This window comes from Actinokineospora lacus (assembly GCF_053813445.1).
The window spans coordinates 723,513-779,070 of record NZ_JBQERA010000001.1; the positions used below are offsets into that span (position 1 = coordinate 723,513).

61 protein-coding genes (2 of these 61 only partly in view) are annotated in these 55,558 nt (G+C 72.7%); 48 read left to right on the top strand and 13 right to left on the bottom strand.

All coding sequences use genetic code 11. The features are described from left to right. The 15 genes from ACTG9Q_RS03590 to ACTG9Q_RS03660 all read left to right on the top strand — a co-directional run. Positions 1-669: the 3' portion of a fasciclin domain-containing protein gene (locus ACTG9Q_RS03590; protein ID WP_455571111.1), read on the top strand. Its footprint begins 3 nt before the window's first position; 669 of the gene's 672 nt are visible here — the last part of the coding sequence; the start codon falls outside the window, past its left edge; its stop codon occupies positions 667-669. Between the two features lie 241 nt (positions 670-910). Further along, complete coding sequence (locus ACTG9Q_RS03595; protein ID WP_455571112.1) at positions 911-1,711, top strand: redox-sensing transcriptional repressor Rex; 801 nt, start codon at positions 911-913, stop codon at positions 1,709-1,711. After that, on the top strand, positions 1,708-3,018 hold the full coding sequence (locus tag ACTG9Q_RS03600) for a glutamyl-tRNA reductase (RefSeq protein ID WP_455571113.1): 1,311 nt from the start codon (positions 1,708-1,710) through the stop codon (positions 3,016-3,018). Before ACTG9Q_RS03595 ends, ACTG9Q_RS03600 begins: the two co-directional genes overlap by 4 nt. Beyond that, a complete protein-coding gene (hemC, locus tag ACTG9Q_RS03605; protein ID WP_455571114.1) occupies positions 3,015-3,974 on the top strand; it encodes a hydroxymethylbilane synthase in 960 nt (319 codons plus the stop codon). The genes ACTG9Q_RS03600 and hemC overlap by 4 nt, the downstream gene beginning before the upstream one ends. A gap of 21 nt (positions 3,975-3,995) precedes the next feature. Further along, positions 3,996-5,528, top strand: a complete 1,533-nt coding sequence (locus tag ACTG9Q_RS03610) for a uroporphyrinogen-III synthase (protein WP_455571115.1) — start codon at positions 3,996-3,998, stop codon at positions 5,526-5,528. 85 nt (positions 5,529-5,613) lie between these two features. Beyond that, positions 5,614-6,585 (top strand): porphobilinogen synthase, encoded by a 972-nt coding sequence (hemB, locus tag ACTG9Q_RS03615; RefSeq protein WP_455571116.1) that lies wholly within the window; start codon positions 5,614-5,616, stop codon positions 6,583-6,585. Positions 6,586-6,598: 13 nt separating this feature from the next. Next, complete coding sequence (locus tag ACTG9Q_RS03620; protein ID WP_455571117.1) at positions 6,599-7,078, top strand: hypothetical protein; 480 nt, start codon at positions 6,599-6,601, stop codon at positions 7,076-7,078. Further along, positions 7,075-7,524 carry a hypothetical protein gene (locus tag ACTG9Q_RS03625; protein ID WP_455571118.1) on the top strand — a complete coding sequence of 150 codons (450 nt, stop codon included), beginning with the start codon at positions 7,075-7,077 and terminating at the stop codon, positions 7,522-7,524. The genes ACTG9Q_RS03620 and ACTG9Q_RS03625 overlap by 4 nt, the downstream gene beginning before the upstream one ends. Then, complete coding sequence (locus ACTG9Q_RS03630; RefSeq protein ID WP_455571119.1) at positions 7,524-8,015, top strand: hypothetical protein; 492 nt, start codon at positions 7,524-7,526, stop codon at positions 8,013-8,015. Before ACTG9Q_RS03625 ends, ACTG9Q_RS03630 begins: the two co-directional genes overlap by 1 nt. A gap of 17 nt (positions 8,016-8,032) precedes the next feature. Beyond that, positions 8,033-8,605, top strand: a complete 573-nt coding sequence (locus ACTG9Q_RS03635; RefSeq protein ID WP_455571120.1) for a hypothetical protein — start codon at positions 8,033-8,035, stop codon at positions 8,603-8,605. Positions 8,606-8,719: 114 nt separating this feature from the next. Beyond that, entirely contained in the window at positions 8,720-9,112 is a 393-nt protein-coding gene (locus ACTG9Q_RS03640; protein WP_455571121.1) for a hypothetical protein, read from the top strand. Continuing rightward, positions 9,109-9,414 carry a hypothetical protein gene (locus ACTG9Q_RS03645; protein WP_455571122.1) on the top strand — a complete coding sequence of 102 codons (306 nt, stop codon included), beginning with the start codon at positions 9,109-9,111 and terminating at the stop codon, positions 9,412-9,414. Before ACTG9Q_RS03640 ends, ACTG9Q_RS03645 begins: the two co-directional genes overlap by 4 nt. A 37-nt stretch (positions 9,415-9,451) precedes the next feature. After that, positions 9,452-10,768 (top strand): glutamate-1-semialdehyde 2,1-aminomutase, encoded by a 1,317-nt coding sequence (gene hemL / locus ACTG9Q_RS03650; RefSeq protein WP_455571123.1) that lies wholly within the window; start codon positions 9,452-9,454, stop codon positions 10,766-10,768. Between the two features lie 8 nt (positions 10,769-10,776). Next, positions 10,777-11,406 (top strand): histidine phosphatase family protein, encoded by a 630-nt coding sequence (locus ACTG9Q_RS03655; protein WP_455571315.1) that lies wholly within the window; start codon positions 10,777-10,779, stop codon positions 11,404-11,406. Beyond that, complete coding sequence (locus tag ACTG9Q_RS03660; RefSeq protein WP_455571124.1) at positions 11,403-11,963, top strand: TlpA family protein disulfide reductase; 561 nt, start codon at positions 11,403-11,405, stop codon at positions 11,961-11,963. The genes ACTG9Q_RS03655 and ACTG9Q_RS03660 overlap by 4 nt, the downstream gene beginning before the upstream one ends. Here ACTG9Q_RS03660 and ACTG9Q_RS03665 read toward each other — a convergent pair. Continuing rightward, positions 11,950-12,150 carry a sigma factor-like helix-turn-helix DNA-binding protein gene (locus tag ACTG9Q_RS03665; RefSeq protein WP_455571125.1) on the bottom strand — a complete coding sequence of 67 codons (201 nt, stop codon included), beginning with the start codon at positions 12,148-12,150 and terminating at the stop codon, positions 11,950-11,952. The two genes, ACTG9Q_RS03660 and ACTG9Q_RS03665, sit on opposite strands and share 14 nt — an antisense overlap. Before the next feature lie 229 nt (positions 12,151-12,379). Here ACTG9Q_RS03665 and ACTG9Q_RS03670 point away from each other — a divergent pair, with 229 nt between their 5' ends. The 4 genes from ACTG9Q_RS03670 to ACTG9Q_RS03685 all read left to right on the top strand — a co-directional run bounded on the left by ACTG9Q_RS03670 (position 12,380) and on the right by ACTG9Q_RS03685 (position 17,231). Beyond that, on the top strand, positions 12,380-13,150 hold the full coding sequence (locus ACTG9Q_RS03670) for a cytochrome c biogenesis CcdA family protein (RefSeq protein WP_455571126.1): 771 nt from the start codon (positions 12,380-12,382) through the stop codon (positions 13,148-13,150). Positions 13,151-13,188: 38 nt separating this feature from the next. Next, a complete protein-coding gene (resB, locus tag ACTG9Q_RS03675; protein WP_455571316.1) occupies positions 13,189-14,691 on the top strand; it encodes a cytochrome c biogenesis protein ResB in 1,503 nt (500 codons plus the stop codon). Next, the gene (ccsB, locus tag ACTG9Q_RS03680) at positions 14,678-15,658 is read left to right on the top strand and encodes a c-type cytochrome biogenesis protein CcsB (RefSeq protein WP_455571127.1); all 981 of its coding nucleotides are present in this window, start codon (positions 14,678-14,680) and stop codon (positions 15,656-15,658) included. Before resB ends, ccsB begins: the two co-directional genes overlap by 14 nt. A gap of 106 nt (positions 15,659-15,764) precedes the next feature. After that, positions 15,765-17,231, top strand: a complete 1,467-nt coding sequence (locus ACTG9Q_RS03685) for an AAA family ATPase (RefSeq protein ID WP_455571128.1) — start codon at positions 15,765-15,767, stop codon at positions 17,229-17,231. An 87-nt stretch (positions 17,232-17,318) separates the two neighbouring features. Here the strand turns inward: ACTG9Q_RS03685 and cds1 are convergent, their stop codons facing one another. Genes cds1 through ACTG9Q_RS03700 form a run of 3 tightly spaced genes read right to left on the bottom strand, consistent with a single transcriptional unit; the run spans position 17,319 to position 19,148 of the window. Further along, positions 17,319-18,410, bottom strand: coding sequence for an L-cysteine desulfhydrase Cds1 (cds1, locus tag ACTG9Q_RS03690; protein ID WP_455571129.1), 1,092 nt, complete (start codon positions 18,408-18,410; stop codon positions 17,319-17,321). Then, on the bottom strand, positions 18,407-18,676 hold the full coding sequence (locus ACTG9Q_RS03695; protein ID WP_455571130.1) for a DUF4229 domain-containing protein: 270 nt from the start codon (positions 18,674-18,676) through the stop codon (positions 18,407-18,409). The genes cds1 and ACTG9Q_RS03695 overlap by 4 nt, the downstream gene beginning before the upstream one ends. A gap of 10 nt (positions 18,677-18,686) precedes the next feature. Then, positions 18,687-19,148: an Lrp/AsnC family transcriptional regulator gene (locus tag ACTG9Q_RS03700; protein WP_455571131.1), complete on the bottom strand. Its 462-nt coding sequence runs from the start codon at positions 19,146-19,148 to the stop codon at positions 18,687-18,689. Positions 19,149-19,304: 156 nt separating this feature from the next. On the opposite strand from ACTG9Q_RS03700, the gene ACTG9Q_RS03705 reads away from it, so the two are divergent. Further along, on the top strand, positions 19,305-19,517 hold the full coding sequence (locus ACTG9Q_RS03705) for a BldC family transcriptional regulator (RefSeq protein WP_455571132.1): 213 nt from the start codon (positions 19,305-19,307) through the stop codon (positions 19,515-19,517). Between the two features lie 72 nt (positions 19,518-19,589). After that, positions 19,590-19,784 (top strand): hypothetical protein, encoded by a 195-nt coding sequence (locus ACTG9Q_RS03710; RefSeq protein WP_455571133.1) that lies wholly within the window; start codon positions 19,590-19,592, stop codon positions 19,782-19,784. A gap of 110 nt (positions 19,785-19,894) precedes the next feature. On the opposite strand, the gene ACTG9Q_RS03715 is transcribed toward ACTG9Q_RS03710, so the two are convergent. The 6 genes from ACTG9Q_RS03715 to ACTG9Q_RS03740 form a co-directional block, all read right to left on the bottom strand. Further along, positions 19,895-20,299, bottom strand: a complete 405-nt coding sequence (locus ACTG9Q_RS03715; protein WP_455571134.1) for an Rv3235 family protein — start codon at positions 20,297-20,299, stop codon at positions 19,895-19,897. A 128-nt stretch (positions 20,300-20,427) separates the two neighbouring features. Continuing rightward, the gene (locus tag ACTG9Q_RS03720) at positions 20,428-21,300 is read right to left on the bottom strand and encodes a 1,4-dihydroxy-2-naphthoate polyprenyltransferase (protein WP_455571135.1); all 873 of its coding nucleotides are present in this window, start codon (positions 21,298-21,300) and stop codon (positions 20,428-20,430) included. Between the two features lie 21 nt (positions 21,301-21,321). Next, positions 21,322-21,579 (bottom strand): hypothetical protein, encoded by a 258-nt coding sequence (locus tag ACTG9Q_RS03725; RefSeq protein ID WP_455571136.1) that lies wholly within the window; start codon positions 21,577-21,579, stop codon positions 21,322-21,324. A gap of 102 nt (positions 21,580-21,681) precedes the next feature. Then, positions 21,682-22,422, bottom strand: coding sequence for an N-acetyltransferase (locus ACTG9Q_RS03730; protein ID WP_455571137.1), 741 nt, complete (start codon positions 22,420-22,422; stop codon positions 21,682-21,684). A gap of 57 nt (positions 22,423-22,479) precedes the next feature. Further along, complete coding sequence (locus ACTG9Q_RS03735) at positions 22,480-23,745, bottom strand: AMP-binding protein (RefSeq protein ID WP_455571138.1); 1,266 nt, start codon at positions 23,743-23,745, stop codon at positions 22,480-22,482. After that, complete coding sequence (locus ACTG9Q_RS03740; protein ID WP_455571139.1) at positions 23,745-24,656, bottom strand: 1,4-dihydroxy-2-naphthoyl-CoA synthase; 912 nt, start codon at positions 24,654-24,656, stop codon at positions 23,745-23,747. The genes ACTG9Q_RS03735 and ACTG9Q_RS03740 overlap by 1 nt, the downstream gene beginning before the upstream one ends. 41 nt (positions 24,657-24,697) lie before the next feature. Here ACTG9Q_RS03740 and menD point away from each other — a divergent pair, with 41 nt between their 5' ends. The 9 genes from menD (at position 24,698) to ACTG9Q_RS03785 (ending at position 33,139) form a co-directional block, all read left to right on the top strand. After that, positions 24,698-26,371, top strand: coding sequence for a 2-succinyl-5-enolpyruvyl-6-hydroxy-3-cyclohexene-1-carboxylic-acid synthase (menD, locus tag ACTG9Q_RS03745; RefSeq protein WP_455571140.1), 1,674 nt, complete (start codon positions 24,698-24,700; stop codon positions 26,369-26,371). Continuing rightward, positions 26,371-26,916, top strand: a complete 546-nt coding sequence (locus tag ACTG9Q_RS03750) for a TetR/AcrR family transcriptional regulator (RefSeq protein ID WP_455571141.1) — start codon at positions 26,371-26,373, stop codon at positions 26,914-26,916. Before menD ends, ACTG9Q_RS03750 begins: the two co-directional genes overlap by 1 nt. A gap of 10 nt (positions 26,917-26,926) precedes the next feature. Continuing rightward, a complete protein-coding gene (locus tag ACTG9Q_RS03755; RefSeq protein ID WP_455571142.1) occupies positions 26,927-27,388 on the top strand; it encodes a DUF3592 domain-containing protein in 462 nt (153 codons plus the stop codon). Positions 27,389-27,442: 54 nt separating this feature from the next. Beyond that, entirely contained in the window at positions 27,443-28,369 is a 927-nt protein-coding gene (paaA, locus tag ACTG9Q_RS03760; RefSeq protein ID WP_455571143.1) for a 1,2-phenylacetyl-CoA epoxidase subunit PaaA, read from the top strand. After that, positions 28,366-28,659, top strand: a complete 294-nt coding sequence (gene paaB, locus ACTG9Q_RS03765; protein ID WP_455571144.1) for a 1,2-phenylacetyl-CoA epoxidase subunit PaaB — start codon at positions 28,366-28,368, stop codon at positions 28,657-28,659. Before paaA ends, paaB begins: the two co-directional genes overlap by 4 nt. Beyond that, positions 28,656-29,549: a 1,2-phenylacetyl-CoA epoxidase subunit PaaC gene (gene paaC, locus ACTG9Q_RS03770; RefSeq protein ID WP_455571145.1), complete on the top strand. Its 894-nt coding sequence runs from the start codon at positions 28,656-28,658 to the stop codon at positions 29,547-29,549. Before paaB ends, paaC begins: the two co-directional genes overlap by 4 nt. Then, positions 29,543-30,034 (top strand): 1,2-phenylacetyl-CoA epoxidase subunit PaaD, encoded by a 492-nt coding sequence (paaD, locus tag ACTG9Q_RS03775; RefSeq protein WP_455571146.1) that lies wholly within the window; start codon positions 29,543-29,545, stop codon positions 30,032-30,034. Before paaC ends, paaD begins: the two co-directional genes overlap by 7 nt. A gap of 2 nt (positions 30,035-30,036) precedes the next feature. Next, entirely contained in the window at positions 30,037-31,095 is a 1,059-nt protein-coding gene (gene paaE / locus ACTG9Q_RS03780; protein ID WP_455571147.1) for a 1,2-phenylacetyl-CoA epoxidase subunit PaaE, read from the top strand. A gap of 91 nt (positions 31,096-31,186) precedes the next feature. Continuing rightward, positions 31,187-33,139 (top strand): ATP-binding protein, encoded by a 1,953-nt coding sequence (locus ACTG9Q_RS03785; protein ID WP_455571148.1) that lies wholly within the window; start codon positions 31,187-31,189, stop codon positions 33,137-33,139. Positions 33,140-33,165: 26 nt separating this feature from the next. Here ACTG9Q_RS03785 and ACTG9Q_RS03790 read toward each other — a convergent pair whose 3' ends face one another. Next, positions 33,166-33,981, bottom strand: coding sequence for an inositol monophosphatase family protein (locus tag ACTG9Q_RS03790; protein ID WP_455571149.1), 816 nt, complete (start codon positions 33,979-33,981; stop codon positions 33,166-33,168). Between the two features lie 166 nt (positions 33,982-34,147). Here ACTG9Q_RS03790 and ACTG9Q_RS03795 point away from each other — a divergent pair, with 166 nt between their 5' ends. From ACTG9Q_RS03795 to ACTG9Q_RS03805, 3 genes are read left to right on the top strand one after another with little or no spacing between them, the layout of a single operon-like run. Then, on the top strand, positions 34,148-35,266 hold the full coding sequence (locus tag ACTG9Q_RS03795) for a glycosyltransferase family 4 protein (protein WP_455571150.1): 1,119 nt from the start codon (positions 34,148-34,150) through the stop codon (positions 35,264-35,266). Between the two features lies 1 nt (position 35,267). Then, positions 35,268-36,377 (top strand): glycosyltransferase, encoded by a 1,110-nt coding sequence (locus ACTG9Q_RS03800; protein WP_455571151.1) that lies wholly within the window; start codon positions 35,268-35,270, stop codon positions 36,375-36,377. 18 nt (positions 36,378-36,395) lie between these two features. Beyond that, on the top strand, positions 36,396-37,085 hold the full coding sequence (locus tag ACTG9Q_RS03805; RefSeq protein ID WP_455571152.1) for a demethylmenaquinone methyltransferase: 690 nt from the start codon (positions 36,396-36,398) through the stop codon (positions 37,083-37,085). Here the strand turns inward: ACTG9Q_RS03805 and ACTG9Q_RS03810 are convergent. Beyond that, entirely contained in the window at positions 37,072-38,052 is a 981-nt protein-coding gene (locus ACTG9Q_RS03810) for a hypothetical protein (RefSeq protein WP_455571153.1), read from the bottom strand. The genes ACTG9Q_RS03805 and ACTG9Q_RS03810 overlap by 14 nt on opposite strands. Positions 38,053-38,249: 197 nt before the next feature. On the opposite strand from ACTG9Q_RS03810, the gene ACTG9Q_RS03815 reads away from it, so the two are divergent. Beyond that, positions 38,250-39,446 carry a peptidoglycan DD-metalloendopeptidase family protein gene (locus tag ACTG9Q_RS03815; RefSeq protein ID WP_455571154.1) on the top strand — a complete coding sequence of 399 codons (1,197 nt, stop codon included), beginning with the start codon at positions 38,250-38,252 and terminating at the stop codon, positions 39,444-39,446. 20 nt (positions 39,447-39,466) lie between these two features. Here ACTG9Q_RS03815 and ACTG9Q_RS03820 read toward each other — a convergent pair whose 3' ends face one another. Continuing rightward, on the bottom strand, positions 39,467-40,156 hold the full coding sequence (locus ACTG9Q_RS03820; RefSeq protein WP_455571155.1) for a DUF4328 domain-containing protein: 690 nt from the start codon (positions 40,154-40,156) through the stop codon (positions 39,467-39,469). Between the two features lie 347 nt (positions 40,157-40,503). Here ACTG9Q_RS03820 and ACTG9Q_RS03825 point away from each other — a divergent pair, with 347 nt between their 5' ends. From ACTG9Q_RS03825 to ACTG9Q_RS03890, 14 genes are all read left to right on the top strand, one after another. Then, positions 40,504-41,802 (top strand): geranylgeranyl reductase family protein, encoded by a 1,299-nt coding sequence (locus ACTG9Q_RS03825; RefSeq protein ID WP_455571156.1) that lies wholly within the window; start codon positions 40,504-40,506, stop codon positions 41,800-41,802. A 243-nt stretch (positions 41,803-42,045) separates the two neighbouring features. Beyond that, entirely contained in the window at positions 42,046-42,438 is a 393-nt protein-coding gene (locus ACTG9Q_RS03830) for an NADH-quinone oxidoreductase subunit A (RefSeq protein WP_455571157.1), read from the top strand. Between the two features lie 19 nt (positions 42,439-42,457). Continuing rightward, positions 42,458-43,006, top strand: a complete 549-nt coding sequence (locus ACTG9Q_RS03835; protein WP_455571158.1) for a NuoB/complex I 20 kDa subunit family protein — start codon at positions 42,458-42,460, stop codon at positions 43,004-43,006. Between the two features lie 3 nt (positions 43,007-43,009). After that, the gene (locus ACTG9Q_RS03840; RefSeq protein WP_455571159.1) at positions 43,010-43,822 is read left to right on the top strand and encodes an NADH-quinone oxidoreductase subunit C; all 813 of its coding nucleotides are present in this window, start codon (positions 43,010-43,012) and stop codon (positions 43,820-43,822) included. Continuing rightward, positions 43,819-45,135: an NADH-quinone oxidoreductase subunit D gene (locus ACTG9Q_RS03845; protein WP_455571160.1), complete on the top strand. Its 1,317-nt coding sequence runs from the start codon at positions 43,819-43,821 to the stop codon at positions 45,133-45,135. The genes ACTG9Q_RS03840 and ACTG9Q_RS03845 overlap by 4 nt, the downstream gene beginning before the upstream one ends. Before the next feature lie 44 nt (positions 45,136-45,179). Next, the gene (gene nuoE / locus ACTG9Q_RS03850) at positions 45,180-46,004 is read left to right on the top strand and encodes an NADH-quinone oxidoreductase subunit NuoE (RefSeq protein WP_455571317.1); all 825 of its coding nucleotides are present in this window, start codon (positions 45,180-45,182) and stop codon (positions 46,002-46,004) included. After that, positions 46,001-47,299 carry an NADH-quinone oxidoreductase subunit NuoF gene (gene nuoF, locus ACTG9Q_RS03855; protein WP_455571161.1) on the top strand — a complete coding sequence of 433 codons (1,299 nt, stop codon included), beginning with the start codon at positions 46,001-46,003 and terminating at the stop codon, positions 47,297-47,299. The genes nuoE and nuoF overlap by 4 nt, the downstream gene beginning before the upstream one ends. Next, complete coding sequence (locus ACTG9Q_RS03860) at positions 47,296-49,767, top strand: NADH-quinone oxidoreductase subunit G (protein WP_455571162.1); 2,472 nt, start codon at positions 47,296-47,298, stop codon at positions 49,765-49,767. Before nuoF ends, ACTG9Q_RS03860 begins: the two co-directional genes overlap by 4 nt. Continuing rightward, positions 49,764-51,101 carry an NADH-quinone oxidoreductase subunit NuoH gene (gene nuoH / locus ACTG9Q_RS03865; protein ID WP_455571163.1) on the top strand — a complete coding sequence of 446 codons (1,338 nt, stop codon included), beginning with the start codon at positions 49,764-49,766 and terminating at the stop codon, positions 51,099-51,101. Before ACTG9Q_RS03860 ends, nuoH begins: the two co-directional genes overlap by 4 nt. Next, positions 51,098-51,619: an NADH-quinone oxidoreductase subunit NuoI gene (gene nuoI / locus ACTG9Q_RS03870; protein ID WP_455571164.1), complete on the top strand. Its 522-nt coding sequence runs from the start codon at positions 51,098-51,100 to the stop codon at positions 51,617-51,619. The genes nuoH and nuoI overlap by 4 nt, the downstream gene beginning before the upstream one ends. Beyond that, the gene (locus ACTG9Q_RS03875) at positions 51,616-52,455 is read left to right on the top strand and encodes an NADH-quinone oxidoreductase subunit J (protein WP_455571165.1); all 840 of its coding nucleotides are present in this window, start codon (positions 51,616-51,618) and stop codon (positions 52,453-52,455) included. The genes nuoI and ACTG9Q_RS03875 overlap by 4 nt, the downstream gene beginning before the upstream one ends. Further along, positions 52,452-52,751, top strand: coding sequence for an NADH-quinone oxidoreductase subunit NuoK (gene nuoK, locus ACTG9Q_RS03880; RefSeq protein ID WP_455571166.1), 300 nt, complete (start codon positions 52,452-52,454; stop codon positions 52,749-52,751). The genes ACTG9Q_RS03875 and nuoK overlap by 4 nt, the downstream gene beginning before the upstream one ends. Positions 52,752-52,809: 58 nt before the next feature. Further along, positions 52,810-54,720, top strand: a complete 1,911-nt coding sequence (nuoL, locus tag ACTG9Q_RS03885; RefSeq protein ID WP_455571318.1) for an NADH-quinone oxidoreductase subunit L — start codon at positions 52,810-52,812, stop codon at positions 54,718-54,720. After that, positions 54,717-55,558: the 5' portion of an NADH-quinone oxidoreductase subunit M gene (locus ACTG9Q_RS03890; protein ID WP_455571167.1), read on the top strand. It continues 760 nt past the right edge of the window; the window shows 842 of its 1,602 coding nt (coding positions 1-842); the start codon lies at positions 54,717-54,719; its stop codon lies off the right edge, out of view. The genes nuoL and ACTG9Q_RS03890 overlap by 4 nt, the downstream gene beginning before the upstream one ends.

A 55,558-nucleotide genomic window follows, 5' to 3' on the forward strand; every position in this document is an offset into this window, starting at 1 on the left:
AAGCTGGTTCCCGCTGCAGCAGCGGTTGCCGCAGCCGCTTTCGCCCTTACCGCGTGCAGCAACAGTGAGCAGCCGTCGACCGGCGGCACCACGACCACCATGGCCCCGGCGACGACCACGGAGGCCATGACGACGACAACGACGGCCGCCGGGGGCGGGGAGGGCGTGACCACCGCGGCCGACACCTTCGGCCCCGCCTGCGGCATGCTGCCCAAGGGCAGCGAGCCCGGCGGCCTCGAGGCCATGGGCCCGCAGCCGGTCGCCACCGCGGCGAGCACCAACCCGCTGCTGACCAAGCTCGTCGCCGCCGTCGGCGCGGTCGACGGCCTGGGCGACACGCTCAACACCGCCCCCGCGCTGACCGTGTTCGCCCCGGCGGACGCAGCCTTCGACGCGCTGGGTGACGCGAAGTTCAAGGCGCTCGCGGCCGCTCCCGACCAGCTGGCCCCGATCCTGCAGTTCCACGTCCTCAGCACCCGCTACGACGCCGAGGGCCTGGCCGAGGCGGGCAGCGTCAAGTCGCTGAACGGCTCCGCCCCCGAGCTGAAGATCGAGGGCGACGCGACCTCGGGCATGACCGTCAACGGCGCCAAGGTGCTGTGCGGCAACATCCCGACCTCGAACGCCACCGTGTTCGTGATCGACAAGGTCATGGTGCCCAGCGCGTGAGGTAAGAGCGCGTGAGGCAAGGCAGCAAGAGCCGCGGGGCGGGACTTCGGTCCCGCCCCGCTCGCACGTGCGGGTGATGGCTAAAGAAGGACTGCAGAAGGACACGGTGAAAGTGGCCCACGTCTCTCCCCCAGAGGGACAGTGTGGTGTCGGTCAAGCCCTCTACCACTGACTTTGTGCACACCTTCACAAGCGGTACCGTGGTGACAACCCGGTGACATGTCTGTCGAGGAGTAGCAGCGTGGCGGCACAGCGAGGCCAGCGGAACGGGGTCGGCTCCGACCCGGCCGCCCCGACCGCCGCGGAGATCACCGCGCCGATCCCCCGGGTCGCGGTCGTCCCCGCCGCCCGGGACCGGGCCAGGGCCATCCCCGAGGCCGCCGTCGCCCGGCTGGCCGTCTACCTGCGGGTGCTCTCCGCCCTCCAGGAGCAGGGCTCGGGCACGGTCTCCAGCGAAGAGCTGGCCGTCGCCGCCGGGGTCAACTCGGCCAAGCTCCGCAAGGACCTCTCCTACATCGGCTCCTACGGCACCCGCGGCGTCGGCTACGAGGTCGCGGTGCTCATCGAGGAGATCGAGCGCATCCTCGGCCTGACCCGCAAGCACAGCGTCGCCGTGGTCGGCATCGGCAACCTGGGCCACGCGCTGGCCAACTACGGCGGCTTCCCCGGCCGCGGCTTCCCGGTCAGCGCCCTGTTCGACATCGACGCCGACCTCGTCGGCGTGCCGGTCGGCGGCATCCCGGTCAACCACATCGAGGACATCACCCGCGTCTGCCTGGAGCGCGAGGTGTCCATCGGGGTCATCGCCACCCCGCCGCCCGCCGCGCAGGGGGTGTGCGACCGGCTGGTCGCCGCGCGCGTGCAGTGCATCCTCAACTTCGCCCCCGTGGTGCTCCAGGTGCCCGACCACGTCGAGGTCCGCAAGGTGGACCTGGCCGTCGAGCTGCAGGTGCTCTCCTTCCACGTGGCCCGCCGCGCGGATCTGGCACCGCCCGTTGACGGACGCATCAACGGCCGCGTCGATGGGATGGTGGTGACGTGAGCATCCTCGCCATCGGCATGTCCCACCGGACCGCGGACGTGCGCGTCCTCGAACACATCGCCGTGTCCGCCCCGGACGTGCCCAAGCTGCTCGGTGAACTCATCGGGTGCGACTCGGTCACCGAGGCGATGCTGGTCTCCACCTGCAACCGGGTCGAGGTCTACGCGGTCGTCGACGCCTTCCACGCCGGTCTGTCCGACGTGGTCGGCGTGCTGGCCCGGCACTCCGGCCTGGACGTCGCCGAGCTGCACGAGCACCTCTATGTGCACTACGCCGCCGCCGCGGCCCAGCACCTGTTCACCGTCGCCGCGGGCCTGGACTCGATGGTCGTCGGCGAGGCGCAGATCCTCGGCCAGGTCCGGCAGTCCTACCAGGCCGCGAGCGAGGCGGGCGCCGTCGGGCGCGCCCTGCACGAGCTGACCCAGCAGGCGCTGCGCATCGGCAAGCGCGTGCACTCCGACACCGGCCTGGACGCCGCGGGCGCCTCCGTCGTCGGCGAGGCGCTGGCCGACGCCGACCGCGTGCTCGACGGGCTGGCCGGGCGCCGCGCGCTGATCGTCGGAGCCGGGTCGATGGGCGGGCTGGCCGCCGCCGCGCTGCGCCGGGCCGCGATCGGCTCGGTCGTGGTCGCCAACCGCTCCGAGGCCAACGGCACGCGGCTGGCCGCGTCGCTGCGCGAGCACGGCGTGCCCGCCGAGGCCGTCGGCTTGGGCGGCCTGGCAGGCCACATCGCCGACGCCGACCTGGTGGTCGCCTGCACCGGCGCCGTCGGCGCGGTGGTGCTCGCCGCCCACGTCGCGCCGCGGACCCGTCCGCTGGTCGTCTGCGACCTCGGCCTGCCCCGCGACGTCGAGGACGGCGTCGCGCTGGTGCCCGGCGTGCGGCTGGTGGACCTGGAGAGCCTGCAGCGGCGGCTCGCCGACTCCCCCAGCGGCCTGGACACCCGCCGCGCGCACGAGATGGTGGCCGAGGAGGTGCGCGCCTTCCTGGCGTCGCAGCGCTCGGCCGCGGTCACCCCGACGGTCACCGCGCTGCGCAGGCGCGCGGCCGAGGTCGTCGACGCCGAGCTGCTGCGCCTGGACACCCGCCTGCCCGAGCTGGACGGCGTGGTGCGCGACGAACTGGCCCGCACCGTGCGCCGGGTGGTCGACAAACTGCTGCACACCCCCACGGTGAGGGTCAAGGAGCTGGCCTCCGGACCCGCGGGCACCGGGTACGCCGAGGCGCTGCGCGAGCTGTTCGGGCTCGACCCCTCGGCCCCGGGCGCGCTGACCTCCGCCGAGACGCCCGCGGAGGGACGCCCATGAGGACCATCAGGATCGGCACCCGGGGCAGCGCGCTCGCCCTGGCCCAGACCGGCACCATCGCCGACGCCCTGGAGAAGGCGGGCGCGCGCGTCGAGATCGTCACCGTGGCCACGCCGGGGGACCTGTCCTCGGCGCCGATCGCCGAGATCGGCGTCGGGGTGTTCACCTCCGCGCTGCGCGACGCGCTCGCCGACGGCACGGTCGACGTGGCCGTGCACTCCTACAAAGACCTGCCGACCGCGCCGGACCCGAGGCTCTCGCTGGCCGCGGTCCCCCCGCGCGCCGACCCGCGCGACGCGCTCGTCGCCCGCGACGGGCTGACCCTGGGCGAGCTGCCCCCGGGTTCGACGGTCGGCACCGGCTCGCCCCGGCGGGCCGCGCAGCTGCACGCGCTCGGTTTCGGCCTGACGGTCGTGCCGATCCGCGGCAACGTGGACACCCGGGTCAAGAAGGTGCGCGACGGCGAGCTCGACGCCGTCGTGCTGGCCCGCGCGGGTCTCGCCCGGCTGGGCAGGCTCGAGGAGATCACCGAGACGCTGGACCCGATCCAGATGTTGCCAGCGCCCGCCCAGGGCGCCCTCGCGATCGAGTGCCGGGTCGACGACGTCGACACCGAGCACTTGCTCCGATCCACTGTGGACGACGAAGCGACGCGGGCCGCCGCGGCCGCCGAGCGGGCCTTGCTGGCCGCGCTCGAAGCGGGCTGCAGCGCGCCTGTCGGCGCACTGGCCGATGTGGTGGAAGACCTCGACGCCGACGACAAGGTGGTTCTGCGCCTGTCGCTGCGCGGGGCCGCCGCCGCGTACTCGCAGGGCAGTGACCCGCTCGTGGGTCCTGTCGAGATGGTGCGGGCCTCGGCCACGGGTGACCTGACCGATGCAGCGCAGCTCGGCCGTGCGGTGGCCGCCGAGCTGCTGGAACTCGGCGCCGGGGTGCTTTCCGGCCCCGAGCAGTAGTTGATGAGGAAGTGGCCTGACATGACCACCCGTGCCCGCAAGTCCCCCGGCCGCGTCGCGTTCGTGGGCTCCGGACCCGGCGACGCCGGATTGCTGACCGTGCGCGCCAGGGAGCTGCTCGACCGCGCCGAACTCGTGGTGACCGACCCCGACGTCCCGGCAGGCGTGCTCGCCTGCACCCGGGCCGACGCCGAGGTCCGCCCCGCGGTCGGCGATCCCGGCGACGTCGCCAAGGACCTCGCCGCCGAGGCCAGGGCCGGGCGCGTCGTCGTCCGCCTGGTCGCGGGCGACCCGCTGACCCACTCGGCGGTCGTCGCCGAGTGCCACGCGGTCGCCAAGACGAGCGTCGCCTTCGACGTGGTCCCCGGCGTCTCCCCGGCGACGGCGGTCCCCGCGTACGCGGGCATCGCGCTGGGGTCCACGCACACCGAGGTCGACGTGCGCGGCGACATCGACTGGGCGGGCCTGGCGGGCGCGCCCGGCCCGATCGTCCTGCACGCGACGGCGTCGCACCTGGCCGAGGCCGCCTCGGCCCTGGTCGAGCACGGCCTGGCCGCGCAGACCCCGGTCGCGGTGACCGCGGAGGGCACGGCGACCAGCCAACGCACCGTGGACACGACCCTGGCCGCGCTCGCCGCGGACGCGGGGGAGATGTCCGGGCAGCTCGTGGTGACCGTCGGCACGGTGGCCGCCGGGCGCTCGAAGCTGTCGTGGTGGGAGTCGCGCGCGCTCTACGGCTGGCGGGTCCTGGTGCCGCGCACCAAGGACCAGGCCGGTGAGATGAGCGAGCGCCTGCACCTGCACGGGGCGATCCCGTCGGAGGTGCCGACGATCTCGGTGGAGCCCCCGCGCAGCCCCGCGCAGATGGAGCGCGCGGTCAAGGGCCTGGTCGACGGGCGCTACCAGTGGGTGATCTTCACCTCCACCAACGCCGTGCGCGCGGTGTGGGAGAAGTTCGCCGAGTTCGGCCTGGACGCCCGCGCGTTCTCCGGCGTGAAGATCGCCTGCGTCGGCGAGTCGACCGCGGCGAAGGTGCGCGGGTTCGGCATCAACCCGGAGCTGGTGCCCTCGGGCGAGCAGTCCAGCGAGGGCCTGCTGGCCGACTTCCCGCCCTACGACGACATCCTCGACCCGGTGGAGCGCGTCCTGCTGCCGCGGGCGGACATCGCCACCGAGACCCTGGCCGCCGGTCTGCGCGACCGCGGCTGGGAGATCGACGACGTCACCGCGTACCGGACCGTCCGCGCGGCGCCGCCGCCCGCCGAGACCCGCGAGATGATCAAGACCGGCGGCTTCGACGCGGTGTGCTTCACCTCATCGTCCACCGTGCGCAACCTCGTCGGCATCGCGGGCAAGCCGCACGCGCGGACCCTGGTCGCCTGCATCGGGCCGAAGACCGCGGAGACCGCGCGGGAGTTCGGCCTGCGGGTCGACGTCCAGCCCGAGCACGCCACCGTGCCCGCGCTGGTCGACGCCCTGGCCGAGCACGCCGCCCGCCTGCGCGCCGAGGGCGCGCTGCCCCCGCCGCGCAAGACCAAGCGCGCGCGCCGCTGACCTCACCGGTGGGCCGGGCGGCCGATCAGGTCGCCCGGCCCACGCTTCCAGGGCCTGACCCACGCTTTCAGGGAAGGTGCGTCCCATGTTCCCCAGCCACCGGCCGCGCAGGCTCAGGGACACCGCCGCCCTGCGGCGGATGGTCGCCGAGACCGAGGTCGCGCCGCGGCAGCTCATCCTGCCGATGTTCGTCAAGGAGGGCGCGACCGCGCCCGTCCCGATCTCCAGCATGCCCGGCGTCGTGCAGCACACCAGGGACAGCCTGCGCAAAGCGGCCGTCGACGCGGTGCAGGCGGGCGTCGGCGGGATCATGCTGTTCGGGGTCCCGACCACCCGTGACGCCGTCGGCTCCGGGGGGATCGACCCGGAGGGCATCCTCAACGCCGCCCTGCGCGACCTCAGGGCCGAACTCGGCGACGACACCGTCCTGATGTCCGACCTCTGCCTGGACGAGTTCACCGACCACGGCCACTGCGGCGTCCTCGACGCCGACGGCCGCGTCGACAACGACGCCACCCTCGCCGTCTACGCCGAGATGGCCAAGGCCCAGGCCGAGGCGGGCGCCCACCTGCTGGGCCCCAGCGGCATGATGGACGGCCAGGTCGGCGTCGTCCGGGAGGCCCTCGACGCCGCCGGGCACACCGACACCGGCATCCTCGCCTACTCGGCCAAGTACGCCTCGGCCTTCTTCGGCCCCTTCCGCGAGGCCGTCGAGTCCCAGCTCACCGGCGACCGGATGGGCTACCAGCAGGACCCGGCCAACGTGCGCGAGTCGCTGCGCGAGGTCGCGCTCGACCTGCGGGAGGGCGCCGACCTCGTCATGGTCAAGCCCGCCCTGGCCTACCTCGACGTCATCCGCGCCGTCCGGGAGGTCTCGGACGTGCCGGTCGCGGCGTACCAGGTCTCCGGGGAGTACGCGATGGTCGAGGCCGCCGCCGAGAAGGGCTGGCTGGACCGGCGCAGGGTCATCCTGGAGACGCTGCTGTCGATCCGGCGCGCGGGCGCCGACGCGATCCTGACCTACTGGGCCGCCGAGGCCGCGCGCTGGCTGCGCTGAGTATCGTCGCGCCGTGAGCACTCGCGACGGGCCGCCGGTGATGCCGACGGCCGATGAGGCAGGTGGGGACCGGGTCGACCCGCCCTTGATCATCCACGTCGCCTACTGGCTGTGGCTCGTCGCCGGGGCGGTGGGCCTGGCCGGGGCGGTCGCGCTGATGCTCAACCAGGGCGCCGTCGCGGCGAACTGGGCGCGCTCCAGCGGGGTGGAGCTGATCGAGGCGCGGGACATCGTCAAGGGCTACACGGTCTGGCTGAGCGTCGGTTCCGTGGTGTTCCTGCTGTTCTACCTGCTGCTCGCCCACCAGGCGCGCAACGGCGTCCGCAAGGCGCGCACGCTGCTGCTGGTCACCGGGGTCATCGGCGCGCTGTTCCAGTACGGCTTCGGCCGCATCACCATCTTCGGGCTGCTCAGCACGCTGCTGACCCTGGCCGCCATCGCCCTGCTGGTCTTCCCCGCCGCCCGCCGGTTCTACGACGCGCACGGGCGATGAGTCCCCGCTACGCCGAGTCGGGCTCGACGTGGTGGCCGGTGCTGTGGGCGCCCGCCTTCTGCCTGGCGGGCGCGGGCGTCGAGGCGCTGAGCGGGCCGGTGCACGTCTTCGCGTGGGTGCTCATCGGGGTCGTGCTCACGCTGATGGTCGCGGCCTGGGTCGCCGCGCGCCGCAACGTCTACACCGTCGTGCTGACCGAGCAGACCCTGCGCCAGGGCGGGCAGTCGCTGGCGACCAGCCGCATCGCCGCCGTCCTGCCCGAGGCGCCCGACGGCGAGGCGCCGAGCGCGCCGGTGCTCGGCGGCGGCCTGGTGGTGCCGCGCAAGACCACCGAGGTGCCGGTGGAACTCGACGACGGCACCGTCGCCCTGGCCTGGGCCCGCCGCCCCGAGCGGCTGCGGGCCGCCCTCACCGCGCTGATCGGCGCCCGTCGAGAGGACCAGTGATGGACCACCCCGCCATGCCGCCGGTCTCCCAGCCGCTGGCCACGCCGCGGCCCCCGGCGATCGACACCGCGGTGCGGCTCGTCATCGCGGGCACGGCCGTCGGCGCGGTCGGCACGCTGATCACCGTCATGGACGAGGACTTCACCGCCGAGGTGCTGCGCCGCAGCGCCGCCGACGCCACCGCGGCCGAGATCGAGATGATGGCCGGGGTCGTGCCCGTCGCCGGGGTGATCGGCGTGGCGCTGACCATCGGGCTGTTCGTGTTGCTGGCGTTCAAGGTTCGTGCGGGCCGCAACTGGGCGCGGGTGGCGCTCGCCGGGCTCACCGCGTTCAGCCTGGTCCGGTTCCTCACCGAGGCGGCGCGGACCAACGCCGAGCTGGGTCTGATGTGGAGCCTCGCGGACGTCGCCTGCTGCGCCGCCGCCGTGGTGTACCTGTTCAAAGCGGAGTCGACGCTCTTTTTCCGAGCACGCGTGCGAGGTCGGCCGTGACCCAATAGCGTCTTCCCATGACTACGAGCGGCCCCCACGACCCGAACAACCCCTATTCCCAGAACCCCAATCCCTACCAGCCCATGCCCTCGGCCCCGCCGGTGGACCCGCGGGAGCACCCCGGCGCCCCGGCCCGGCCCAAGCCGGTCGAGACGGCGTTCATGCTCTGGGTGATCAACTCGGCGCTGAGCCTGCTCGGCCTGGTGGTCACCCTGCTGTTCGACCGCGAGACCCTGCGGGACGCGGCCCGCACGGGCCTGGAAGGGTCCGGCAGCGCGTTCACCGAGGCGCAGCTCGACCAGGCCGTCACCGCGAGCCTGATCTTCACCGGCGTTGTCGCGGTGCTGTTCTTCGCGCTGTACCTGCTCTTCGCGTTCAAGATGCGCGCCGGGCGCAACTGGGCCCGGATCGTGCTGACCGTGCTCGGCGGTCTGTCGATCGTGCTGAACCTGGTCAGCCTGGGCACGACGTCCGGGATCAGCATGGTGCTGACCCTGGTCAGCCTGGCCCTGGTCGGCGGCGCGGTCTTCCTGATGTTCCAGCGCGACTCCAACGAGTACTTCAACGCCGCCAAGCGCGCCGCGTACTGACCGGACCGCTCCACCCGACCGGGTCGTTGGTGGCGGGCCACGCCGACGGCCCGGTCGGGTTTCGGTAACACCGACGGTAACGCTGACCGGGGCGCCAGCTACTTAGTTCTCGTGATGTCCTCACTCCCCGAGCGCCCCTCCGCTGTCACCGGGGCGTCGTGCGGGGCGTTCACCGGGTCCGCGGTTGTCGGCGTGCTGCTCCTGCTCTCCGACCGCGGCCCCACGGTGCTGGCGGTCAGCGCCGGGATCGCCGCGGTCGGCGCGGTGGTGGCGGTCTTCCCGATGCGCGCGGGGCGGGCGTGGGCGCGGGTCGCGCTGTTCGTCTCGGCGCTGCTGGGGGTGCTCACCGCGCCCGCGGTGGCCGTGACGCTGCCCGCGCCCGGCGACCTGGTCGTCGGGACGGCGCTGGCGCTGGTGTGGTCGGCGGTGCTCTGGCTCATGCTGCGGCCGGGGGTCCGGGACTTCTGCGCGGGTCCGGCGCGCGGGCATGAGAGGCTGACCGGGTGACCGCGGACACCGAAGGCGCCCACCTGGCCTGGCCGGAGCCCTCCGCGCCGCTGCACCAGCCGCGCCGGGGGATCGTCGCCGCCGTCGAGCTGCTCGCCGCGGCCGGGCTGGTCTGGCTCGCCCTGTGGCTGTGGAGCCGAGGAGTGGTCACCACCGAGCCGGTCGAGGGCACTGACCTGGAGTTCCGGCGGTACTCGGGGGACCTCGTGGCGCTGTCGGTCGCGGCCGGGACCGCGGCGGGGCTGGCCGTGCTCGACGCGGTGCGCAACGCCGTCCTCGCCGTCAGGACTCGCCAGGGGTGACCCCGGACACGCGGGGTTGTTTGCCAGACTGGGGGGCGTGACTTCCGAGCCTGCCCACGTCCGTGCCTCAGCCGCGCTGTTCGACCGGGCCCGCCAGGTGATCCCGGGCGGCGTCAACTCGCCGGTGCGCGCGTTCAACTCCGTCGGCGGCACACCGCGGTTCATGGTCTGCGGGAGCGGCCCGCACCTGTGGGACGCCGATGACAACCGCTACGTCGACCTGGTGTGCTCCTGGGGGCCGATGATCCTGGGCCACGCGCACCCCGCCGTCGTGGCGGCCGTGCGCGAGGCCGCGGGCAGCGGGCTGTCCTTCGGCACGCCGACCGCCGGGGAGGTCGACCTCGCCGAGGAGATCATCGGCAGGGTCGGGCCCGTGGAGCAGGTCCGGCTGGTCAACTCCGGCACCGAGGCGACGATGAGCGCCATCCGCCTGGCCCGTGGGTACACCGGGCGCACGCGGATCGTGAAGTTCTCCGGCTGCTACCACGGCCACGTCGACGCCCTGCTGGCCGACGCGGGCTCCGGCGTGGCCACCCTCGGCCTGCCCACCTCGCCCGGGGTGACCGGCGCGCAGGCCGAGGACACGCTCGTGCTGCCCTACAACGACCTCGACGCCGTGCGCGCGGCCTTCGCCGCGCACGGGCCGACCATCGCGGCGGTGATCACCGAGGCCGCGGCGGGCAACATGGGCGCCGTCGCCCCGCTGCCCGGGTTCAACGCGGGCCTGCGCGAGATCACCGCGGCGCACGGCGCGCTGCTGGTCATGGACGAGGTGATGACCGGGTTCCGGGTGTCGGCCGCGGGCTGGCACGGCATCGAGCCGGTCGTGGCCGACCTCTACACCTTCGGCAAGGTCATGTCCGGCGGCCTGCCCGCGGCGGCCTTCGGCGGGCGCGCCGAGGTCATGGCGTCGCTGGCCCCCTCCGGGCCGGTGTACCAGGCGGGCACGCTGTCGGGGAACCCCGTCGCCGTGGCCGCCGGTCTCGCCACCCTGCGCGCCGCGGACGCGTCGGTGTACGCGGCGCTGGACGCCAACGCCCAGCGGCTGGGCGGGCTGATCACCGAGGCGCTGAGCGCGGCGTCGGTCCCGCACCGCGTGCAGTACGCGGGCAACCTGCTGAGCGTGTTCTTCACCGAGGACCCGGTCACCGACTTCGCGGGCGCGCGCGCGGCGCAGACCTGGCGGTTCCCCGCGTTCTTCCACACCCTGCTCGACCACGGTGTCTACGCCCCGCCCAGCGCGTTCGAGGCGTGGTTCGTCAGCGCCGCCCTCGACGACGCCGCGTTCGGTGAGATCGCCGCCGCCCTGCCTCCCGCGGCGGCGGCCGCCGCGGCCGCGAAGGAGCCAGCGTGACCCGAACGGTGACCCGCACGACAGTCCACTTGGTACGCCACGGCGAGGTGCACAACCCGAGCGGCATCCTGTACGGCAGGCTGCCCGGCTACCGCCTCTCGAGCGCGGGCGAGCGCCAGGCGCTGACCGTCGCCGAGCACCTGACCGCCAACGACATCGCCTACGTGGTCGCCTCGCCGCTGGAGCGCGCCCAGCAGACCGCCGTCCCCATCGCCGCGTCCCACCGCCTCGACCTGGCCACCGACGAGCGGCTGATCGAGTCGGCCAACATCTTCGAGGGCCGCAAGGTCTCCGTGGGCGACGGCGCCCTGCGCTCGCCGCGCAACTGGCCCCACCTGCGCGACCCGTTCACCCCGTCCTGGGGGGAGCCGTACCTGCGGATCGCCCACCGGATGCTGGCCGCCGTGCACCGCGCGCGGGCCCTGGCCGAGGGCAGGGAGGCGGTGTGCGTGTCCCACCAGCTCCCGGTGTGGACGGTCCGGCGCTACCTGGAAGGCAAGCGCCTGTGGCACGACCCGACCCGCCGCCAGTGCTCCCTGGCCTCGCTGACCAGCCTGGTCTTCGAGGACGAGCAGCTCGTCGAGATCCGCTACACCGAGCCCGCCGGGGCCAGCGACCCGAAGAAGACCGGCGCGTGAGGGCCGTGGCGCTGCTCGCCGCGCTGCTGGTGCTGGCGGGCTGCTCGGACCCCGGCCCGACGGCGAGCGAGTTCGTCTTCGTCTCCCCGGGCGGGCAGACCGACATCACCTACGACGGCGCCGACCGCAAGCCCCTGCCCGAGCTGTCCGGCCCGTCCCTGACCGACCCGGGTACCACCCTGTCCCTGGCCGACTACCGCGGCGAGGTCGTCGTCCTCAACGTGTGGGGCGCCTGGTGCCCGCCGTGTCGCACCGAGGCCGCCGAGCTCCAGCGCGTGCAGGACGAGTACGGCCCGCGCGGCGTCCAGGTCCTGGGCATCGACGTCCGCGACTTCCAGCCCGATGAGCCCCGCGACTTCCTCGCCAACCGCGACCTGACCTACCCCTCGATCTACGACCCGCCCGGCCGCACCCTGCTGGCCCTCAAGGGCTACCCCCGCGCCGTCGTCCCGGCCACCTTCGTCATCGACAAGGAGGGCAGGGTCGCCGCGGCGTTCATGCGCGAACTCCTGGCCGCCGACCTGATCCCGCTGCTCGACCGCCTCATCGCGGAGTGACGCCGCGCAGCCGGTTGAGCGCGCGGTGCTGGGCCACGCGCACCTCGGTGGCGCTCATGCCCAGCCGCACGGCCGTCTCCTCCGCCGACAGGCCCTCGCGCAGCCGCAGGACCAGGATCTCCCGCTGCCGCGCGGTCAGCGCCGCGAACCGGGCGTCCAGGCGGACCCGCGTGCCCTGTCCGTCCACCGCGGCCTCCCTCCACTGCCTCCCGACCCCTCATCATCCCGAGCGGCCGGGCGCCTGAATCGGTCCAGCGGGGCATTCGCGAGGTTTCCAAAACGGCGTGTCGCGATCCGCCGAGGTCAACGGGGTCAGGTGAGGGGAACTCGACTGACCCAAAAGTGCCGGTGTGACGCAGCCCGCGTGAAGGCACCTCCGCCGTCACCGGCGCGGAGCCGCTGCTTACCCTGAACCGGTGGACCCCACACAGCTCGCCGTCTCCGGCCCCCTGGTGCTGGCCGGGCTGGTCGCGCTGCTGGCCGGGACCATCTCCTTCGCCTCACCCTGCGTCGTCCCGCTCGTGCCCGGCTACCTCGCCTACCTCGCCGCGCTGGTCGGCGCCGAGGCGCCCGCGGTCAGCGCCGACGAGGAGCGCAAGCGCGGCCGGTACCGCGTGCTCGGGGCGGTGGCGCTGTTCATCCTCGGGTTCACCGTCGTCTTCGCCGCGACCGTCGGCAGCCTGGTCTGGCTCGCCGACGCGCTGCTGATCAATGAGAGCGTCCTGCAGCGCATCGGCGGCGTGGTCACCATCGCGATGGGGCTGGTGTTCATCGGCCTCGTCCCCGCGCTGCAAAAGGACGTGCGCATCCACAAGACACCGCGCATGGGACTGGCGGGGGCGCCGGTGCTGGGCGCGGTGTTCGGGCTGGGTTGGACGCCGTGCATCGGGCCGACGCTGTCCGGGGTGCTGTCGCTGGCCAGCGCGACCGGCGGGTCGGCGGCGCGCGGGTACCTCCTGGTCGTCATCTACTGCCTCGGCCTCGGCGTGCCGTTCCTGCTGATCGCCGTCGGCGCGCGCTGGGCGGTGCGGGCGACGGGGTGGCTGCGCACCCACGGGCGGGCCATCCAGCTCGTCGGCGGCGGGCTGCTGATCGTGGTCGGGCTGGCGCTGGTCACCGGCATGTGGGGCGAGCTGGTGTCGTGGCTGCGCAACACCGTCGTCTCCGACGTGCGGCTGCCGCTGTGACCGCGTTCCTGCGCAACACCTGGCGCGGCCTGACCTCGATGCGGACCGCGCTGGTCCTGCTGTTCCTGCTGGCCCTCGCCGCGCTGCCCGGCGCCCTGCTGCCGCAGCGCTCGCTCGACCTGACCGCGGTCAACGGCTTCATCCGCGAGTACGGCTGGTGGGGCGAGCTGCTGGACCGCGCGCAGGCGTTCGACGTCTACTCCAGCGTCTGGTTCTCCGCGGTCTACCTGCTGCTGTTCGTCTCCATCGTCGGCTGCCTCATCCCGCGCACCGCGGAGTACTCCAAGGCCCTGCGCGCGCGGCCCGTGCTCACCCCGCGCAACCTCGCCCGGCTGCCCCACCACGACACCGCCGCCGACGGGCGCGACCCCGGCGAGGTCGTGGCGGCGGCCAGGCGGGCCCTGCGCGGCTGGCGGGTCGCCGAGCGCGCCGAGGACGGCGGCGCGCGCACGGTCAGCGCGGAGAAGGGCTACCTGCGCGAGACCGGCAACCTCGTCTTCCACTTCTCCGTGCTCGGCCTGATCGTCTCGCTGGCGGTCGGCAAGATGATCAACTACGAGGGCCAGGTCATCGTGCTGGCCAACGGCTCGCAGTTCTGCAACGCGGGCACCCTCGGCTACGACACCTTCCGCCCCGGCCTGCGCGTCGACGGCACCGACCTGACCCCGTTCTGCCTGCGGGTCAACGACTTCCGCGCCGACTACCTGCCCTCCGGCCAGGCCGACCAGTTCACCGCCGACATCGACTACCAGTCCGGCGCCGACCTGGACTCCGGCACCTGGCGGCCCTACACGCTGCGGGTCAACAGCCCGCTGCGCACCGAGGGCGACCGGGTCTACCTGCTCGGCCACGGCTACGCCCCGGTCTTCACCGTCACCTGGCCCGACGGGCAGACCCGCACCCAGACCATCCAGTGGCGCCCGGTGGACGAGCTGACGCTGCTCTCCGAGGGCGCCACCAAGTTCGAGCCGCCCGGCGTCACCGACCCCGTGCGGCGGCGCGCCGGGCAGCTCGCCGTGACCGGGCTGTTCGCGCCCACCCAGACCATCCACGGCGGCGTGCTCAGCTCCCGGTTCCCCGACCTCACCGACCCCGGGGTCGCCGTCGACGTCATGCGCGGCGACCTGGGCATCGACTCCGGGCGCGGGCAGTCCATCTTCGAGATCGACCAGTCCTTGGTGGACAGCGGCAGGCTCACCAGGGTCGCCAGGGAGAACCTGGCGCTGGGCGGGGAGATCACCCTCGACGACGGCACCCGCGTGCGCTTCGACGGCGTGCAGCGGTGGGTGTCGCTGCAGGTCTCGCACGACCCCACGCAGCTGTGGGTGCTCGGCTTCGCCGTGCTGATGCTGCTCGGCCTCGGCGTGTCGCTGATGGTCAAGCGGCGCAGGCTGTGGGTGCGCGCCGTGCCCGGCGACGATGGCCGTACCGTGGTGTCGGTCGGCGGGCTCGCCCGCACCGACCAGGCGGGGTACGGCGAGGAGTTCGACAGGATCGCGACCGCGCTGCGCCCGGGGAAGGAATCACATGCCGATCGATGACACTCTCGCCGGCTACAGCGACTGGACCTACGCCGCCGCCGCGCTGATCTACTTCCTGGCGCTCATCGCCTACGCCGTCGAGGGCGCCTTCGGCAGGGTCGGGACGCGCGCCGAGGCGCGCGAGCTGGTCGCCGCCGGGTCCGGCCCCAAGTCTGGCCTTGGGTCTGGCCCCAAGTCCGGCACCGCCTCGCCGGTCGGGATCGGGGTCCTCCCGGAGGCCCCGCGCCGGGCCACCCCCGAGCGGTTCGGGCGGATGGCCGTCGCGCTGACCGTGCTGGGCGCGCTGCTGCACCTGGCATCGCTGGTGCTGCGCGGCCTCGCCACCGGGCGGGCGCCGTGGGGCAACATGTACGAGTACGGCGCGGCCACGATGTTCGTCGCCGTCGTCGGCTGGCTCGTGCTGATGCGCCGCTTCGACGTGCGCAGGCTCGGGGCGTTCGTCATGACCCCGGTCGTCATCCTGATGTTCCTCGGCTTCACCGTGCTCTACGCCGAGGCCGCCCCGGTGCAGCCCGCGCTGAAGTCCTACTGGCTGGTGATCCACGTGATCGCGGCGGCGTCGTCCAGCGGGCTGCTGCTGATCCCGGGCGTGATCAGCCTGCTCTACCTGGTCCGGGTCAAGCACGACGCGCGGCCGAACCGGCTCGGCGGGCGGCTGGCCCCGGCCGACACCCTGGACCGCGTCGCGTACCAGACCACGATCTTCGCGTTCCCGATCTACACCTTCGGGATCATCGCCGGGGCGATCTGGGCGGAGTCGGCGTGGGGCAGGCCGTGGGGCTGGGACCCCAAGGAGACCGTCGCGTTCGTGGCGTGGGTCGTCTACGCCGGGTACCTGCACTCCCGGGCCACGGCGGGCTGGCGGGGGACGCGGGCGGCCGTGGTCAACTCCGTCGGGTTCGCCGTCGTCTTGTTCAACACGTTCTTCATCAACTTCGTGGTCAGCGGGATGCACTCCTACGCCTGACCCAGTGCGGCGCGTGCCGCGGCCAGCGACTACCGTCGCGACCGAGGGTTGGGCAGGACGAGGGAGAAGGGGCGCAGGGGTGACTGGACGCCCGGAAGAGTCGGACATGGCGTGGCGGCCACCCGCGGGCGGCGACCCCGGGGACTTCGGCCCCGCGCCCGAACTGGCCGATTCCCACTTGGTCGATCCCCATGTGGCTGACCCCCACCGGGCCGACTCCCACTTGGCCGAGGACGCGGGCACCGACTCGACGCCGCACCCCGGCTCGTCGGGACCGCACGACCTGCCCGGCCACTCCGGCAGGCTCAACCCGAACCAGTCCGGCCCGCACCCCGCGCCCGGCCACTCCGGACCGCACCCCGCGCCGGGGCAGTCGGGCCCGCACCACTTCGGCGGCCCCCCAGGGCCGCAGTACGGCCAGTCCGGTCCGCACCAGGTGAACCCGGCCAACTCCGGCGCGTACCCGGTCAACCCCGGCCACTCCGGCCCGCAGCCCGGCTACTACGTCGAGCCGACCCCGTCGGGCCCGCAGTACCAGCAGAACTACCCCGGCTACGGCTACCAGCGGCCCCAGCAGCCCGGCCAGCACCAAGTCGGCCAGCACCAGGTCGGCCCACAGCAGCCTGGTCCACAACAGGGGCACGGCGGCGACCTGTCCACCGCGCGGCTGGTCAAGCAGGTCAAGCGCGCCCCCCAGTCCGGCTGGCGGCGCGCGGTGTACCTGGCCAGCGGGCACCTGATCAACCCCGGCGAGAGCCCGGCCGACGTCCGCAGGCGCGACCTGATCGCCCGGGTCAACCAGCCCCTGCGCGGCTGCTACAAGATCGCCATGCTCAGCCTCAAGGGCGGCGTCGGCAAGACCACGACGACCACCACCCTGGGCTCGACGTTCGCCTCCCTGCGCGGCGACCGCGTCATCGCCGTCGACGCCAACCCCGACCGCGGCACGCTGAGCCAGAAGATCCCGCTGGAGACCACCGCCACGGTCCGCCACCTGCTGCGCGACGCCGAGCGCATCCGCCGCTACAGCGACATCCGGGCGTACACCTCCCAGGGCCCCAGCCGCCTGGAGGTCCTCGCCAGCGAGCAGGACCCGGCCGTCTCCGAGGCGTTCAGCGAGGACGACTACCGCCGCACGGTGACGCTGCTGGAGCACTTCTACAACATCGTCCTCACCGACTGCGGCACCGGTCTGATGCACTCGGCCATGAAGGGCGTCCTCGACCTGGCCGACTCCCTGGTGATCGTCTCGTCGGGCTCGGTCGACGGCGCCCGCAGCGCCTCGGCCACCCTGGACTGGCTCGACGCGCACGGCTACCGCGACCTCGTCGCCCGCTCGGTGGCGGTCATCAACTCCGTGCGCCCCGGCTCGGGCAAGGTCGACCTGGACAAGCTCGCCGCCCACTTCGGGGCCCGCTGCCGCGCCGTCTGCCGCATCCCGTTCGACCCGCACCTGGAGGAGGGCGCGGAGATCGAACTCGACCGCCTGCTCCCCGAGACCCGCCTCGGCCTCCTGGAACTGGCCGCCACCGTCGCCGACCACTTCCCCAGCGAAGTCCGCCGCCCCCACTAGGCGGCACCCGGCGAAAGACAGCTGTCCGGCGTAAAAACAGTCGTCAGCGAAGACAGCCACGGCGAAGGCAGCACCCGGCAAGGGCCGCTACCCGGCGAAGGCGCCCGTCGCCAGGAACTCGCGCACCACTGACGAGTACGGCGCCAGGTCCAGTCCCTGCGCGGCGATCCACTCGTCGGAGTAGTAGGTGTGGCCGTAGCGCTCCCCGCCGTCGCACAGCAGCGTCACCACGCTGCCCGCGCGCCCCGCGGCGAGCATCTCCGCGACGACGCCGAACGCCCCCCACAGGCTCGTGCCCGTGGACCCGCCGACCCGCCTGCCCAGGACCTCCGACACCACGCGGATCACCGCGATCGAGGCCGCGTCGGGCACCTTCACCATGCGGTCGATCACCGAGCCGACGAACGAGGGCTCCACCCGGGGCCGCCCGATGCCCTCGATGCGCGAGCCGCGGCAGCCGGTCAGGGTGCTGTCGGCGTCGCGCCAGGCGTCGAAGAAGACCGAGTTCTCCGGGTCGACGACGGCCAGGCGGGTGTCCAGGGCGCGGTAGCGGATGAACCGGCCGATGGTCGCGCTCGTGCCGCCGGTGCCCGCGCCGACCACGATCCACTCCGGGCGCGGGTGCGGTTCGAGGGCCATCTGCTCGAAGATCGACTCGGCGATGTTGTTGTTGCCGCGCCAGTCCGTGGCGCGCTCGGCGTGGGTGAACTGGTCGATGAAGTGCCCGCCCAGCTCGTCGGCCAGCCTGCGCGACTCGGCGTAGATCAGGCCGGGCTCGTCGACGAAGTGGCAGCGCCCGCCCTGGCGCTCGATCAGCGCCACCTTCTCCGGGCTGGTCGTGCGCGGCATGACGGCGATGAACGGCAGCCCGAGCATCCTGGCGAAGTACGCCTCCGACACCGCCGTCGACCCCGAGGACGCCTCGATCACCGGCGTGCCCTCGCCGATCCAGCCGTTGCACAGCGCGTACAGGAACAGCGAGCGGGCCAGCCGGTGCTTCAACGAGCCTGTGGGGTGGGTTGACTCGTCCTTTAGGTACAGCTGGATGTTCCAGGACGCGGGCAGGGGGAACGGCAGCAGGTGCGTGTCGGCGCTGCGGTTGGCGTCGGCGTCGATGATCCGGATGGCCTGGCACACCCACGCGCGGGCGCCCTCGACGCACCGGTCGAGCGCGGTCACCGCTGCGGGTCCTCGCCCCGCAGCTGCGCGCGCAGCCGGTCGCGCTCGGCTTGGCGGTGCTTGCCGCGCTCGGCGAGCCCGGCGGTGACCCTGGCGTTGAGGCCGCGGAAGATCAGCAGCCCCAGCGGGAACCCGACGACGACGGCGACGGCGATGCTGACCAGCAGCGGGACGTCGAACAGCAGCAGCACCGCGGTGACCGCCGCCACCAGGGCGATCCGGGCGGCGGTGTACAGGGCGATGTCGCGGCCGAGCGTGTCCTCCACGCCCGGCAGGCTACCCCGCGTCCCCGGCGTCGGCGGTGTTCGGCCTGCCCTCGAAGCGGGTGGACAGCACGACGGTGGACCGCGTGCGCGCGACACCGGCGATGCGCCGCAGCCGGTTGAGCGCCCGCTCCAGCTCGTCGACGGTGGCCACCCGCACCTTCACCACGAACGCCTCGTCCCCGGCGACCCGGTAGCAGGACTCGATCTCGGCCAGCCCGGCGAGCGCGTCGGCGACGTCCTCGTCGTCGGCGGTGTCGGTCGGGTGGATGCTGACCAGCGCGGTCACCCCGAGCCCGATGGCCCGGGGGTCGACGACGGCGTGGTAGCCGGTGATCACCCCGGAGGACTCCAGCTTGCCGACGCGCTCGTGCACCGCGGAGGCGGACAGGCCCACCTGCCTGCCCAGGTCCGCGTAGGTGACCCGGCCGTTCGTCCGCAGCGCTGCGATGATTCGGCGATCAACACTGTCCACAAGCGTGGAGCGTACGACCTCGGGACCGCGGTGTCCGAACCAGCCGATTTGTCCCTTACTACCTCTTTACCATCAGCCAACCGTTCGAGTACCCGGCGGGCGAGATGCCACGATGCTCCTGTTTGCTCCACATCTTCGGCGACTAGGAGGGAAGCTGTGACCGCGCACGTTGGCGAGCGACTGCTCACCCCGGGGGAAGTGGCCGCGTTGTTCCGCGTCGACCCCAAGACGGTCACCCGCTGGGCCACAGCGGGCCGGATCGGCTCCATCCGCACTCCCGGCGGGCACCGCCGCTTCCGCGAGTCCGAGGTCAAGACCCTGCTCGCCGAGCTGACGACCGAGGCGAACGGCCCGGCTGACCGGGCGTGACCGCCTGGGACACCCGCGAACCCGCCGCGAGGGGCTAACCTCGAACACCTCAAGGCATGGAGGTGACTCTCGATGGTGTATTTGCTCGCCGCGGTCGGCGCCCTCACGATCGCCGTCCTGATGTGGCGGGCGTTCGGCCCGCAGACCGCCGACATCGCGCAGCGCAGGCGACCCGCCTCGCTCGCCCCCGACGACGATCCCGACTTCCTCCGCAAGCTCGACGAGAGCAGGCGGCGCAAGCGGGACGAGGACACCCCGCCTGCCTGAGGACCCTCCTGCCGCCAGAATTCTGCCCGAGGGAATTCGGCCCAGGGGACTCCTGCTTGAGGAACCGAAGTGGTCGCCGTTCGCGGCGGCCACTTCCTTCGTCGGCGGGCTCATCCGCCGATGATGTGCAGCGCGGTGAGGCACCACCGGTCCCGGGTGCGGTGGGCGCGGGTGGCGAGGGCCTTGGCGCGGCGGGTCGCGGTGAGGGTGGCGGCGATCTCGACGGTGATGGGGTCCAGGTGGCAGGTGTGGACGCTGCGCAGCCGCAGGGTGGGGGGCTGGGGCGGGAGCGCGCGCAGGGCCGTGCGGGCGGTGGGGGTCAGGTAGGGGGCGAGCTGGTGGGCCGGGCGGCGCTGGGTGAGGACCTCGACCAGGGCGGTGAGCAGTTTGGCCAGGTCGGGGTGGACGGGCGCGCGGCCGACGGGGAACGGGGCGGCCCGGGGGTACGGGCGGCACGGGGTGTGCCGGGGTGCCGGGACCGGGATGGGCTCGTAGGTCGGTAGCGCGGTGAGCATGGGTTGTCCTCCCCGAAGGATCGATTCGGGGAAGAAGGGGCCGCCGCGACGGCGCCGCCGGGTCGGCCGCCCACGATCGCCGGAACCGCGGGGGAAACGCGGCGGGACGACACGCCCTGGTGTACGGGTCAGCCCCAGGCCAGCGCGGCGCCGGTGAGGACGGACCAGGCCAGCATGGCCAGGCCGGTCTGCTTGAGCACCGGGACCAGGGCGAGGCCGGTGGCGCCGGAGACGACGCGCCGGATCGCCGGGACCAGGATGGCGGCGGCGAGCAGGGCGAACAGGGCCGCCTTCGCCCCGACGGCCAGCAGCAGGCTCATGGCGAACGGGAACGAGACCAGCGACGAGTAGAGCAGCCGGGTGTTGGGCTCGCCCAGGCGGACGGCCAGGGTGCGCTTGCCCGTCACCGCGTCGGTGGGGGCGTCGCGGAGGTTGTTCGCCACCAGGACCGCCGCGGAGAACGCGCCCATCGACGCCGCGCAGGCCACCGCCGACCACGTGACCAGGCCCGCCTGGACGTACTGCGTGCCCAGGACCGCGACCAGGCCGAAGAACAGGAACACCGCGGCCTCACCCCACCCGGAGTACCCGTAGGGCCGCGACCCGCCGGTGTAGAACCACGCGCCCGCGATGCACAGGGCGCCGACGGCCAGCAGCCACCACAGGCCGCTCAGCAGCACCAGGACGAGCCCGGCCACCGCGGCCACGCCGAAGCAGGCGAACGCCGCCCCGCGCACCGAGTCCGGCGCGACAGTGCCGGAGCCGACCAGGCGCAGCGGGCCCACCCGGTCGGCGTCGGTGCCGCGGACGCCGTCGGAGTAGTCGTTGGCGTAGTTCACGCCCACCTGCAGCGCCAGCGCGACGATCAGGGCCAGCAGCGCGCGCGGCCAGGAGAAGGCGTCGACGGCGGCCGCGGCGCCCGCGCCCACCAGGACCGGGGCCACCGAGTTGGGCAGGGTGCGCACGCGCGCCCCGGTGACCCACTGCGTGAACGTCGCCATGCCCCCATCTTCGCCTACCGCTCAGCTCGGGAGCCGGGGTGTGGGGATGTGCACGCGCGTGCTGTCGCGGGCCTGCTCCCACCGCTCGCGCCATTGCGCGGGCAGCCCGCCGCAGCCGTGCACGAACGCCGCCACCGTCGCCCACTCGGGCAGCTGCCTGCCCGCCACCGCCGCGGCCAGCGCCTCGACCGGCACCCCGGTCGCGCGCGAGATCGACGCGAAGTCGGGCGTGCCGGACCGTCGCCGCAGCGCGCGCAGGTCGGCCGCGAATGTCTGCACCGAACCCGCCACCGGTCTCGCCACCGCAGGGACCTCCGTTCGCCAGCCCTCCCCATGGGACTGTCGCACCCGGTGATCGGTCCGTCACATCTCCGGCGCAAATTAGGCTGATCGGGCTAACGGATGTTCCACCCAGACGTTCGCCTCGACGTAGACCGCGTGATTCTGCGCCGGGTCGCAGTGCACTGGCGCCAGCGCGTTGGGCACCCGCACCGGGCCGGGTTCGTCGAAGGGCAGCCCGGTCCACTCCCGCCACTCGGCGAGGGTCCCGGCGATCGCCATGGACCGCGGCGCGACGCCGACGATCCGGCCGCCCGCGCGGACGTGCACCCGCAGCCACGGGTCGACGGGCAGGCCGTCCTCGCGCACCAGGCAGGCGTACTCGCTCATCGGCATGTCCGGCACGGCCGACTTCCCGCTGGGCCGCACGGGCGCGAGCAGCGTGTCGTAGCCCAGCCGCGCCGCGTTGGCCGACATCGCCTTCAGCATCACCGCCGAGAGCCCCGTGCCGCGCAGGTCCGGCTGCACGCACACCTCCAGCGCCGAGACCCGGTTGCCGCGCACGCCCGCGAGCCGGTCCAGCGTGGCCCGCATGATCACCTCGTCCCACCCGCCGACCGGCAGCTCCTCCCGCTCCCACGTGAAGGGCACCGTGTACGCCCGCGCGACCGCCCGCTCCGGCCGCGCGGGGTCGTAGGCCATGATGGCGTGCTCCGCGTAGACGGTCTCGCTCACGTTGTAATACAGCGGCGCGATCAAGTCGTGGTACATGAACTCCGGCCAGCCCCCGGGGAAGTCCTCCGCCAGGCCCGCCAACTCCGGCCGCTCCGCGAGCGTCGCCACCACAAGGTCCACAGTCGCCGGACGCTACCGGCCCGGCGACCGGGTGGGGAAACGGTTTTACCCGGCGGCGAACAGCGCGGCCACCGCCGCCCGGTCCACCTTCCCCGGGCCCCGCTCCGGCAGCGCGCCCACCACGGCGACGCGCCGGGGCACGGCCGCGGGGCCGAGGGCGGCGCGGACGGCGGCGAGCGCGGCGTCGTCCACCACGCCGACGACGGCCACCGCCACCCGCAGGCCCCACTCCGGGTCGGCCACCCCCACCACGCACGCCTCCTGGACCCCCGGCTGGGCCAGCAGCACCTCCTCGACCGCCGCGGGCGCCACCTTCACCCCGCCGGTGTTGATCACGTCGTCCGCCCGGCCGAGCACCCGCAGCCGCCCGTCGGCGACCGCGCCCAGGTCCGAGGTCTCGAACCACCCGTCGAACGGCGGCGAGCCCAGGTACCCGATGGCCACCGTCGGCCCGCCGAGCCGGATCACCCCGTGCCGGCCAGCGCCGCCCTGGATCACCCCGTGCCGGCCAGCGCCGCCCTGGATCACCCCGTCCCGGCCAGCGCCGCCCTGGATCACCCCGTCCCGGCCGGCCCTCTCCTGGCCAGCCCCGTTCTGGTCAGCCCTGTCCTGGACAGCCCTGTCCTGGCCAGCCCCGCCCTGGTCAGTCCTGTCTTGAGCAGCCCCGCCCTGGTCAGTCCTGTCTTGAGCAGCCCCGCCCTGGACAGCACCGTCGGCCAGCTCCACCCGCACCCCGTCCAGCGGCACGCCGTCGTACACGCACCCGCCCGCGGTCTCCGTCATCCCGTACGTCGTCACCACCGCCACCCCCGCGGCCCGGGCCGCCGACAGCACCGGGGAGGCCAGCGCCGCCCCGCCCACCAGGACGGCGTCGAACGAGCGCAGGGCCGCCAGCCCCGACCCGCCCCAGGCCAGCAGCCGGGTCAGCTGGGTGGGCACCAAGGCGGTGTAGCGGGGCCCGGAGGACGCCAGCACGTCCGAGGCGGCCTCCACAAAGGACCGACTGCGGAACGGGCCCGTGAGCACCCCCGGCGTCGTCCCGGCCAGCGCGGACCGCACCAGCACCTGCAACCCGGCGATGTGCGTGGTGGGCAGGGCCAGCAGCCACCGGCCCGGCCCGCCCAGCCGGGCGTGGGTGGCCGCCGCGGAGGCCACCAGGCACGACGCCGACAGCAGCACCGCCCGGGGCGTCCCGGTCGACCCGGAGGTCCGCACCACCAGCGCGGTCCCCGGCGGGGCGTCGACCGGCGGCCCGGCGTGCACGGTCGGGCCGCCCTCCAGCGCCGACCGCAGGGCCGCGAGCAGCTCCATCAGTAGTAGTGCGGGTACGGCGACCAGTCCGGGGGGCGCTTCTCCAGGAAGGCGTCACGCCCCTCGACCGCCTCGTCGGTCATATAAGCCAGGCGGGTGGTCTCGCCCGCGAAGAGCTGCTGCCCGACCAGGCCGTCGTCGATGAGGTTGAACGCGTACTTCAGCATCCGCCGGGCGGTCGGGGACTTGCCGTTGATCTCCCGCGCCCAGTCCAGCGCCTCGGCTTCCAGCGACTCGTGCGGCACGGCGCGGTTGACCGCGCCCATGCGCACCATCTCCTCGGCGGTGTACGCGCGGCCGAGGAAGAACACCTCGCGGGCGAACTTCTGGCCCATCTGGCGGGCCAGGTAGGCCGAGCCGTAGCCCGCGTCGAAGCTGCCGACGTCGGCGTCGGTCTGCTTGAAGCGGGCGTGCTCGGCGCTGGCCAGGGTCAGGTCGCAGGTCACGTGCAGGCTGTGCCCGCCACCGGCCGCCCAGCCGGGGACCACGGCGATGACCACCTTCGGCATGAACCGGATGAGCCGCTGGCACTCCAGGATGTGCAGCCTGCCCGCCTGCGCGGGATCGGCGGACGCGGCCGTCTCCCCGGCGGCGTACTGGTACCCGGTGCGCCCGCGGATGCGCTGGTCGCCGCCGGAGCAGAACGCCCAGCCGCCGTCGCGCGGGGAGGGGCCGTTGCCGGTGAGCAGCACCACGCCCACGTCCGGGCTCATCCTGGCGTGGTCCAGCGCCCGGTACAGCTCGTCGACGGTGTGCGGGCGGAAGGCGTTGCGGACCTCGGGGCGGTCGAACGCGACGCGCACCGCGCCGGTGTCGACGGCCCGGTGGTAGGTGATGTCGGTGAAGTCGAACCCCTCGACCGGGCGCCACGCCGCCGGGTCGAACAGCTCCGATACCTGAGGGTCAGCCACGTCCCGAGCTTGCCGGCCGCCGGTCGTGGCAGGCTGGCCGGGTGAACCCGTCCACCGCGATGGCCACCGTCGTCGTCGATGAGCTCGTCCGCAATGACGTGCGCCACGTCGTGCTCTGCCCGGGCTCGCGCAACGCCCCCCTGTCGTTCGCGCTGCACGCGGCCGCCGACCGCGTCGGGCTGCACGTGCGCGTCGACGAGCGGGCCGCGGGCTTCCTCGCGCTCGGCCTCGCCCGCGCGAGTGGCCGCCCCGCCGCCGTGGTCTGCACCTCGGGCACCGCGGTGGCCAATCTGCACCCCGCCGTCCTGGAGGCCCACCACTCCGGTGTGGGCCTGCTGCTGATCACCGCCGACCGACCGCCCGAGCTGCACGGCACCGGCGCCAACCAGACCATCGACCAGCGGGGCATCTTCGGCAGCGCCGCGGTCGCGGTGGACTTCCCGGTCGCCGAGCACCGCGCGGGCCTGAACCCGGTCTGGCGCGGCCTGGTCTGCCGGGGCGTGGCGCGGGCGGAGACCGGCAGGCCGGTGCAGCTGGACATCCCGTTCCGCGAGCCCCTGGTCCCCACCTTCGGCGACGAGTGGCCCGACTCCCTCGACGGCAGGCCCGACGGCGCCCGCTGGACGACCTGGTCGGCGCAGCGGACGCTGCCGGGCAACCGGGTCGACTTCGCCCTGCCCGCCAAGGCGCTGATGGTCGTCGGCAGCGGCGACCCGGTCCGGGCCCGCGCGGCGGCGGCGGTGGCGGCCAAGGCGGGCTGGCCGGTCATCGCCGAGCCGGTGGGCGCGGCCTCGGCGGTCGGCGGCGGGGCGCGCGTGCTGCGCGGCGGCCCGCTGCTGCTCTCCGGCGACCTGCCCGCGGCGCTGCGGCCCGACGCGGTGATCGTCGTCGGGCGGCCGACGCTCTCCCGCGGCGTGCGGGGGCTGATGGACCGGGCCCCGGTGTACGGCATCGGCGACCACCCGCAGTGGACCGACCCGCAGTTCGTCGCCACCCACGTGCGCAGCTGGCTCGACGACGACGACCTCGCCCACGTCACCGGCCACGACCCGGCCTGGCTGAGCGGCTGGGTGGAGGCCGAGACCGCCGCGGCGACCGCGGTGGAGAAGTTCCTCGGCGAGCAGCCGTGGCCCACCGGCCTGCACGTGGCCCGCGACCTGGTCGACGCCCTGCCCCCCGGCGCCACCCTGTTCCTGGGCTCCTCCAACCCGGTGCGCGACGTCGACCTCGTCGCCGAGCACCGCGCCGACCTCACCGTGTACGCCAACCGCGGCGTCGCGGGCATCGACGGCAACCTCTCCACCGCCGTCGGCGTCGCGCTGGGCTCCCGCGCGCCCGGGTACGCCCTGCTCGGCGACCTGACCTTCCTGCACGACACCAACGGCCTGCTGATCGGACCCGGCGAGGCCCGCCCCGACCTGACCGCCGTCGTGCTCAACGACGACGGCGGCGGCATCTTCAGCCTGCTCGAACAGGGCGCCGCCGAGCACAAGCCCGCCTTCGAGCGCGTCTTCGGCACCCCGCACGGGGTCGACCTGGCCGCGCTGTGCGCCGCCCACCGCGTCCCGCACGCGACCGCCGCCGACCCGGCGGAGTTCGCCGCGGCCCTGCGCCCGGCGCCCGGCCTGCGGGTGGTGGAGGTGCGCGCCGACCGCGGCCGCCTGCGCGACCTGCACGCCCGGCTGCGGGCCGCCGTCGCCGCGGCCCTGCGCTGATGTCGGCCAGGGGCGCGGCCACCCGCGAGCGCCTGCTGGCCGCCGCGCTCGCCCTGATCCCGGAGCTCGGCTGGGGCGCGGTCACCACCAGGGCCGTCGCCGAGCGGGCCGGGCTGAACCCCGGGCTGGTCCACTACCACTTCCCGACCGTCCCCGACCTGCTCACCGCCGCCGCCCTGGGCTTCTGCCAGTCCTTCGCCGAGAGCTGGGTGGACTTGCTCGACGGCGCCGGGGACGCCACCGAGGGCCTGACCCGGCTGCTCGCCGAGCTGGACAGGCATCCGCCGGAGGAGCCCGCGAGCAGGCTGATGGCCGAGATCATCCTGGCCGCCCCGCGCCACCCCGAGCTGCGCGATGGCCTGGCGTCGGTCGTCACGGCCACCAGGGCCCGCCTCGGCGACTGGCTGCGCGCCCAGTCCGCCTCGGACCCCGAGGCCCTGGCCGCGCTCACCCTGGCCGCCCTGGAGGGCATCGCCCTGCACCGGGCCATCGGCGCGGCCACCGACACCGCCGTCTACGTCCGTGCCCTCACCCGTGACCACTAGGCTTTTGAGCGTGCCGGTGCTCGACTCGAAGGCGCGGGTGCGCCAAGTCCTCGCCCGGGTCCTGGTCGTCATCGCGGGGTTGCTGACGGTGTTCGGCCTGCTGCTGATCGTGGCGGCCTTCGTCGAGGACGAGGCGATCGAGAACAACACCGGGCGGGCCGATGCGGACGTGGTCAGCGTCGGCCTCGACCGGACGCTGGTGCGGTTCCAGACCCCCGACGGCGCCGAGCACGTGCCCTCCGTCGGCGTGCTCTACCCCGAGGCGCTGGAGGAGGGCCAGGTCGTCCGCGTCGAGTACGACGTGCGCGACCCCGATCTCGTGCGGGTGGCCGGTCGCGGCGCCGCGCTGACGATCCTGCCGGTGACCAGCCTGCTCGCCACCGTATGGGCGGTCGTCGCCGGCGTCCTGTGGTGGCTGCGCAAGCAGGGCCCGCTGCACCTGCGCCCGCCGCACCGCAAGCGCCGGGTGTGACCGTCGTTGTGACAGCAATCCGCGAAATCCGCTTTCCGGTGTAACATCGCGGGTGTGGAGTTGGAGCGCGAGTTCGAGCGTGTCGTCGCCGCTGACCACCGGGTCGAGCCGCGGGACTGGATGCCCGACGGGTACCGCAAGACGCTGATCCGCCAGATCGCCCAGCACGCGCACTCGGAGATCATCGGGATGCAGCCGGAGGGCAACTGGATCTCCCGCGCGCCGTCGCTGCGGCGCAAGGCGATCCTGCTGGCCAAGGTGCAGGACGAGGCCGGTCACGGGCTCTACCTCTACGCCGCCGCCGAGACCCTCGGCGCCGACCGCGAGGACCTGACCACCAAGCTCATCGAGGGCCGCCAGAAGTACTCCTCGATCTTCAACTACCCGACGCTGACCTTCGCCGACGTCGGCGTCATCGGCTGGCTGGTCGACGGCGCCGCGATCGTCAACCAGGTGCCGCTGTGCCGCACCTCCTACGGCCCCTACGCGCGCGCCATGATCCGGGTCTGCAAGGAGGAGTCCTTCCACCAGCGGCAGGGCTACGAGCTGCTGCTGACGATGATGCGCGGCACGGCTGCCCAGCGGGAGATGGTGCAGCGCTCGGTGGACCGCTGGTGGTGGCCGTCGCTGATGATGTTCGGCCCGTCGGACACCGAGTCGACCAACACCGAGCAGTCGATGAAGTGGCGGATCAAGCGCCACACCAACGACGAGCTGCGCCAGAAGTTCGTCGACATGAGCGTCCCGCAGGCGCAGAAGCTGGGCGTCACCCTGCCCGACCCGGACCTGACGTGGAACGCCGAGCGCGGCCACCACGACTTCGGCGAGATCGACTGGACGGAGTTCTGGCAGGTCGTCAACGGCAACGGCCCCTGCAACGCCCAGCGGATCGCGCACCGCCGCGCCGCGCACGACGACGGCGCGTGGGTGCGGGAGGCAGCCGCGGCGTACGCGGCCAAAGCGAAGGAAGGCGCAGCGTGAGCAGCCCCCGGTCCTCCTGGCCCCTCTACGAGGTGTTCGTGCGCGGCAAGCGCGGCCTCAACCACGTCCACGTCGGCTCGCTGCACGCCCCCGACGACGAGATGGCCCTGCGCAACGCCCGCGACCTCTACACCCGGCGCAACGAGGGCGTGAGCATCTGGGTCGTGCCCGCCGCCGCGATCGCCGCGTCCAGCCCGGACGAGAAGGACCCGTTCTTCGACCCGGCGGGCGACAAGGTGTACCGCCACCCCACCTTCTACGCCATCCCGGAAGACGTCCCGCACCTGTGAACAACGCCTACGACGGCCTGCTCGACGCGGGCGAGGAGCGGCACTGGGCCTTCGGCACCGGCTTCACCGCCGCGCTGTCCGGTGTGGACCGCGCGCTGCCCGCCGACGTCGACCTCGATGACCTCGCCGCGTACTGCCTGATGCTCGGCGACGACGCGCTGGTCCTGTCCCACCGGCTGTCCGAGTGGTGCTCGCGCGCCCCGGAGCTGGAGGAGGACGTGGCGCTGGCCAACATCGCCCTCGACCTGCTCGGCCAGGCCCGCCTGCTGCTCACCCGCGCCGCCGAGGCCGACGGCGTGGCCTGCGACGAGGACACCCTGGCCTTCACCCGCGACGAGCACCAGTTCCGCAACGTCCGCCTGGTCGAGATCGACTGCGGGCCGGGCCCCGGCGGGGACTTCGCGGCCACGATCGCCCGGCTGCTGGTGTTCTCCACCTACCGGCTGGCCCTGCTGGAGCGCCTCGTCGGGTCGAGCGACCCGGTGCTCTCGGCGGTGGCGGCCAAGGGCGTCAAGGAGGTCGCCTACCACCGCGACCACGCCGCCCAGTGGACGCTGCGGCTCGCGGGCGGCACGGAGTTCTCCCGCGCGCGCATGATCGACGGCTTGGCCCAGGTCTGGCCCTACGTCGAGGAGCTGTTCACCGCGCACCCGGTGGAGACCCGGCTGGCCGCGGCCGGTCTCGCGGTCGAGCCCGCCGAGCTGCGCGCCGAGGTCGACGCCGTGCTGGGCACCGTGTTCGCCGCCGCGTCCCTCGACCGCCCCGAGCAGGCCCCGCTGGCCACCGTGGCGGGCCGCGCGGGCCGCGACGGCGTCCACACCGAGGCGATGGGGTACCTGCTGGCGGAGATGCAGCACGTGCACCGGTCGCTGCCGGGAGCGGTGTGGTGAGCGCGCGGGAGGTCGCCGCGGCGGTGCTGGACCCGGAGCTGCCGGTGCTGACCCTGGACGAGCTGGGCGTGCTGCGCGAGGTGTCCGAGGACGGCGACCGGGTGGTCGTGACGATCACCCCGACGTACTCCGGCTGCCCCGCCCTGGACGAGATGCGCGTCGACCTGACCCGCGCGCTGCACAAGGCGGGCTACGCCGCCGTCGAGGTGCGGACGGTGCTGGCGCCCGCGTGGACCACGGACTGGATCAGCGAGGCCGGGCTGCGCAAGCTCGCCGAGCACGGCATCGCCCCGCCCCGGCGCCTCGGCCCGCGCGCGGTGGGCCCCGTGCCGCTGAACCTGACCCCGCCGGTGTCGCGTGTGGACTGCCCGAGGTGCGGCTCCGCCCGGACGAGCGAGCTGTCGCGGTTCGGGTCGACCGCGTGCAAGGCCCTGCGGGTGTGCGGGGACTGCCGGGAGCCGTTCGAGCACGTCAAGGAGATCTGAGAGTGCGCCGCACCTTCCACGAGCTGCCGGTCGCGTCGGTCGACCGGCTCTGCGGCGACGCCGTCGCGGTGACCTTCGACGTGCCCGCCGACCTGCGCGAGGAGTTCGACTTCCGTGCGGGGCAGTACCTGACGCTGCGCCAGGTCGTCGAGGGGCGCGAGGAGCGGCGGTCGTACTCGATCTGCGCCCCAGCCGGCGCCGCTCCGCGCATCGGCGTGCGCCGGGTGGAGGGCGGGCTGTTCTCCGCGCGGCTGGTCGACTCGCTGCGGGCGGGCGAGGTGCTGGAGGTCATGCCCCCGACGGGCGGCTTCAGCCCCGACCTGGCCGAGACGGGCCACCACGCGTTCATCGCGGCGGGCTCGGGGATCACCCCGGTCCTGTCGATCGCGGCCACGGTGCTGGCCGTCCCCGGCAACCGCGCCACCGTCCTGTACGGGAACCGCCGCTCGGACACGGTGATGTTCGCCGAGGAGCTGTCCGACCTCAAGGACCGCTACCCGGACCGCCTGCAGCTGGTCCACGTCCTGTCCCGCGAGCCCGGCGAGGTGGAGCTGTTCTCCGGCAGGCTCGACGCCGCCCGGCTGAGCGCCCTGCTGGAGCGGGTCGTCCCGTCGGAGGACGTCGACCACTGGTGGCTGTGCGGCCCCTACGGCCTGGTCACCGACGCCACCGAGGTCCTCACCACCCGCGGCGTTGCCCCGTCCGCCATCCACCGCGAACTGTTCTACGTGGACGAACCCCCACCAGACCCCAAGCGCGCCGACGAGCGCCTGGTCGACGGCCCCACCGCCGAGGTGACCATCCTGCTCGACGGCCGCGAGACCACCATGTCCCTGCCCTACGACGAACCCATCCTGGACGCCGCCCAACGAGTCCGCGCCGACCTGCCCTTCGCCTGCAAGGGCGGCGTGTGCGGCACCTGCCGGGCAAAGGTGGTCACCGGCAAGGTCACCATGCGCCGCAACTACGCCCTCGAACAGCACGAACTCGACGCGGGCTTCGTCCTGACCTGCCAGTCCCTACCCACCACCGACACGGTGACAGTCGACTTCGACACCTGATCCATCGTGTGATTCCTTTTGCGCCGCACGTGGCTTCCCCTGAAACGCGGTACCGTCCGCAGTCGATGCCTGCGGCTGAAGGAGAAGTTACGTGGCTCGGCTCAGGGTGCAGGTGGATGAAACCCACCTCAAACAGTTGGTGGCGGGACCCAAGCGCGGCCTTGCTGAGCTGATCTGGAACGCCCTCGACGCCGATGCGACGACGGTTGTCGTGGAGGCTGTGACCAGTCCCCTGGGCGCGGTGACCGATCTGCTGGTCACGGATGACGGCCACGGCATCTTGTCGGAAGACGTACCCCAGGCGTTCGGCGCACTGGGCGGCTCATGGAAACGGGAAGCCCGCCTCAGTCGGGGGGATCAGCGCAAGCTGCACGGGATGCACGGCCAAGGTCGACTCGCTGCGTTCGCCTTGGGAGACCAAATCGAGTGGGCGAGCGTTGCCCGTGACACCGAGGGCGCCACCCACCTTGTCCGGATCGCGGGCAGGCAGGCAAAGCTGGATGAGTTCACGTTCTCCGACCCGGTCGCGGTGGACCGGCCCACCGGGACAGTCGTCAGGGTCGACCTGGTCAGGGACTCCGCAGCGAAGTACCTGGACCGGCAGTCCCTCGCGGACAGTCTGGCCGCTGAGTTCGCGATCTACCTGGAGCAGTACCGAAAAGTATCGATCACGTTCCGGGATGCCCGACTCGATCCGGAGGCGCTGCAGAAGGAGCGGACCGAATATCAGCTGAAGGTCAAGGGACTGGATGCCTCGCCGACCCTGCTGATCATCGAGTGGAAGAGGTCGGTCGACCGTGCTCTGTATTTCTGCACCGCCGATGGCATGGCGGTCGGGGAAACTAAGGTCGGAATCCAAGCGCCCTCTTTCGATTTCACCGCTTATGTGAAGTGGGACGGCTTCTCCGGTCACGACCACCTCCTTGGCGAGCTGGGCGGGGAGCCCTACGCAAGTGTCGCCGAAGCGGCCAGGGAGAGGCTGAAGCAACACTTCAAGGAGCGGCTGCGACGCCGACGGCGGGCGGTGATCGAGGAGTGGATAGCCGAGGGGACCTATCCCTACACCGCACTGCCGACCACTCCCATCGAAAGCGCCGAGCGGCAGGCCTTCGAGTTGGTGGCCTACGCGGCGGCGAGCACCGTGAACGGTGGCGACACCGCCTCGCGCAAGCTGTCCCTGCGTCTTCTCAAAGAGGCTCTCGAGACCAATCCCGGGAATCTGCACCACGTTCTCCGTGGAGTGCTCGACCTGCCTGCGGAGAAACTTGCCGAACTCAGTGGTCTGCTCGACCGGACCACGCTCTCATCGGTGATCTCCACAGCGAAGATCGTCAGTGATCGCCTGCGCTTCTTGAGTGGCCTCGACACGATGCTGTTCGACGACGCGCCGCGGCGGAGCACACTCGAGCGCAGGCAGCTTCACCGAGTGCTGGTCAACGAAACGTGGATCTTTGGTGAAGAGTACGCCCTGATGGGCGATGACGAGCCGCTGTCCAAGGTTCTTCGGAAATACCTCGCGTTCCTCGGCGAAGACATAGACCTCGCCGACAGCGGACCAGTGCTTCGCCATGACGGGACGACACCCATCCCGGATCTGGTGATGTCGCGGCAGGCCCAGCATGCCGATAGTCGTGTCGAGAACCTCGTGGTCGAACTGAAACGTCCCAACGTCATCCTGGGGGAGACCGAACTGAGCCAGATCGCGAAGTACGCCACCGCGGTGACCAGGGATGAACGGTTCAACCGCCCAGACGTCACGTGGGATTTCTGGCTGGTCGGCAACGACCTGGACGAGCTGGTGGAAGACCGCACCAGGCAGGTCGGACTGCCCCGAGGCTGCATCCAGCGCACAGCCAAGTACAAGATTTTCGTGTTCCGGTGGGCTGAGGTCATCGCCGCGGCTCGGCATCGCCTCAAGTTCGTTCAGAGCGCGTTGGACTTCACAGCCAGGCATGACGACGGAGTCCAGTACCTGAGGGACACGCACGCGAAGTACCTGCCGCCGATCCTGGCCGAAGCCTCCTCGGAGCCGGGCGACGTCTAGGCCGTGCCCCACATCTGAAACACGGCTTAGACACCGGCTCCACGCCACCACCCCAGGACGGTGTCGGCGACGCCGGGGGCGGCGACCAGGAGGCCGTCGGGGGGCAGGGTCGCTTCCGTTCCCCGGCGGTCCAGCACCACCGCGCCGGATTCCAGGGCCAGGGCCAGGGCGCCCGCGACGTCCCACTCGTGGTAGCTGTGCAGGACCGCGGCGGCGGCGTGGCCCAAGGCCACCTGGGCGATCGTCAGCGCCGCCGAGCCCAGCACCCGCACCCCGGCGTGGCAGGACGCGGCCTGCTCGATGAAGCCGCCCATCCCCGGCCACGCCCCCGACGACGCCAGCTCCGTGCACACGATCGCCCCGGCGAGTCCCGAGCGGTCCGCCAGGGCGACGCGCTGGCCGTTGGCCCGGGTGCCGCGGCCGCGGGCGGCGGCGTAGATCTGGCCCCGGTACGGGTCGGCGACCACGCCCACGACCGGTCCGACGGCGTCCACCAGAGCCAGGCTGTAGGCGCACCAGGGGAGTCCGGCCACGTAGTTGGCCGTGCCGTCCACCGGGTCGACGACCCAGTGGAACTCCGCGTCCCCGGCCTCGCCGCCGAACTCCTCGCCGATGACCGGGATTCCGGGGAACTCCGCGGTCAGCACCCGCCGGGTGTGGCGCTCCAGCGTGCGGTCGGTGTCGGTGACCCAGTCGAACGGGTTGTCCTGCGCGCCGGGGCGGGCGCCGCGGCCCGCGGTGGCGGTGATGACGTCGGTGGCGTCATTCGCCAGCCTGCCCGCCACTTCCAGGGCTCGGGAGAGCAGGCCCGGTTCGACCGGGCGGGAGGACAAGAGGGTCATGCCTGCCTAGATTGACCACCCCCGGTGTCCACCACCCGACCGGAAGGTGACGGGCGGCGGATCGTCTGGCCAAGAACACCCGCCGCTCCGGGTGTTCCGGAGGCGTTCGCCGCGCGGCCACGCGGTCGCCCACCGCAGGGGTGCGACGGGGTGGGACGTTCCCGGGGTGCGCGTCGCCATCGTCACCGAGAGCTTCCTGCCGCAGGTGAACGGCGTGACCAACTCCGTGCTGCGGGTGCTGGAGCACCTGCACGCGCGGGGTCACCAGGCCATGGTCATCGCTCCGGGCACCACCGGGCCCGAGTCGTACCTGCACGCGCGGGTGCACCGGGTCAAGGCCGTCGACCTGCCGGTCATCAGCTCCCTGCCCATCGGGCTGCCCAGCCCCCGAATCCACGCCGACCTCGCCGGGTTCGCCCCCGACGTGGTCCACCTGGCCTCGCCGTTCGTGCTCGGCGCCGCCGGGCTGCGCGCCGCGCGGCGGCTCGGGGTGCCGACGGTGGCGGTCTACCAGACCGACGTGGCCGGGTTCGCCGCCGCGTACGGGCTCAGCCGCGGCTCCCGCGCCGCCTGGCGGTGGATCAGGCGGCTGCACAGCGGCGCCGACCGGACCCTGGCCCCGTCCACCGCCTCGGTCGCCGACCTCACCGCCCACGGCGTCCCCCGGGTGCACCGCTGGGCGCGGGGCGTCGACGTGCGCCGCTTCCACCCCGACCACGCCGACCGGGGGCTGCGGGCCGAACTCGCCCCCAACGGCGAGCTGCTGGTGGGCTACGTGGGCAGGCTCGCCCCGGAGAAGCAGGTCGGCAGGCTGGCCGCGCTCAACGACCGGCCCGGCGTCCGGGTGGTCGTCATCGGCGACGGCCCCGACACCGGCCCGCTGCGCAAAGCCCTGCCGCGCGCGGCGTTCCTGGGCTTCCGCGAGGGCGCGGAGCTGGCCAGGGCGTACGCCAGCCTGGACGTGTTCGTCCACACCGGACCCCACGAGACGTTCTGCCAGGCGGTGCAGGAGGCGATGGCCTCCGGGCTGCCGGTGATCGCCCCGGACGCGGGCGGGCCCCGCGACCTCGTCGAGCACGGCCGCACCGGCTTCCTGCTCGACCCGGCGGCCTTCGACGCCGAGCTGCCCGCCGCCGTCGGCCGCCTCGCCGACGCGCTGCTGCGCAGGCGGATGGGCGCCGCGGCCCGCGCCCGCGTGCGCACGCGCACCTGGAGCGCGGTCTGCGACGAGCTGATGGGCCACTACGGCGAGGTCACCGTGGGGAGAGCGCCGAAGGCGGCCTGACATGCGCATCGTCCAGCTCGCCAACTTCTACGGCCCGCGCTCCGGCGGCCTGCGCACCGCGCTGCACCACCTCGGCGCGGGCTACGCCGCCGCGGGGCACGAGGTCGTGCTCGTCGTCCCCGGCCCGCGCCGCCGTGACGAGCGGCTGGCCACCGGCGTCCGGCGGATCACGCTGCCCGCGCCCGGCATCCCGGGCACCGGGGGCTACCGCGCCGTCGACCCGCTGCGGGTGCGGGCGCTGCTGGCCGGGCTCAGGCCCGACCGCCTGGAGGTCTCCGACCGGCTGACCCTGCGCGGCATGGGCCGCTGGGCGCGCGAGCGCGGCGTGCCCGCCGTGGTCATCTCCCACGAGCGGCTCGACCGGCTGCTGGAGCAGTTCCTGCTGCCCGCCCCGCTGGCCCGCCTCGCCGCGGACGCCGCGAACCGGCGCATGGCCGCCGCCTACGACACGGTGGTCTGCACGACCGGGTTCGCCCGCGCCGAGTTCGACCGCATCGGCGCCACCAACCTCGCCCAGGTGCCCCTGGGCGTGGACCTGGCCACCTTCACCCCGACCCGGCACGACGGCGCCCTGCGCGCCGACCTGGCCCACGGCGCCGACGCGCTGCTGGTGCACTGCGGGCGGCTGTCCCCGGAGAAGCACGTCGAGCGCAGCGTCGACACCCTCGCCGCCCTGCGCGAGGCGGGGGCGAACGTCCGCCTGGTGGTGGCGGGCGACGGCCCGCGCAGGGCCGCGCTGGAGCGGCGCGCGGCCGGGCTGCCGGTGACGTTCCTGGGCTTCCTCGCCGACCGCGCCGCCGTCGCCGGGCTGCTGGCCACCGCCGACGTCAGCCTCGCCCCCGGTCCACACGAGACGTTCGGCCTGGCCGCCCTGGAGGCGCTGGCCTCCGGCACGCCGGTGGTCGTCTCGCGGTCCTCGGCGCTGGGGGAGCTGGTGCGCCCGGACTGCGGGGCCGCCGTCGCCGACCGCGCCCCCGCCTTCGCCGAGGCCGTCACCGGCCTGCTCGACGTGCCCGAGCGCGACCGCAGGGCGGCGGCCAGGGCCCGTGCCGAGCAGTTCGGCTGGCCGAGCTCGGTGCGCGGGATGCTGGGCGCACTGCGGCTCGGGTGAGGTCGTAAAGTTCGGCGCATGGGCCGTGCCGGGCTGGACAAGAACCGCGCCGACATCGCGACGATGTTCGACGGCGTCGCGAAGGGCTACGACCGCACCAACTCGGTCATGACCTTGGGCTTCGACCGCCGCTGGCGCGAGCTGACCCGCCGCGCCCTCGACGCGGGCCCCGGGGAGAAGGTCCTCGACCTGGCCGCGGGGACCGCGGTGTCCACCGTGGAGTACGCCCGCTCCGGCGCCTGGTGCGTGGCCGCGGACTTCTCCCTGGAGATGCTGCGCCACGGCGCCCACCGCCCGGTGCCGAGGGTCGCCGCCGACGCCTTCCACCTGCCCTTCGCCGACGGGGCGTTCGACGCGGTGACCGTCTCCTTCGGCCTGCGCAACATGGACGACACCGTCGCCGCGCTGCGCGAGATGGCCAGGGTGACCCGCCCCGGCGGCAGGCTCGTCGTCTGCGAGGTCTCCCAGCCCCCCGTGCGGCCGCTCCGGTGGCTCTACCGCAACACCGTCCTGCGTGGCCTGCCCCTGATCACCCGCCCGTTCTCGTCCAACCCGGAGGCGTACCGGTACCTGGCCGAGTCCATGCGCGACTGGCCCGACCAGCGCGCCATCGCCGAGCGCGTCTCCGACGCGGGCTGGGTGGACGTCGAGTGGCTGAACCTGACCTTCGGCGTGGTCGCCCTGCACCGGGCCGTCAAGCCCGCCTAGAGACCTGGCCCCACTCCCACTCGATGCCGAGCACGCCCGGCTCCACCTGGGGCATCACCAGGTGCGCGACGTGGCCGGGGGACAGCGGCAGCTCCTCGTCGGTCGCCTGCTCCGGGTCCTCGCCCTGCTGCACGAAGCCCTCGCAGCGCACCGGCAGGCGCCGGGCGTGGAAGCGCACGCCGAGCACGTAGGTGTCGGCGGGGTAGCGGAACGCGCGCCGGTAGACGGTGGAGGGCACGCCGCCCGCGATGGCCACCCGGTACTCGAACAGGTGGGTCTGCCCGGCGCGCAGCGCGCGGTCGAACAGCAGCTCGGCGGCGATCACCGGCGCGCTCGCGTGCCTGCGGACCCGGCCGACGCGGCAGTTCTCCACCGCGACCACGTCCAGCGCGGCGGGGTCGTTGCCCGGCTCGCCGCAGTAGACGGCGACGTGGCGGTCGGGGGCGTCGGCGACCGCGCGCACGACCTGGCGCGAGCGGATCTGGCGCAGCGCGCCCGCGCGGTCCAGGACGGCGGAGTCGTCGAGGTGGCAGGGCCGCAGCTTGCCGTCGGAGGCGCCGACCAGGGCCTCCACCGTCTCGGCCAGGGCCCGCGCCGGTTCGAGCAGGCCGCCGTAGCGCCTGCTCGCCGTCGTGGAGCCCACCCACCGCCCGCGCGGGCGGGGCGGGCCGAGCAGCGCCTCAAGGGAATGCCTCGGCAGCCCGAGGATCGCCTCGATGGCGGTGACCGCGCGCAGTGACTCGGGGCGCTCCGGGCGGCTGCGGCCTTGGCGCCAGTAGCTCAGACTGGCCTGGCTGACGTGGATGCCGCGCCGGGCGAGGCGTTCGCGCAGCCGGTCGAGGGTGAGCCCGCTGCGGTCGACGGCCGCCCGCAGCGCGTCGTGGAACGGGCCGGTGCGCAGCAGCGCCTCGACCTCGTGGCCCGGCCCGGTGCTGGCGATGGCGGCTCCCGGATCGACTGTGGACATCACAGAGTAGGAGCGTGGCGCGTGGCCGGTGAAGCCCGATGACGTGGCAGGCGCTTCACAGTATTGCCGTTCTGCTTCACACAGTCGCCCGCCCGGCGGGCAGTGGTCTTGACCACCGCGAACCGCGCGGATGTCATCTGTGGAGCGGCGGTTCCCCGAAACCGCCGCCCACCCTGCACACCCGTTCTGGAGGGCACATGTCCCGATCAGTCCTCAAGGCCGTCCTCGCCGCCGCGGCGCTCGGCTGCGCCACCGTCGTCCCCGTCCCCACGGCCACCGCGGCGGGCGCGGGCGACCTGCACGCCTCGGTCCGCGCCGCGATGCTCGCCGAGCACAGCGCCGCCGCCTCCGCCGCCCCGCTCCGCGACCCGCTTGTCGAGCCGACCCGCACCGCGGGCGGCTGGGTCTTCGGCAGCACGACCATCCCGCTGTCGGCGGCCGACGAGCACCAGTCGCCGAAGACGGCCCTGTTCATCGCCCACCGCGAGCGCGGCGCGTGGCGGGTCGAGCTGGACGGCTCGGCGGGCTTCGCCACGCTCGCCGCCGACGCGCCCCGCGCCGTCCTCAGCGACGGCGAGAAGCAGACCTTCGCGAGCAACCACCGGGCCGCGATGACCGCCGCGGCCACCGACACCGGCCTCGGCCTGCCCTGGGCGGTCGGCGTCGCCTGGTACATGGGCGGCGGGCCGCACGGCCACAGCGGCAGCAGCAGGCCGTTCAACTCCATCGACTTCAACGGCGGCGACGGCCGGGTGCTCTCCGCCGGACCCGGGCGGGTCTACAAGAGCTGCGTCAGCAGCCGCAGCGCCCTGGTGAAGGTGGTGCACGACAACGGTTACAGCACCACCTACTACCACATGCTGAGCCTGACGACGCTCGCCGACGGCAGCCGGGTCAGCGCAGGCACCTACCTGGGCCGCATCGGCAACGAGCTGCCCTGCGGCGGGTCCAGCAGCGGCGCGCACGTGCACCTGTCCCTGCTGCGCGGCACCACCCCGATCAGCGTGCACGGCATGAAGATCGGCGGCTGGACCTTCTACGAGGGCTCAGCGGCCTACGCCGGGTACGCCGAGCGCAACGGCACCCGCGTGTACCCGGGCAACGGCCGGGTGACCAACTATGGCCCTGGCACCCCGTCGCAGTACCCGACCGGCACCGTGGACGCGGGCTCGAACAGCAGCGTCAACCTCCGCTCAGGCCCCGGCCTGAACCACAGCGCCGTGGGCACGGTCGCCGACGGCGCGACGGTCTCCATCGTCTGCACGGCCAGGGGCGGCAGCGTCCAGGGCGTGTGGGGGACGACCGACTTGTGGAACAAGCTGACCACCGACAACTGGATCAGCGACGGCTTCGTCAACACCGGCTCCGACACCCCCGTGGCCCCGGCCTGCTGACCGCCGGGCGGCCCGCGGTCCTACCGGATCGCGGGCCGTCCGCGCTGCCACCGGTCGATCCGCCACATCAGCACGACCGCGGCGACCGCCGACACGGCGACCAGCCCGGCGCTGACCGCGTTGGCCACCACGATCCGGAGGAACGCCCGCTCGGTCTGCTCCTCGGCCAGGAGGAACACGCTGACGAGGTCCACCGCGTGCGCGGCGAGGAAGGTGCTCCACCACACCGTCACCAGGGCACTCGGCCGCGACCGCGTGGGGTCCGCCCCCGGCCTGCTCGCCCGGTACACGTCGGCCACCACCATCTGCGGCCACCAGAGGTTCACCACCGGCACCACCCACCCCAGCACCGCCCACCGAATTCGCAGCCGGTGTCGCCCACCACCGATCCGCGCCGCGTTGACCCTGGCCCGCCACAGCCACGCCGCGAACGCCACCCAGGACAGCGCCAGCCCGGCCAGCCACGCCCACGACAGCACCACCGCCCGCCCCTCGGCCGCCTCGACCTGCCCCGCGGTCACCGTCGGCAGCGCGGAGAGCACGTCGCGCACCAGGTGGTAGGACCGCCACGACTGCCACACCACCAGCCCCGCGACGGCGGTCGTGGCCAGGATCAGCACCGACGCCAGGAAGCGCGCGCCCCGGTTCGGCGCCACGACCTCCTGCCGCGGCGCGAGGACCCCCATCGGCGGCGTCGGAACATCGGTCACGGCGACCTCCCCCTTCCAAGGTCGCCCCGACCCCAAACCCCGTTTCACCCCCTCACGCGTGTGTCCAGTGACACAGACCCGCCCGGAGCCGTCCGAGCGCGAGCGGCACGGGAAGCGCGGGTCCGCTCCCCAGCGGCGGCCGACCCGAAGAACTCGGCCGAATCGGCGCTCCCCAAGGCTTTGGCGGAATTCAGAAGTCCGAAGTGGACTGTACAATCGCGGCACCCGCCGCGGCCCGCGTGATCAGCGCCGAGGCGCCCGCCGCCCGCCCTGCGAATCGCGTCACCGGTGCCCACTCTCCGGCCACCTCTAGACTCGACAGGGTCCAGGCAAGTCGAGGAGGGCCATTGAGCACGTCGATCAGCCGTCGCCGGGCGGGCGAGGATGCCGAGGTCATCGTGGTCGGGGCCGGGCCGGCGGGCTCGACGGCCGCGACCTACCTCGCGCGGGCCGGGCTGGACGTGCTCCTGCTGGAGAAGTCCGCCTTCCCCCGGGAGAAGGTCTGCGGTGACGGCCTCACCCCGCGCGGGGTCAAGCAGCTCATCGACCTCGGCGTCGACACCCGCGAGCAGGCGGGCTGGCTGCACAACCGCGGCCTGCGCGTCGTCGGCGGCGGCGTCACGATGGAACTCGACTGGCCCGACCTCGCCTCGTTCCCCCCGTACGGCGTCGTGCGCCCGCGCCAGGACTTCGACGAGATGCTGGCCCGCACCGCCAGCCGCGCGGGCGCCCGGCTGCTGGAGAACACCACCGTCACCGGCGCGATCACCGACGACAAGTCCGGCCGCGTCGTCGGCGTCAGCGCCAAGGCGGGCCCGGACAAGGTCCCCGTCACCTACCGCGCCCCGCTGATCCTCGCCTGCGACGGCGTCTCCGCCCGCCTGGCGCTGTCGGTCGGGCTGGAGAAGATCGACAAGCGGCCCATGGGCGTGGCCGTGCGCCGGTACTACGAAAGCCCCCGCAGCAAGGACGACTACCTGGAGTCGCACCTGGAGCTGTGGGACCGCTCCGACCCCGACAACCCCGTCCTGCTGCCCGGCTACGGCTGGATCTTCGGCATGGGCGACGGCACCGTCAACGCCGGGCTCGGCATCCTCTCCACCTCCAAGGCGTTCGGCACCACCGACTACCGCAAGCTCATGCGCTCCTGGCTCGACGGCACGCCGGAGGAGTGGGGCATGCGCGAGCACAACGCGGTCGGCAAGGTCGGCGGCGCCGCCCTCCCGATGGGCTTCAACCGCACCCCGCACTACACCCCGGGCCTGCTGCTCGTCGGCGACGCGGGCGGCATGGTCAACCCGTTCAACGGCGAGGGCATCGGCTACGCCATGGAGTCCGCCCGCATCGCCGCGGAGGCGGTCGTGCAGGCGATGGCCCGCGCCGAGGGCCCCGCGCGCGAGCGCGCCCTGGAGGGCTACCCGGCCGCGATGAAGGACGCCCTCGGCAGCTACTACCGCCTGGGCAACATCTTCTCCAAGCTGATCGGCAACCCGGCCGTCATGCGCACGGCCACCAAGTACGGCCTGCCGCGCAAGACCCTGATGAAGCTGGTCCTCAAGCTGCTCGCGGGCCTCTACGACCAGCGCGACGGCGACGCCTTCGACCGGATCATCACCGCGGCGACCAAAATGGCCCCCAGCGTCTGATTGCAGTCGCAAGCACTGTGTTAGCGCAGGTGAGGGCCCGTCTCCCGTTGGTGAGGGGGCCGCGTTTCCGGCTGTGAGCCACGTCCTAGACTGGCCGCCGTGCTGTGAAGGCGTTCACACGAGTTCGGACGAGCTTGTGAACGTTTTCACAAACACACCCGTTCGGTTAGGCCCGCCTAATGACCATTGGCGCGGCCGCGGACCCTAGGGTTCGGCCGGAGGACGCCGGGGAAAGGACGCGAGGTGCAGCTTGCCCAGGACGTGACGACCGACTTGGCCGTCTACCTACCCTTGGTGATCATGTTCGCGCTGGCGGCGGCCTTCGCCGTCTTCTCCGCGCTGCTGGGGCCCCTGCTGGGCCCGCGCCGGTACAACCGGGCCAAGTTCGAGGCATACGAGTGCGGCATCGAGCCGTCGCCGCAGCCGGTGGTCGGCGGCGGGCGCGTCCCGGTCGCCTACTACCTCACCGCGATGCTGTTCATCCTGTTCGACATCGAGATGGTGTTCCTCTACCCCTTCGCGGTGTCCGCCGACGCCCTCGGCCTGTTCGGCCTGGTCGAGATCTTCCTGTTCATCGCCACCGTCGGCTTCGCCTACGCCTACGTGTGGCGGCGCGGCGGGCTGGACTGGAACTAGAGAGGGAGGAGGCGACGTCATGGGTATCGAGGAGAAGCTCCCCAACGGCATCCTGTTGGCCAGCCTGGAAAAGCTGGTCAACTGGGGCCGCAAGAACTCACTGTGGCCCGCCACGTTCGGGCTGGCCTGCTGCGCCATCGAGATGATGACCACCGGCGGCCCGCGCTACGACATCGCCCGCTTCGGCATGGAGGCCTTCCGCGCCTCGCCGCGGCAGGCCGACCTGATGATCGTGGCCGGGCGGGTGACCAACAAGATGGCCCCGGTGCTGCGCCAGATCTACGACCAGATGGCCGAGCCGCGCTGGGTGCTGGCCATGGGCGTGTGCGCCTCCAGCGGCGGCATGTTCAACAACTACGCCGTGGTGCAGGGCGTCGACCACATCGTCCCGGTCGACATGTACCTGCCCGGCTGCCCGCCCCGGCCCGAGATGCTGCTCGACGCGATCCTCAAGCTGCACGCCAAGATCGGCGACGAGCCGATCAACGCCACCCGCGCCGCGGCCCGGCTCGAGCGCGGCGAGCGCACCGAGCTGATCGCGTCGTCGGTGAAATTCGCGAAGAAGTGACCCATGGCTGACGAGAACCCCACCACCCCAGCGGCCGCCACCCCCGGCAAGACCACCGGCGGCGAGAACTCCAGCGCGGCCCGCCCGGACGTCGGCATCGAGCCCGACACCGACCTCGCCCGCCCGGCCGAGCACCGCGAGCCGGTCGTCGCCGAGCCGGTCGTCGCCGGGCGCACCCGCAAGGGCATGTTCCAGGTCTCCGGCTCCGGGGACACCTCCGGCTTCGGCGGCCTGCAACTGCCCGCCTACAGCCCGGCCCCCTCCGTGCGCCCCTACGGCGGCTGGTTCGACGAGTTCGCCGACGACCTGCGCACCGCGATGGCCGAGCGGGAGATCCCGGCCGAGGCCATCCAGCAGGTCACCGTGGACCGCGGCGAGATCACCCTCTACGTGGCCCGCGAGCACCTGCTCGCCCTGTGCTGGGCCCTGCGCGAGGAGCCCGCCCTGCGCTTCGAGCTGTGCAGCTCGGTGTCCGGTGTGGACTACGGCGCGGCCATCGCCCAGCGCCTGCACTCGGTCTACCACCTGACCTCGATGACCTACCGCCGCCGCATCCGCCTGGAAGTCGCCGTCGACATCGACGACCCGCACGTCCCCTCCGTCGTCGGGGTCTACCCGACCGCCGACTGGCAGGAGCGGGAGGCGTGGGACATGTTCGGCATCGTCTACGACGGGCACCCGGCCCTGACCCGCATCCTCATGCCGGACGACTGGGACGGCCACCCGCAGCGCAAGGACTACCCGCTGGGCGGGATTCCCGTGGAGTACAAGGGCGCGGAGATTCCTCCGCCCGACCAGCGGAGGTCGTACTCGTGACCACCAACGACGCCTACGCCGACGAGCGCCGCACCACCGAGGGCAAGATCTACAACGTCACCGGCGGCGACTGGGACGAGGTGCTGGACGACGCCCAGCACGACGAGCGCATCATCGTCAACATGGGCCCGCAGCACCCGTCGACGCACGGCGTGCTGCGCCTGGTGCTGGAGCTGGAGGGCGAGACCGTCACCCAGGCCCGCAGCGTCATCGGCTACCTGCACACCGGCATCGAGAAGAACTGCGAGTACCGGACCTGGACCCAGGGCGTCACCTTCGTGACGCGCATGGACTACCTGGCCCCGCTGCACAACGAGGCCGCCTACTGCCTGGCCGTGGAGAAGCTGCTCGGCATCGAGGCCCCGCCGCGCGCCCAGGTCATCCGCGTGATGCTGATGGAGATCAACCGCATCTCCTCGCACCTGGTCGCGCTGGCCACCGGCGGCATGGAGCTGGGCTCGCTGACCGCGATGACCTCCGGGTTCCGCGAGCGCGAGGAAGCGCTGCACCTGCTGGAGCACCTGACCGGCCTGCGCATGAACCACGCGTTCATCCGCCCCGGCGGCCTGGCCCAGGACCTTCCTGACGACTACCACGAGAAGGTCACCGACTTCATCAAGGTGATGCGCAAGCGGCTGCCGGACTACGACAAGCTGCTGACCGGCCAGCCGATCTGGCGCAACCGCCTCAAGGACGTCGGCTACCTGCCCATCGATGCCTGCCTGGCGCTGGGCGTCACCGGCCCGGTCCTGCGCTCGGCCGGTCTGGCCTGGGACCTGCGCAAGGTCGAGCCGTACCTGGGCTACGAGACCTACGACTTCGAGGTCCCGACCTCCACCGACGCCGACGCGTTCGCCCGCTACCTGCTGCGGCTGGAGGAGATGCACCAGTCGCTGCGGATCATCGAGCAGACGCTGCGCAGGCTGGAGCCCGGCCCGGTCATGGTCGCCGACGCCAAGGTCGCCTGGCCCGCCAAGCTGACCCTGGGCGCCGACGGCCTCGGCAACTCCCTCGAGCACGTCCGCAAGATCATGGGCCAGTCGATGGAGTCGCTGATCCACCACTTCAAGCTGGTCACCGAGGGCTTCAAGGTGCCCGCGGGCCAGGTGTACGTGCCGGTGGAGTCCCCGCGCGGCGAGCTGGGCTACCACCTGGTCTCCGACGGCGGCACCCGCCCGGCGCGCGTGCACGTCCGCGAGCCCAGCTTCGTGAACCTGCAGGCGATGCCCGCGATGTCCGAGGGCGGCATGATCGCCGACGTGATCGCGGCCATCGCCTCGATCGATCCCGTGATGGGGGGCTGTGACCGGTGAGCAACGAACCCCTGAGCACCGGGGCGACCTACGGAAGCTCCGGTGTGGGCGGCGGCCCGACCCACCAGGAGACGGTGCCGGACGTGGACGTGGCTGCCATCAGCCCGGTCCCGGCCGCGCACCTGACCGTGGAGTCCACCCCGGACCTGAGCGTCTTCGGCGCGGAGACCGTCGCGCGCGCGCAGGCCATCGTGGCCCGCTACCCGCAGTCGCGCTCGGCGCTGCTGCCGATGCTGCACCTGGTGCAGTCGGTGGAGGGCCGGGTCAGCCAGGCGGGCATCCACTTCTGCGCCCAGCAGCTCGACCTGACCGCCGCTGAGGTCAGCGCGGTCGCCACGTTCTACACGATGTACAAGCGCAAGACCTGCGGCGAGCACCTGGTCAGCGTCTGCACCAACACCCTGTGCGCGGTGCTGGGCGGCGACGACATCTACAAGAAGCTCGGTCAGCACCTGGGTTCTGAGCAGAAGCCCCTGGGGCACAACGAGACCGCGGGCGAGCCCGGCACGCCCGGCTCGATCACCCTTGAGCACGCCGAGTGCCTGGCGGCCTGCGACCTGGGCCCGGTCATCCAGGTCAACTACGAGTTCTTCGACAACCAGACCCCCGAGTCCGCGGTCGCCCTGGTCGACGCGCTGCGCGACGGCGAGCGCCCGGCGCCCACCCGCGGCGCCCCGCTGCGCGACTTCCGCACCGCGGAGCTGGAGCTGGCGGGGTTCTTCCCCGAGGACGCCGCCGCCTACCGCGAGGGCGTCGACGGCCCGTCGGCCGCGGTCGAGACGCTGCGCGGGGCGAAGCTGGCCAACGACCGGGGCTGGACCGCCCCGGCGATGCCGGACGCTCCGCTGCCGGAGGTACAGAAGAAATGAGCACCCCGAACAAGCCCGCGCCGGTCACCCCGGTGCTGACCAAGCGCTGGCTCTCGCCGACCTCGTGGTCGATCAAGACCTACGAGCAGCTGGAGGGCTACACCGCCATCCGCAAGGCGCTGGCGGGCACGCCCGAGCAGCTCGTCGAGCTGGTCAAGGCCTCCGGCCTGCGCGGGCGCGGCGGCGCCGGGTTCCCCGCGGGCGTCAAGTGGTCGTTCATGCCGCCCAACGAGGACAAGCCGCACTACCTGGTGATCAACGCCGATGAGGGCGAGCCGGGCACGTGCAAGGACATCCCGCTGATGATGGCCGACCCGCACTCGCTCATCGAGGGCTGTGTCATCGCCTCCTACGCCATGCGCGCGCACCACTGCTTCATCTACGTGCGCGGCGAGGCCCTGCACTGCATCCGCCGCCTCAACGCCGCCGTGCGCGAGGCCTACGACGCGGGCTACCTGGGCAAGGACATCCTCGGCTCGGGCTACGACCTCGACATCGTCGTGCACGCGGGCGCGGGGGCCTACATCTGCGGGGAGGAGACCGCGCTGCTGGACTCCTTGGAGGGCCGCCGCGGCCAGCCCCGGCTCAAGCCGCCCTTCCCGGCCGCCGCCGGTCTCTACGCGGCGCCGACCACGGTCAACAACGTCGAGACCATCGCCAGCGTGCCGTTCATCGTCAACGGCGGCAGCGACTGGTTCCGCACGATGGGCACCGAGAAGTCCCCCGGCCCCAAGATCTACTCCGTCTCCGGCCACGTCACCAACCCCGGCCAGTTCGAGGCGCCGCTGGGCACCACGCTGCGCGAGCTGCTGGAGCTGGCGGGCGGCATGAAGGACGGCGTCCCGCTGAAGTTCTGGACGCCGGGCGGCTCGTCCACCCCGCTGTTCACCGCCGAGCACCTCGACGTGCCGCTGGACTTCGAGGGCGCCGCCGAGGCGGGCTCGATGCTGGGCACCACCGCGGTCATGGTCTTCAACGAGACCGTGTCGGTGCCGTGGGCGGTCATGAAGTGGACGCAGTTCTACGAGCACGAGTCCTGCGGCAAGTGCACCCCGTGCCGCGAGGGCACCTACTGGCTGACCGGCATCCTGGAGCGGATGGTCGCCGGGCAGGGCACCGAGGCCGACATCGAGACGATGCTCGACATCTGCGACAACATCCTCGGCCGCTCGTTCTGCGCGCTCGGCGACGGCGCGGTCAGCCCGATCACCAGCGGCATCAAGTACTTCCGCCACGAGTTCCTGGCCCTGTGCGACCGGAACCGCACGCCCGCACTCGCTGGAGCGCACCGATGACGATCGCCCCGGAGAACCCCACCACCGAGAAGCCGGTCCCCGAGGGACACGTGCGGATGACCATTGACGGCGTCGAGGTCGACGCGCCCAAGGGCGAGCTGGTCATCCGGACCGCGGAGCGCCTGGGCATCATGATCCCGCGCTTCTGCGACCACCCGCTGCTGGAGCCCGCGGGCGCCTGCCGCCAGTGCCTGGTCGAGGTCGAGATGGGCGGGCGGCCGATGCCCAAGCCGCAGGCCTCCTGCACGATCACCGTCGCCGACGGCATGGTCGTGCGCACGCAGGAGACCTCCCCGGTGGCCGACAAGGCCCAGCGGGGCGTCATGGAGCTGCTGCTGATCAACCACCCGCTGGACTGCCCGGTCTGCGACAAGGGCGGCGAGTGCCCGCTGCAGAACCAGGCGATGTCCAACGGCCGCGCCGAGTCCCGCTTCGTCGAGACCAAGCGGACCTTCGCCAAGCCGCTGCCGATCAGCACCCAGGTGCTGCTCGACCGCGAGCGCTGCGTGCTCTGCCAGCGCTGCACCCGCTTCTCCGCCCAGATCGCCGGTGACCCGTTCATCGAGCTGCTGGAGCGCGGCGCGCAGCAGCAGATCGGCATCGCCGAGGAGAAGCCGTTCCAGTCCTACTTCTCCGGCAACACCATCCAGATCTGCCCGGTGGGCGCGCTGACCAGCGCCGCGTACCGGTTCCGGTCGCGGCCCTTCGACCTGGTGTCCACCCCGAGCGTGTGCGAGCACTGCTCCTCCGGCTGCGCCGAGCGCACCGACTGGCGCCGCGGCAAGGTCATGCGCAAGCTGGCGGGCGACGACCCCGAGGTCAACGAGGAGTGGATCTGCGACAAGGGCCGCTTCGCCTTCCGCTACACCACCGCCGCTGACCGGATCACCCGGCCGATGGTGCGCGACGCCAAGACCGGGCAGCTGGTCGAGACCAGCTGGACCGAGGCGATGCGGGTGGCGGCCGAGGGCCTGCTGGCCGCGCGGGACAGGGGCGTGGGCGTGCTGGCCGGCGGTCGGCTGACCGTCGAGGACGCCTACGCCTACGCCAAGTTCGCGCGCATCGCGCTGGGCACCAACGACGTCGACTTCCGGGCCCGGCCGCACTCGGCCGAGGAGCTGGACTTCCTGGCCTCGACCGTGGTCAACACGAGCCCGGCCGACGGGGTCACCTTCGCCGGGATCGAGAACGCCCCCGCCGTGCTGTGCGTGGCCTTCGAGGCAGAGGAGGAGGCCCCGGTCGTCTTCCTGCGGCTGCGCAAGGCCGCCCGCACGAAGCGCACCAGGGTCTTCCACCTCGGGCAGTGGAGCAGCCCCAGCGTCACCAAGACGATGGCCACGCTGCTGGCCTGCGTCCCCGGCGCCGAGCCGGAGGCGCTCGACGGGCTGAGCACCCACGCCCAAGACGTCATCGAGGCGCTGAGCACCCCGGGTGCGGTGATCCTGGTCGGCGAGCGCGCCGCCTCGGTCCCCGGCCTGTTCAGCGCGGTGCTGCGGCTGGCGGAGTCCACCACGGCGAGGGTCGCGTGGATTCCGCGGCGCGCGGGCGAGCGCGGCGCGCTCGACGCGGGCGCGGCGCCGACCCTGCTGCCGGGCGGTCGCCCGGTGGCCGACGCCGGGGCCCGCGCGGCCGTCGAGCGGGTGTGGGGCCTGGCCGAGGGCGCGCTGCCCTCGACCCCCGGGCGCGACACCGACGCGATCCTGGCCGCCGCGGCGGCCGGGCAGCTCGGCGGGCTCGTGGTCGGCGGTGTGGACCCCGATGACCTGGCCGACCCGGCGCTGGCGCTCGACGCGCTGGCGGGCGCCGGTTTCGTGGTCAGCCTCGAGCTGCGGCACAGCGCGGTCACCGAGCGCGCCGACGTGGTGCTGCCGGTGGCCGCCGCGGTGGAGAAGTCCGGCAGCTACCTCAACTGGGAGGGCCGCCGCCGCCCGTTCGGCAACACCCTGGAGAGCACCGGCGTCCTGCCGGACTGCCGGGTGCTCGACACCCTCGCGGTGGAGATGGACGCCGACCTGTTCACCCAGACCCCGGACGCCGCCGCGGCCGACCTGGCCAAGCTCACCGGGGCCAACGCCGTCGCGCGCGGCGTGGACGCGCCCGCGGTGGCCGCCGCGGCGCCGATCGCGGGCGCGGGGCAGGCCGTGCTGGCCACCTGGCGGATGCTGCTGGACAACGGCTCGCTGCAGGACAACGAGCCGCACCTGGCGGGCACCGCCCGCCCGGTGTTCGCCCGGATGTCGCTGGCGACGGCGACCGCCCTCGGCGTGAGCGTGGCGGGCACCGCCCGGGTGTCCACCGCGCGCGGCGGCGTCGACGTGCCGGTGCGGGTCGACGACCTGCCCGACGGCGTGGTCTGGCTGCCTGCCAACTCCCCGGGGTCGGCCGTGCGCGCGGCGCTGGGCGCCGGGCACGGCGATGTCGTCGAGGTGCGCGGCGCGACCGGCACCGACGCTGGAGGGAACGCATGACCAGGGCTCAACTGCTCGCCGACGACCCGCTCTGGCTCATCCTGATCAAGTGCGTCGTCCTGCTGCTGCTGGGCGCCCTGATGACCATGTTCATGATCATCTGGGAGCGCAAGGTCGTCGCCAGGATGCAGCACCGCCCCGGCCCCAACCGGGTCGGCCCCGGCGGCTGGTTCCAGTCGATCGCCGACGCGATCAAGCTCCCCTTCAAGGAGCAGATCATCCCGGACACCGCCGACAGGAAGGTCTACTTCCTGGCGCCGATCATGTCCGCCATCCCGGCGTTCCTCGCCTTCTCGGTGATCCCCTTCGGACCCGAGGTGAGCATCTTCGGCGAGCGCACCGTGCTGCAGCTGGTCGACCTGCCGGTCGGCGTGCTGGTGGTGCTGGCCTGCTCGTCGATGGGCGTCTACGGCATCGTGCTCGCGGGCTGGGCCTCCGGCTCGCCGTACCCGCTGCTGGGCGGGCTGCGCTCGGCAGCGCAGGTCATTTCCTACGAGATCGCGCTCGGGCTGTCGCTGGTCGCGGTGATCCTGCACGCGGGGTCGCTGTCCACCGGCGACATCGTCGACGCGCAGACGGGGATCTGGTTCGCCGTCACGCTCGTGCCCAGCTTCCTGATCTTCTTCGTCTCGATGGTCGGGGAGACCAACCGGGCCCCGTTCGACCTGCCCGAGGCCGAGTCCGAGCTCGTCGGCGGCTTCCACACCGAGTACAGCTCGATGAAGTTCGCGCTGTTCTTCCTCGCCGAGTACGTCAACATGGTCGTCGTCTCGGCGATGTGCACCACGCTGTTCCTCGGCGGGTACATGGCCCCGTGGCCGCTCTCGGCGGTCAACGACAACATGTTCAACACCGGCTGGTGGCCGGTGCTGTGGTTCTTCGGCAAGATGTTCGCGCTGCTGTTCGTCTTCATCTGGCTGCGCGGCACGCTCCCGCGCCTGCGCTACGACCAGTTCATGCGGCTGGGCTGGAAGATCCTGGTGCCCGCCAACCTGGTCTGGATCGTCGGCGTCACCGCGCTGCGGGCCTTCCGCAACGAGGCCGACATCTCCGCGACCACGATCCTGGTCGCGGGCGGCATCCTGCTCGTGCTGCTCATCGGCCTGAGCTTCCTGCTGCCCGAGCGCGCCCAGGCCGACGGCCCCAAGCCGATCGAGCTGACCGGCGGCGGCTACCCGGTCCCACCGCTCGACCTGCAGGTGCCGGACAAGAACAGCCCCAAGGCCGTGCGCGCCCGGCGCCGCCGCCAGCCCGCAGCGGTGGGCGGCCGCACCGACGCGACCGACGCGACCGACGCAGGCGAGGCGCCACAGGCGAAGGAGACCGAACAGTGAGCTTCCTCGACCCGATCAAGGGGTTCGGCGTCACCTTCGGCACGATGTTCAAGAAAGTCGTGACCGAGGAGTACCCCGAGGACTGGCCGGGTGCCGCGCCGCGCTACCACGGCCGCCACCAGCTCAACCGGCACCCGGACGGGCTGGAGAAGTGCGTCGGCTGCGAGCTGTGCGCCTGGGCCTGCCCGGCCGACGCGATCTTCGTCGAGGGCGGGGACAACACCGACGACGAGCGCTACTCCCCGGGTGAGCGCTACGGCGCGGACTACCAGATCAACTACCTGCGCTGCATCGGCTGCGGTCTGTGCGTCGAGGCGTGCCCGACCCGGTCGCTGACCATGATCACCGACTTCGAGCTGGCCGACGACGACCGCCAGCGGCTCATCTACACCAAGGAGCAGCTGCTCGCGCCGCTGCTGCCGGGCATGGAGCAGCCGCCGCACCCGATGCGCCTCGGCGAGTCCGAACAGGACTACTACGTCAACGGTCCGGCCCTCGCGCAGGGAGAGACCAAGTGAGCGCGCTCATCCTGGCCCAGCAGGCGGGCGAGGTCACCACCGGCGAGGCCGTCGCCTTCTGGATTCTCGGGCCGCTGGCGCTGGCAGGCGGTCTGGGCATGATCTTCGCCCGCAACGCCGTGCACTCGGCGCTGTTCCTGGTGATGACGATGCTGAGCCTCGGCGTGCTGTACATGGTGCAGCAGGCGCCGTTCCTCGGCTTCGTGCAGATCATCGTCTACACCGGCGCGATCATGATGCTGTTCCTGTTCGTGCTCATGCTCGTCGGGCGCGACTCCTCGGACTCGGTGGTCGAGGTCCTGCGCGGGCAGCGGCTGTGGGCCACCGTCCTCGGGGTCGGCCTCGCGGTGCTGGTCGTCGGCGCGCTGGCCCGGTCCCTGACCGAGGTCACCCCGCTGGGACTGGCGGGCGAGATGGCCAACGGCGGCGACGGCAACGTGGCCAACCTGGGCAGGGCGATCTTCACCGACTACCTGTTCCCGTTCGAGCTGACCTCGGCGCTGTTGATCACCGCGGCCATCGGCGCGATGATCCTCGGCCACGTCGACCGCGCCAAGGCGGGCAAGCGCAGCCAGCGCGAGCTGATGCTCGCCCGCTTCCGCGGCGAGCACGACCGCCCGTCGCCGCTGCCCGGCCCCGGCGTGTTCGCCACCGCCAACTCGGTGGCCACCCCGGCGCTGCTGCCCGACGGCTCGGTCGCCCCCGAGTCGCTCTCGCGGCTCATCGACGCCACGGTGGCCGAGACCCTCGACGACGACCGCAAGGCCGTCGCGGGCACTGTCCCCGGGCCGGACGCCCGGGCACTGGCTCCTGGCAAGGAGGACGGGCAATCATGACCCCCACCTACTACCTGCTGCTCTCGGCGCTGCTGTTCACCATCGGCGCGGTGGGCGTGCTGGTGCGGCGCAACGCCATCGTCGTGTTCATGTGCATCGAGCTGATGCTCAACGCGGTGAACCTGTCGCTGGTGACCTTCGCCCGGATCAACGGGACGCTCTCGGGCCAGGTGATGGCGTTCTTCGTGATGGTCGTGGCCGCCGCCGAGGTCGTGGTCGGCCTCGCGATCATCATGTCGATCTTCCGCACCCGCAGGACCGCGTCGGTCGACGACGCGAACCTGCTGAAGTACTAGGGGGAACTCGGTGACGGGAAGCATCAACCTCGCTGCTGAGGTAGTGCCCGCGACCGGCATGGCGTCGATGGCGTGGCTGCTGCTCGTGCTGCCCGCCCTCGGCGCGGCCGTGCTGCTGCTCGCCGGGCGCCACGCGCGGCGCTGGGGGCACCTGCTCGGCAGCGCCACCATCGTGGCCTCGTTCGTCCTCGGCCTGGTCATGTTCTTCGAGACCACGGGCGTGGGCGCGGAGAAGCGCACCCAGGACCTGTTCCTGTTCGAGTGGATACCGGTCCAGGCCCTCGACGTCGACTTCGGACTGCGCATCGACCCGCTGTCGCTGACCTTCGTGCTGCTGATCACCGGTGTGGGCGCGCTGATCCACATCTACTCGATCGGCTACATGGAGCACGAGGAGCGTGATCGCAGCCGGTTCTTCGCCTACCTCAACCTCTTCGTCGCGGCGATGCTGCTGCTGGTGCTGGGCAACGGGTTCGTGACCCTCTACTTCGGCTGGGAGGGCGTCGGCCTGGCGTCCTACCTGCTGATCGGCTGGTACCAGGGCAAGGGCTTCGCGGCCACGGCGGCGAAGAAGGCGTTCCTGATGAACCGGGTCGGCGACGTCGGCCTCGCGCTGGCGATCTTCCTGATGTTCACGCACATGGGCACCACCCAGTACACCGAGGTCTTCGCCCAGATCGGCGAGCAGTCCACCGCGGTGATCGTGGCGATCGGCCTGCTGCTGCTGCTCGGCGCGTGCGGCAAGTCCGGCCAGTTCCCGCTGCAGGCGTGGCTCCCCGACGCGATGGCGGGCCCGACCCCGGTCTCGGCCCTGATCCACGCGGCGACGATGGTGACCGCGGGCGTGTACCTCATCGCCCGCTCCAGCCCGATCTACTCGCTGCCGCAGGCCGCCGACGCGCGCCTGGTCGTGATGATCGTCGGCGCGTTCACGCTGCTGCTCGGGTGCGTCATCGGCTGCGCCTACGACGACTTCAAGAAGGTGCTGGCCTACTCCACGGTCAGCCAGATCGGCTACATGATGCTCGCCGTGGGCCTCGGCCCGGCGGGCTACGCCTTCGGCATCCTGCACCTGCTCACGCACGGCTTCTTCAAGGCCGGGCTGTTCCTCGGCGCGGGCTCGGTCATGCACGGCATGAACGACGAGGGCAACATCCGCCGACTGGGCGGGCTCTGGAAGAAGATGCCGATCACCTTCGCCACGTGGGCGTTGGGCTACCTGGCGCTCATCGGCTTCCCGTTCACCGCGGGCTGGTACTCCAAGGACAAGATCATCTATGCCGCCTTCGGCGAGCCGGGCTGGCGTGGCTGGGTCTTCGGCGGGGTCGCCATGCTGGGCGCGCTGCTGACCGCGTTCTACATGACCCGCCTGCTGATCCTGGTGTTCCTCGGCAAGCCGCGCTGGGAGAATCTCAAGAGCGAGGACGGCAAGGCCTACCACCCGCACGAGTCCCCATCGACCATGACGATCCCGATGATGGTGCTGGCTGTCGGCTCAGTCCTCGGTGGCGTGCTCCTATACACGACGTTGCCGCAGTGGCTGGCTCCGAGCGTTGGCGAGGTCGTCGAGCGTGACGGGCTGATCTCGTACGGCATGGTGGAAATCCTGAGCCCTGTCGTCGCGCTGATCGGCGCGGTGATCGCGTACCTGGTCTTCGGTCGCAGCCCGCAGCCGGTCGAGCGGCGTGAGCGGGTGTCCTTCCCGGTGCGGGCCGCGCGCGCGGACCTGTTCGGCAACCACCTCAACGAGGCGCTGTTCGCCAAGCCGGGCATCTGGCTGACCAGGGCGCTGGTCTTCGTCGACAACCGCGGTGTCGACGGCCTGGTCAACGGCATCGCCGCGGGTCTCGGTGGCAGCTCCGGGCGCCTGCGCCGCACGCAGACCGGCTTCGTGCGCTCCTACGCGCTGTCCATGCTCGGCGGATCGATCCTGGTGATCGCCGCACTGCTGATGGTGAGGTTCGCATGACATCCACGGCCGACTCCTGGGTGCTCTACGCGCTGCTGCTGGTGCCGCTGGTCGGCGCGGCGGTCGTGGTGGCCCTGCGCGGCAACGACCACACCGCGAAGCTGGCCGCCCTGGCGTTCAGCGTCGTGGAGCTGGTGCTGGCGGGCGTGGCGTGGGCGCTGTACGACCCGGCGGGCGAGCGGCTCCAGCTGGGCAGCACCGTGGACTGGATTCCCGCCTTCGGCGTGCACATCGCCTGGGGCGTGGACGGCATCGCGCTGGTGATGATCGCCGTCATCGCGCTGCTGGTGCCCATCGTGATCGGCGCGGGCTGGGCCGACCGGCTGCCGGAGGGCCGCACCAAGGGCGGGTTCTTCGCGCTGATCCTGCTGGAGCAGGCGCTGACCGTCGGGGTGTTCGCCGCGACCGACGTGTTCCTGTTCTACGTCCTCTTCGAGATCATGCTGATCCCGATGTACTTCCTGATCGGCTCCTACGGCGGGGTCAACCGGCAGTACGCGGCGGTGAAGTTCTTCCTGTACTCCTTCCTCGGCGGCCTGATCATGCTGGCGTCGGTGATCGGGGCGTACTCGCTCTCGGCCGACAAGCTGGGGCAGGGCACGTTCCTGTGGGAGGAGCTGGTCGGGGTCGTCGCCGCGGCGCCGCTGTCCACCCAGGTCTGGATCTTCCTCGGCTTCTTCACCGCCTTCGCGGTCAAGGCGCCGCTGGTGCCGCTGCACACCTGGCTGCCCGACGCCACCTCCGCCGCGCCCATCGGCGTCGCGGTGCTGCTCGTCGGCATCCTGGACAAGGTCGGCACGTTCGGCTTCCTGCGCTACCTGCTGCCGATGACCCCCGA

What these genes read in the sequence shown, in the direction of transcription:
- hemC (WP_455571114.1), top strand. Translation starts at nt 3,015, where the DNA reads ATGAGGACCATCAGGATCGGCACCCGGGGCAGCGCGCTCGCCCTGGCC.
- ACTG9Q_RS03610 (WP_455571115.1), top strand. Translation starts at nt 3,996, where the DNA reads ATGACCACCCGTGCCCGCAAGTCCCCCGGCCGCGTCGCGTTCGTGGGC.
- hemB (WP_455571116.1), top strand. Translation starts at nt 5,614, where the DNA reads ATGTTCCCCAGCCACCGGCCGCGCAGGCTCAGGGACACCGCCGCCCTG.
- ACTG9Q_RS03625 (WP_455571118.1), top strand. Translation starts at nt 7,075, where the DNA reads ATGAGTCCCCGCTACGCCGAGTCGGGCTCGACGTGGTGGCCGGTGCTG.
- ACTG9Q_RS03630 (WP_455571119.1), top strand. Translation starts at nt 7,524, where the DNA reads ATGGACCACCCCGCCATGCCGCCGGTCTCCCAGCCGCTGGCCACGCCG.
- ACTG9Q_RS03635 (WP_455571120.1), top strand. Translation starts at nt 8,033, where the DNA reads ATGACTACGAGCGGCCCCCACGACCCGAACAACCCCTATTCCCAGAAC.
- ACTG9Q_RS03640 (WP_455571121.1), top strand. Translation starts at nt 8,720, where the DNA reads ATGTCCTCACTCCCCGAGCGCCCCTCCGCTGTCACCGGGGCGTCGTGC.
- resB (WP_455571316.1), top strand. Translation starts at nt 13,189, where the DNA reads ATGCGGACCGCGCTGGTCCTGCTGTTCCTGCTGGCCCTCGCCGCGCTG.
- ccsB (WP_455571127.1), top strand. Translation starts at nt 14,678, where the DNA reads ATGCCGATCGATGACACTCTCGCCGGCTACAGCGACTGGACCTACGCC.
- ACTG9Q_RS03685 (WP_455571128.1), top strand. Translation starts at nt 15,765, where the DNA reads ATGGCGTGGCGGCCACCCGCGGGCGGCGACCCCGGGGACTTCGGCCCC.
- ACTG9Q_RS03710 (WP_455571133.1), top strand. Translation starts at nt 19,590, where the DNA reads ATGGTGTATTTGCTCGCCGCGGTCGGCGCCCTCACGATCGCCGTCCTG.
- ACTG9Q_RS03715 (WP_455571134.1), bottom strand. Translation starts at nt 20,299, where the DNA reads ATGCTCACCGCGCTACCGACCTACGAGCCCATCCCGGTCCCGGCACCC.
- ACTG9Q_RS03720 (WP_455571135.1), bottom strand. Translation starts at nt 21,300, where the DNA reads ATGGCGACGTTCACGCAGTGGGTCACCGGGGCGCGCGTGCGCACCCTG.
- ACTG9Q_RS03735 (WP_455571138.1), bottom strand. Translation starts at nt 23,745, where the DNA reads ATGGAGCTGCTCGCGGCCCTGCGGTCGGCGCTGGAGGGCGGCCCGACC.
- ACTG9Q_RS03750 (WP_455571141.1), top strand. Translation starts at nt 26,371, where the DNA reads ATGTCGGCCAGGGGCGCGGCCACCCGCGAGCGCCTGCTGGCCGCCGCG.
- ACTG9Q_RS03790 (WP_455571149.1), bottom strand. Translation starts at nt 33,981, where the DNA reads ATGACCCTCTTGTCCTCCCGCCCGGTCGAACCGGGCCTGCTCTCCCGA.
- ACTG9Q_RS03800 (WP_455571151.1), top strand. Translation starts at nt 35,268, where the DNA reads ATGCGCATCGTCCAGCTCGCCAACTTCTACGGCCCGCGCTCCGGCGGC.
- ACTG9Q_RS03805 (WP_455571152.1), top strand. Translation starts at nt 36,396, where the DNA reads ATGGGCCGTGCCGGGCTGGACAAGAACCGCGCCGACATCGCGACGATG.
- ACTG9Q_RS03810 (WP_455571153.1), bottom strand. Translation starts at nt 38,052, where the DNA reads ATGTCCACAGTCGATCCGGGAGCCGCCATCGCCAGCACCGGGCCGGGC.
- ACTG9Q_RS03815 (WP_455571154.1), top strand. Translation starts at nt 38,250, where the DNA reads ATGTCCCGATCAGTCCTCAAGGCCGTCCTCGCCGCCGCGGCGCTCGGC.
- ACTG9Q_RS03835 (WP_455571158.1), top strand. Translation starts at nt 42,458, where the DNA reads ATGGGTATCGAGGAGAAGCTCCCCAACGGCATCCTGTTGGCCAGCCTG.
- ACTG9Q_RS03840 (WP_455571159.1), top strand. Translation starts at nt 43,010, where the DNA reads ATGGCTGACGAGAACCCCACCACCCCAGCGGCCGCCACCCCCGGCAAG.
- nuoF (WP_455571161.1), top strand. Translation starts at nt 46,001, where the DNA reads ATGAGCACCCCGAACAAGCCCGCGCCGGTCACCCCGGTGCTGACCAAG.
- ACTG9Q_RS03860 (WP_455571162.1), top strand. Translation starts at nt 47,296, where the DNA reads ATGACGATCGCCCCGGAGAACCCCACCACCGAGAAGCCGGTCCCCGAG.
- nuoH (WP_455571163.1), top strand. Translation starts at nt 49,764, where the DNA reads ATGACCAGGGCTCAACTGCTCGCCGACGACCCGCTCTGGCTCATCCTG.
- nuoK (WP_455571166.1), top strand. Translation starts at nt 52,452, where the DNA reads ATGACCCCCACCTACTACCTGCTGCTCTCGGCGCTGCTGTTCACCATC.
- nuoL (WP_455571318.1), top strand. Translation starts at nt 52,810, where the DNA reads ATGGCGTCGATGGCGTGGCTGCTGCTCGTGCTGCCCGCCCTCGGCGCG.